Source organism: Sphingobium sp. WR1, assembly GCF_059693745.1.
In genome coordinates, this window is the sequence record NZ_JCATID010000007.1 from 1 (window position 1) to 57,327 (window position 57,327).

Sequence of the window (57,327 nt, forward strand, 5' to 3'; positions counted from 1 at the left end):
GGATCAGTGAGGGAAACCTGGTTGTCGGGAGCCGCCTCGACCTGAGCCGCCATGTCCTGCAGATACTGCATCTGGCGCCGTAATCCCGCGATCTTCTCCCGGATCTTGTCGGTTCGCGCTTCGGAGACGTCGCTATCCTCACGATCGGCCCGGTCCAGTGCCACCAGATAGCGGTCTATGCTGGCCTCCACCTGTTCGATCCGCTTGGCGGCCTTATGCGCAGTGAAGTTACGGTCCCGGTTGTTCACCGCTTTGAACTTGCTGCCGTCCACCGCAACCATGGCCCCGCCGAACAAGCCCATGCTACGGCACAGCATCACAAATTGCACGCAGACCGCGCGGATCGCGGTGCCGTTATCGCGCCGGAAGTTGGCGATGGTCTTGAAGTCAGGTGCCAGCCGACCAGTCAGCCACATCAGCTCGATATTGCGACCTGCTTCCCGTTCAAGCCGGCGGCTTGACTGGATCCGGTTGAGATAGCCGTACAGGTAGATCTTCAACATCGTCGCTGGATGATAGGCGGGCCGCCCCGTCGCCGCAGGTTCCGCCCCGACAAAACCAAGAGCCGTCAGATCCAGGGCATCGACGAAAGCCTCAACCACCCGCACCGGGTTATCCTCGGCGACATAATCATCGAGCGATGCAGGCAGAAAACTGTCCTGCCGCCGGTCTTCTCCTTCGACAAAACGGCCCATGCTAAAGCCCCCCGAAAACACCAGGAAACTCTATCACAAATAGGCGTTTTTACACAGCCTCGGTCGGAGCAAGCCCCATTCCCTTGGTTAAGCGATTGGGTCACGGATTGTGCGCGCTTCGGGCTTGCCGTTGGATCAGCATCTGTCAGAGCAATTGATGACCTAATACCAACCCCCCATGATGCTGACTGACGAGGGGGATTCCCAAAGCAACGAAACTCTGACTCTATGGCTGCTGNCGCATCGATGAAAGCCTCAACCACCCGCACCGGGTTATCCTCGCCGACATAATCATCGAGCGATGCAGGCAGAAAACTGTCCTGCCGCCGGTCTTCTCCTTCGACGAAACGGCCCATGCTAAAGCCCCCCGAAAACACCGGGAAACTCTATCACAAATAGGCGTTTTTACACAGCCTCGGCCGATAGCCGTCGAAAAAGCGGACCGTCGGCACCTGGGGATCGAAATCCGACCGCTGAGCGGCGACAAAGGGTCGACGACAGAGGTGATGTATAGGGAAGTTAGATGAGTTTATCGAAATTTGCTAACTTTTAGCTCCCTGTAGAGGACTCGCGATCTGATGCCTCCTGCTTGCTAAACGTTTCTCCCGCGGCCATCATGGCCAATGGAGATGTGTCATGGGATTATCAGAATTTGATCCCGCTGCACGCGAGCGAGTGTCGTGGAATTCGGGACGCAAAGTCGGCGCGAAGCGCGCATTAAAACCCCGCCAGATTTGGGCAATCCGCTTCTTCCTTGATCAGCATGGACGGATCCGCGACCGGGCGCTTTTCGACCTCGCCATCGACAGCAAACTTCGTGGTTGCGATCTGGTGAAGATCAAGATCGGCGACATCGTATGTGATCGGAAAATTAGGACGCAGGCCATCGTTGTTCAGCAAAAAGACCGGGCGGCCTGTCCAGTTCGAACTGATGGACGATGCTCGCGCCAGCCTGCTCCGCTGGCTCGAACTGCGCGGCGGCTCCCTCGAGATTATGCCTTCCCGAGCCGCACCGATCATTCGGCCCACATGAGTACCCGTCAATATGCTCGCTTGGTTGACGAGTGGGTCACGGGGATCGGCCTGCCGAGCGAGGATTATGGTACGCACTCCCTACGCATGACAAAGGGGTCGATCATCTACAAGGCGACGGGCAACCTCCGTGCGGTCCAGATCCTGCTTGGCCATACGTAAATTGAGAGCACGGTCAGATATTTCGGCGTTGATGTGGAGGACGCCCTGACTTTGGCAGAAGGCACAGAAATCTGAAATCGGCTGGCTCCTCGCATCTGCGCGGAGCAAGCACCCAAATCACATCTGCCGTGCGCCATTTCTCGCTGTCCGACTGCCATTTCTCTGCGCTTTACAGCGCACCTTTCCGTCCTTGGGCAGACGGAAGTCTCTTGCACTGGTGATGTGAGAAGCATAAACAGCCGCGTCAGCTCGGCGCCTTCAGGTGTCGAGAAGACAAAGATCGCGTCGGTTCCCCGGAACGGGGATTAAAATGGGAACGCGGTGAGGACGGTGTAAGCCGTCCAAATCCGAGGCTGTCCCTGCAACTGTAAGTGGCGAGCGCGATATACAGGCGCGGACGGCATTGTGACCGATCCGCCAGCCACTGGGCCGGACGCTAAATCATGCGAGGCCTGGGAAGGCCGTATATCAAGCGATGACCCATGAGCCAGGAGACCTGCCGGCGTCTGGTCGCTCTTGCCTTGGTCCAGGGGATGGCCGCGGCACGGTACTCCGTCTGAGCGACGAACGAGCGGCTGGGCCTGCGAATGCAGGAATCCGGGCAGTTACGCGCGCGCGCATGGCGTTGCCGTAACCGTTCGCGATTCCCGCAACCGTTCGACGCAACCGTTCGAAACTTGTCACTCGGCTCACCCGAACGACAGGTGAGCGCGAAGAAAACGGGGGATAGATATGCATTATCTGACGAATATGACTCTGGCTTTGATCGGCCTGTCTGCCATGGCGAATGTGCGTGCCGCCAGTGCGGAAGACGATGTCGAGAACAGGGACGTGATCATTGTTACCGGCACGGTCGACCCGCTGCGCCTGAACATGAAGACGGAAGGAGCGAGCCGCCTTGGCCTGACCGCGCTGGAAATGCCCGCCAGTGTCGAGACACTGGACGGCGACGCCATCCGGTTGCGCGGCGACCTGACCATTCAGGATGCGGCCGCACGCGCGACGGGCATCGTCAATACGTCCGGCGTGTTCGGCTTCGGCCTGTCGGCACGCGGCTTCACCGGCCAGAACTCGGTTATGACCCTCTATGACGGGATGCGGATGTACAACAATACGCTGACATTCCCGGCCGATCCGTGGATGGCGCAAAGCGTGGAGATACTGCGCGGCCCGGCCTCTGTTCTCTACGGCGAGGGCGCGATCGGCGGCGCGGTCAATGTCGTGCGCAAGCAGCCCTCTGAAGAGATGCAGGCCAGCGGCCGTTTCGGCGTTTCTTCCTACGACAGCTTCAACATCGGGGTAGGTGCGGGTGGCCCGGTAACGGGCGGCGTGGCCTTTCGCGCGGATGCCAGCTTCCGCCGGTCGGAGGGCTGGATGGAGCGGGGCGACGCGGACGCGGTGGCGCTGGCCGGAGCGATCCGCCTGAAGCCTGCCGCCAACCTCAGCATCACCCTGTCCCATGATTACAGCGAACAGAACCCGCGCACATGGTTCGGTGTGCCGCTGGTGAATGGGAAACTCGATCGATCAATCCGCAAGAACAACTATAATGTCGCCGATGCCCGGCTACGCTTCCGCGACAATTGGAGTCAGGCGAAGGTGGAATGGACACCATCGGACGCGCTGACCATCCGCAGTGTCTTCTACCATCTGTGGGCCAACAAATATTGGAAGAATGCCGAAAGTGTGACCTATGTGCCGGCGACTGGCAGCAGCCCTGCGCAGGTGCGTCAGTCCAGTTTCCTGGAACTCTACCATATCCAGAAGCAGACCGGGAACCGCACCACCGCTACGCTGAACCATGGCGTTGGCGGGCTGGAAAATACGCTGGTGGTCGGCTTCGACGTCAATCGCATCAGTTACAAGAATGTCAGCAATAGCGGCAATAATGCGACGCGACTGGTCGATGCGGTCGATCCCGATCCGGGGCTTTTCATCCATCAGCCCGGCGCGCCAACCAAGCCGCGCTATACCAATCGCATCCGCCAATATGCGATCTTTGCGGAAGACCGGCTGAAGTTGAGCGAGCAATTCTCGTTGGTCGGCGGCCTGCGCTACGACCGGCCAGAAATTACCAAGACGGACTATGTGAACGCGGCCAACAACTTCACCGCCACGCCCGATGCCGTGACCTGGCGCATTGGTGCGGTCTATAATCCTGTGCCGTCGCTCGCGCTCTATGGCCAATATGCGACGGCTGCCGATCCGGTCGGGGCATTGGTATCAACTAGCGTGGCGCAGAGCGATTTCGACCTGTCGACCGGGCGCCAATATGAGGCGGGGATCAAGCATATCTTCTGGGGATCGCGCGGCCAGTGGACGCTGGCCGTCTATGACATCGTCAAGCGTAAGTTGCTGACGTCCGACCCGTTGATTCCCACCATCCAGGTGCAGGTCGGCCAGCAAAGCTCGCGCGGGGTGGAAGCCTCGCTCTTTCTGGAGCCTGTCGATCGTCTCAGCATCACGCTGAACGGTGCGCTGGTGCGGGCGCGCTATGATGATTTTGCTGAATCAGTGGGCGGCGTCCTGTTCCAGCGGGCCGGCAATCGCCCCAGCAATGTCGCGGCAAAGACAGCCAACGCCTTCGTCAGCTGGGAATTTGCCGATAACTGGGTGCTGGACGGCGGCGTCAGCCATGTCGGCAAGCGCTATCAGGATGCGGCGAACAGCCGGGTCGTGCCGGCCTATACGCTGACTGACGCGGGGCTGCGCTGGCAGTTCGTCGAAGGGGCGAGCGCCGCGCTGCGCGTGCGCAACATCTTCAACGAGACTTATGCCCGCGCCACCTATGGCAGCAGCCAGTGGGTGCTGGGCGATCCGCGCACATTAGAGGCGACGCTCCATGTCGCTTTCTGATGTAGGGACCGTGGCGCGGCGGGGGCCATCGGCTCCCGCCGCCGCTACGCTATGGAAGACGACGAAGCGGTGGCTTTATGTCTTTCATCGCTGGACCGGCATTGCCCTCTGCCTGCTCTTTTCCATCTGGTTCGTTTCCGGGCTGGTGATGCTTTATGTCTCCTTCCCCTCCTTCCGCGCGACGGAGCGGGTTGCGACGGCAGCGCCGATCGACTGGCGACAAGTCCATGTGGGTCCGGACCGGGTGCTGGCGAGGCTTGGCGTAAGGGAAGCTCCAGACGAAATGCGGCTGGGGATGACAGGCGGAGAGGCGGTCTATCGCATCGTTACGGCGAAGAGGCGGCGTGCCGTGTCGGCCCGGACGGGAGCGGAAATCCGCACGGTCGATGCGCGCCGTGCCAAAGCGATCGCTGCGGCGCTGGTCGGTGCGCCAGCCGTGTCGGTGGATCCGGTTGATCATGACCAGTGGGTCGTCACTCGGGCCTACAAGGCCATGTCGCCCTTCTGGCGCGTGCGCACAGCCGATGCCGCCGCGTCTGACATCTATGTCAGCCAGCGAACCGGTGAGGTGGTACAAAATACGACTGCGCAGGAGCGGTTCTGGAACTGGCTCGGCGCGGTGCCGCATTGGATCTATTTCGAAGTTCTGCGCGTGTTTCAGGAGCCATGGCGCCAGACGGTGCTGTGGACGTCCGGCATCGGAATATTGGGGGCGCTGGCGGGCATGTGGATCGGTCTGCTGAGAGTTAGGCTGAGGGCGCGCTACAAGTCAGGATCGGTCAGCCCCTATCGCGGCTGGATGAAATGGCACCATATTGCCGGGATGGTCGGAGGACTGTTCCTCGTGACATGGATATTCAGCGGATGGCTGTCCATGAGTCCATGGGGCGGATTGCGTGACAAGGGACGGGAGGATGTGGCCCGCCTCTACGCCGGGGCGCGATCCGGCTTCGCGGCGACGGATATGCGCGCGCTAGCGCAGGTCGGCGCGGGCTCGCGTGAAGTGCGTTTTGGATGGCTGGGCGGGCAACCTGTCATAACGCTCTGGGGCGGAGAAGGTCCGAAGATAGTAGATGGTGCGATGGTGCGGCCAGTGGTGATGGAGGGTTCACGCATCATCGCTGCGGCGCGGGCCGCCATGCCGGGGGCGAAGCTGATCGGGGTGGAGAAACTGGAGCGGCCTGATCGTTACTGGTATTCGACCGGCGATCCGCGCGATTACAGCCGCCCGTTGCCTGTACTGCGGCTAAAGTTCGACGATCCAGAGCAAACCTGGCTTCATGTCGATCCTGCGACTGGTGCGATGCTGGGAAAGATGGGATCGGGAGGGCGCAGCAATCGTTGGCTGTTCAACGCGCTGCACAGCCTGGACTTTCCTTGGATGCTCGCGTGGCCGCCGCTACGCTACATCCTCATCTGGATCTTGTCCGGTGGGGGGCTGGCCATATCGATCAGCGGTGTGGTGATCGGTTTGCGGCGTTTACGGCGCAACTAGAGGGTTAGTCAGCGGGGAGGCGCCTCTATTCCAGCAGCAGCTATTTCAACACCTCGGCTCCAAACCAGACGGTTGCCTACCGGGCAGCCCCGGCCTGAAAATGAGTAAGCAGACCGACCGGACCTGGGAGCGAAAAATTTGGAGCTGAGCGTCCATAAAGGGTCGACGGCAGAAGCGGGAAACATACGCAAATTTCGAATATAGCGCCGCGGGGACATCCCGGCGGGGATGGCCGCTGTGCATTTTAGGAGCTTTGAAGAATCGGTGCCAGGTCGCGAAACGCGTTGATGACGCGCTGAACGGTGACGACCTTCCTGCCCACGTTATAGGCGATCAATATGCGGCGCTCAAATGTCAGCGTCCGCAGACCTGCGACCAGGTCATCGCGGGGGGAGCCGCGATTGGGGAAATCGGCCAACGCCGCAATGCGTTCTTCAATTCTGGCAAGATAGCCATCTGCCGTGGGAATATCGGCTTCCACGCTCACCCACTGGTGAAGTGCAATCAAATCCTCGATCGCCAATGCCGACAGCTGAACATCATAAGTCATCTCTTGGCGATCGAAGCCCTAACCTGCGCAAATGCCTTGTCGAGCGGCATAGGGGGGCGTGGATCAGCTAGAGCTTCCGCAACGCGGACGCGCACCAGTTCATCCAATACCGCCTCTTCGCGATCCAGCGCGCGCAAACCCGCCCGCATCACTTCGCTCATAGAAGCATATCGGCCAGACGCCAGATGGCGCTCGGCGTGCGATGACATTTCGCCAAGCGTTACCGTAATTGCCTTCGCAGCCATTCCTGCCTCCGTTCCAATATGATTTTATCATATCGTATCTGTGGTGCAAAAGCTAGTGGCTGGTCAGCGGCACTGCGCCAGAAATGAGCGCCGAGAACGGGAAAGCTGACCGGCCGCAGCTGGGACCGAAAAATCAGCAGTTGAATGTCGTGACAGGGGCGGTTTCAGATTATTTGGAACGCCGATCACGCTTGAAGGCCCAGCGCAGACTGCTGGCAACCATGGCGGTGGATAGCCTGATGGCGGGACGGCTCAGGTGGTGGCTGGGCAGGGCGTGCAGGGTTCTTGCCCAGTCGGGCAAGAGATCGACGGCCGCTTCCATGGTGACCTTCTGGACCGGAATAGCGGCAGGCGTGGGCGCCTTCTGGCGAAGAACCAGTCGGGCGACCTCACGAGTGCGTGCGTCGGCCTGCAACTCCGGACGCAGGCGTTCGACCAGCGCTTCCGTTTCTGCCCTGCTTTCGGGGACAGGATCGGCACCCAACCTGCGCGCGATGTCTGCGAACTGGGCGAAATAGAGATCCTGATCCGCCTGGCTCATGCCGGGTTCGCCATAGCGGATCCATGCTTTTAGGAAGCATAGCGCCTCTGTCACATGAACCCAGGCGAGCAGATGCGGGTCATTGGCGCAGTAAGGCGTGCCGTCCGCCAGCGTGCCGGTTACGCGGTCGTGCACTTGCCTGACCCGTTCAATGGCCGTGAGCGCATCGGCTCGGTCGGCATAGGTGGTGACGGCAATGAAGCGCGCCGTGCGCCTGAGCCTGCCCAGCATGTCGCCGCGGAAGGTCGAATGATCCCATATCCCAGCCAGTGCGGTGGGGTGGAGCATCTGGAGCAGCAGGGCCGATACGCCGCCGACCATCATCGTGGTGACATCGCCGTGGACGCGCCAGATCACGGAATCCTCTGGAAACAGCGCGTGGGCGGAACGGACCACGGGTTGCTCGCCGCGAGCCCGGTCGTTGAAGACGGCCCTAACACGACTGACAAGCAGGCTTTGTAAGGGCCGCGTAGCGAAAGATGGAACGAGAGCCATGGCAAGGTGAACTCGGGGAGAAAGGGAAAGGGTCCAATCAGATGGGGCGGTTGTGTAGGCCGTGAGCTGGTTGCCCACCTATGTCCTCGTCCGCAGGAGCGATACGGGATAGCGCTTTGGTCCGCGCCAGATCTTCGGGCAGGGCGATGTCCGAGGCAAGGCCCCGATTGAGCTCAAAGCGCGATTTTTCGTCGATTGGTCGCCGGAAGACACAATAGCAGCCACACCTTGGTATGCAAGCCTGTTGCGGAGGTTAGGCCCCTTAATCTCCGCAATGATGGCGGAGATTAAATCTTGCCTTGCAGAGAAAATACGCCATATTCTCCGTAAAAGGTGCGGAGAATATGGCGAAATATATCTATCAGCAAGCTGCCTGGCCGCAATTCCAATGGGATCAGGCTGACCTCGCCGAGCAACTTGCCGCGGTCAGCCGTCATCAAGGGCGATTGATCGGCCGAATGGAGCAGTTAGGGCTTACGCTCCGCGCCGAAGCCGTGCTGGAAACACTTACGGAAGAAGTCACAAAGTCCAGCGACATCGAGGGTGAGACGCTCGATCGCGAACAGGTGCGCTCATCGCTGGCGCGTAGGCTCGGCATGGATATCGCTGGCCTGAAGACCCCGGATCGCAATGTCGAAGGCGTGGTCGAGATGATGCTCGACGCGACCCAAAACTTCGAGAATCCGCTCACATCGGAACGTCTGTTCAGCTGGCATGCTGCCCTGTTCCCGACAGGCCGCAGCGGCATGAGTCGAATTGTCGTCGGTGCCTGGCGCACTGAAGAGTCGGGTCCGATGCAGGTCATCTCCGGCCCTTACGGGAAGGAGAAGGTGCATTATGAAGCGCCGGCCTTCGACCGACTCGAGGACGAGATGGCAGCCTTTCTCGATTGGTTCGAAAAGGGTCCGACGATCGATCCGGTGCTAAAGGCGGCGGTCGCACATCTCTGGTTCGTCACGATTCATCCTTTCGATGACGGAAATGGCCGCATCGCGCGTGCGATCGCTGACATGGCACTCGCGCGCTCCGAGAACAGTCCGCAACGCTTCTACAGCATGTCGGCCCAGATCCGGGCTGAGCGCAAAGCCTACTACGATATCCTGGAGGCGACCCAGAAGGGCGACATGGATCTTACCGGCTGGCTGCGCTGGTTCCTGGCGTGCTTGGACAATGCATTCGACGGCGCGGAAGTCGTGCTGGAAAACGTCATTCGCAAAGCGCGTTTCTGGGAAACGCTGGCCGGCGAAAAGCTCAACGATCGCCAACAGGCGATGCTCAATCGTTTGCTCGATGGGTTCGAGGGGAAGCTGACATCGTCCAAATGGGCGATCATCACGAAAACTTCGCAGGACACGGCTTCACGCGACATCAATGATCTGATCGGTCGCGGGATCCTTCGCAAGGATGACGCCGGCGGCCGAAGCACCAGCTATTCCCTGGTCGATATCGGAGAATGATGCGCGGACCGCCGATTGTCGAAGCGCGACGCTCGCCCAGTCCAACCCAAAGCGCCCAAGATATTACCGTAGCCGGTCAGCATCGTTCGACGAGCTACGCATACCCGACCGCGATATCACTGGCCATGTCCTCAAGCTGTTGAACTTTCGCGTCCTTGAAGGAATGCTGCGGGCTACCGAGCTTGGGGTTTGTATGGTGAGCCGGATTTGATCAGTCCGGTGATATCCGCATATTCGCCTGAGCTGCCGTGGGCGGGTGCGAGCGAGGGGCTGATTGCGAAAAAGGAAAGATCCCTGGACACCCCGCCGAACGTGCCGACTTCGCAACCACGCCGCGCTATGATGAGACACGCGGCTGGCTGGAGCGGTTGGGTCCTGCCTCCCCGCTGATCTCGGTGGAAATTTTCGGCCGCACCGGCGAGGGCCGCGACCTGCTCATGGTGCGCGCGGGCAAAGACGGTTCGGGCAAGCCTGTTGCGAAGCGAAATGGTTTTCGATCTCTTGCGATCAGGCACCCTGCGATTGGTCATTTCCTTGGCGGCACGGTCCAGAAGTAGATCGTGCTTCCGTCTACATGCTGTTCCATCTCCGGCTTCCAGTCGCCCATTCTGAAGGCATGGCTGACGATGCGGGTTCCTGGTTTCAGCTGGGAGAGAAGTCTAGGCCGAAGTTTCTCGTTCAAATTATCGAGAAGATAAAGCGTCACCACGGAGGCCTCGCTGACGTCGGCCGCAAACAAGTCCTCGTTGCGGAAACTGACCAGCTGGGCGACTCCCGCCTTGCCGGCATTGGCCTTGGCTTCCGCGATACGTTCCGGGTCGATGTCTATGCCCACAGACCGGACTCCATAGCGGCGCGCGGCCGTGATTGGGATGCGCCCATCGCCCGAACCCAAATCATATAGGACATCGCCCTTCTTCACCCGCGCCATTTGCAGCATTGCGTCCACCACCGGCTGGGGCGTCGGCACATAGTGCACATCGGGATTTCTGAGGGTCGGCGCGACCGCGGTGGACTGCCCCAGGCACATGGTTCCCATGGGTAAAGCTATCGCCAGGAGAAGCGAAGTTCGGATAGCGCGCATCAGTTCATCTCCTCTGATTTTGCAGGTTTGAGAAACAGCAAGAGCGCTCCGCCCAACGCCACCACGCCAAGCCCGATCAACGCACCTGTACCGGTATAGGCAAGGCTCGAACAGAGCAGGTAGGCGCAGGTAAGGCAGAAAATGGCCGGAAGAAGCGGGTAGAGCGGAACGCGGAACGGCCGGTCAAGGTCGGGCAGGCGCCACCGAAGCACGAACAGCGAGATGCCGACGAGCAGAAAAAAGAACCAGAAAACCGGGGCGGAATATTCGACCACCGCCTGGAACCCGTCGCGGGCCAGGGAGCCTGCAAGCACAAGCAGAAGCGCAATCGCGCCTTGCACGATCAGCGCGTTGGCCGGTGTTCCCCGTCCGCCGTTCCAAATGCCAAGCCAGCGCAGGGCAGGATAGTTGCGGCCGAGCGCATAGGTTGTGCGAGCGCCCGTGATCGCGGTGGCATTGGCCGACGTCAGCGCGGCTATTGCGATCAGGACGCTGATTAATGCTGCCCCTTCAGCTCCGAACGCCCGTTCCATCACGTCCGCGGCGACCGCTTCCGTTTCGGCCATTCCGGGGAGAGCAAGCGCACGAAGATATGCAAGGTTCACGAGAAGATACAGGATCGTCACTGTCGCCAGGCTCAGGATCATGGCCCAGCCGATCAGCCTTCTGCTGTTTCGCAATTCGGCCGAGACATAGACGGCCTCGTTCCAGCCCCCGAATGTCAGCAGCACGAACACCATCATGAGGCCGAACGACATCTCGCCAACGGGTGAGCCGGACGCTTCTGCCGCAGGCGCGAACAGCAAGCCCGCCGCCGCGACCAGCAGCAGGCCAAGCACTTCCACGATGGTGAGCCAGTTCTGCGTGCGCGATCCGAAATGGATGCCCGCCCAGTTGAGTGTCGTTATGAGGAGGACGACCAGGACAGCGTAGATGGTGCTGGAAGCCGGCCCGAGCCTCAGGATCTCGCTTGCATAGTCGCCAAAGATGAAAGCCAGGAGTGCGATCGACCCCGTCTGGATAACTGCTAACCGTGCCCAGCCGTAGAGAAATCCCACTCTCTGCCCGAAAGCGCGCGTCAGAAAATGATAGTCTCCGCCCGCGTTCGGCTCGGCGGATGCCAACTCCGCATAGCAAAGCGCTCCGATCATGGAAAGCAGCCCGCCCACTGCCCAGGCAAGCAAGAGCATCTCGCCGCTTCCTGCTGCGCCTGCGACCAGCGCGGGCGTGCGAAAAATGCCCGCGCCTATGACAATGCCGACGGTGATCGCGACCACCTCGCGCATGTCTAGGCTTGGCCGCGGTCCGCTGAAATCACCGCGCTCGCCGTCACTCTGACAGGTGTCATGAGGATGTGCGCCCGAAAGCTGGCCAATGTCGTGAGTCGAGGTCAAAACTTCGCCCACAGCCGGTCCTTTCTGACGTGCGCGATGTGGGAAACTGCTTAAGCTCTCCCGCGTTCCAAGGGGCAATGATGCGTAAGATCGGTGGACCATTTCTGCTCCTGATGGCTGCCCTGGCTTTGCCGGGTTGCGGGCGTTCGGGAACTGGAGGAAATCTCGCGGCAGCGCGGGAGCGCATGATTCGGCAGATTGAGATTCATCATTCCGCCGTGCGAAGAGGACATCAGCGCCTGGACGCGGCGGTTCTGAACGCAATGCGACAGGTGCCGCGTCATCTGTTCGTTCCCGAAGTCTTGAGAGCCCAAGCCTATGAGGATCGTCCGCTGCGGATCGGCAATGAACAGACGATTTCGCAGCCATATATTGTGGCGTTGATGACGGATCTGCTTGCAGTCGAGCCTGATGATGTCGTGCTCGAGGTGGGGACCGGATCAGGATATCAGGCGGCGGTGCTCTCGCATCTGGTGAAGCATGTCTATTCAATCGAGATCGTCGCGCCGCTTGCATCCCAAGCGACCGAACGCCTTGCGGCCCTGAGCTACGATAACGTGACGGTTCGTCAGGGAGACGGCTACGCCGGTTGGCGTGAACAGGGGCAATTTGACGCGATCATTGTGACGGCTGGTGCCGACCACATCCCAGGGCCTCTGCTTGAGCAGTTGAAGCCGGGAGGTAGGCTCGTTATCCCCGTCGGCCCTTCGAACGATCAGCAGCTTACGCTTGTGCACAAGGAGCGGACCGGGCAGGCCCGGACACAGCCGATCCTGTCCGTGGCGTTCGTCCCCTTCACCAGGGCAGCCGAGAGCGACTGATGTGGTGCGCTCCCGCGCACCACATCAGCAGGAGGCTCGAAACAATCGTTGAGGAAACGCGCCGTTACTTTCGTTCGAGAGCGGGGCGAAGTGAGAAGCTGAACTGATGCGGTGGATACATCCCTTCGACCGGCATCCACCGCATCAGTAGGCTATGACCCTCTCAAACTGGTCTGAAACAGATTCCTGACCAACCTGTCCTCAAGAATGCGTCCAGTCACATACAGGGCCGCGAAGATGGCTGCAAAGGCATAGGCCGCAGTGGGTGAAGGCTTCTTGTCCTTGTTGTCCTTGTCGTTCTTTTTGGGTTTTTCCGGGATGGGTGCACCCAGCGCTTTGTCTATCGGGTTCTGCGGCAGCGCCTCATCCTTCTTCGTCTCGGGCTTTTTCTTAGCCTCGATCGATGGGCTTTCCAGCTTTCCAATGACTATGGTCGCGCCCGCGAAGCTCAGAAAAAGCAGCGGCGCGAGGAAGCAGAAAAGCAGGGCCCGGCTGACCAGACGATAGTGGAGAACGGACCCTTGCGGACCCTTCTCGATACGGAGAATGCCGCTGTCGAAAATGGACATCCGGTCCTGGGCAGCCTGATCCCTCTTCTGGAAAGTCAGCCTATCCTTCAGTCGATCATAGTGGGTGCCGTTCTGGCGGAACAGGGGATCGAGCCTGCCGAACGCATCATCGTTCGTTTGCCCGGGGGCAAGCGCCAGACTGCCCTCGACGTGCCAGATCCAGTCGATGAAGCGCGGTTTCACATGATCTCCATTCAAGAGAGCTTTCAACGTCACCTGAAGCCTAGCGAATGACGGAATGAGGTAGCGGTTCGGTTATTCGGCTGGCAGCACAACCGGGGCGACCCGTTCCTTGCCGAACCGTGCATTGATGCTTTTCCAACCTTCGGTGAAGGGGTAGGCCATCGTCTCGCGGATCGACATCTTGCGTCCACCCTCCATCCCCAGCAGTTCCGCTTCGCCATCGACGCAAGTGCCGAACAGTCGATCGATGATGATCCAGGTGCCGGCATAATTGCTGCGGCTTGCTTCATAATCCTGCGAATGGTGCAGGCTGTGATGTTCAGTGGTATTGAACAGGAAGCGCCACCAGCGCGGCGTGTTGAAGCGGACATTGATATGCTGATAGGTGCCGACCGCAAGCCCGAAGGTGCCCGCGAGTAGGGCGGCACGCGGCAGGAAGTCGAAGAAGCCGCCTACGCCCAGCCCAATCAGGAACAATTCCACGGGATTGCCGACCGCGCCCTTGTTGACGTTGAGCTGGGTGATGTAGTGATGGGGGGCGTGGGTTAGCCAAAGCGGGCGCCAGTTATGCATACCGCGATGCATCCAATATTGCCCGAAATCAAAGATGAACGAGATCATGAACGCCTGCACGAGCAGGGGCAGGCCCATGAACCAGCGGAATTTTTCCCAGTGGAAAAGACCCTGTACCGCTTCGATCATGGCGCCGTCGCCAATATAGCCATCGATCAGGCGGAGTATCGTGAAGCCGAGCCCGACATAGAAAAGGTCGATGACCAGTTCCTTCCACGTCAGGCGCCAGCTGGCATGGCGGGGATTGACCCATTCGAGCGCCAGCAGCAATATCTTGAAGCCGATGCCGATGCCGATGGCGGTCGATGCCGTCGCGATCGAGTTGGGTGCATAATACCAGAAGGCGATCAATGCGAAGAGCGCCGTTGGCTGGAACCAGGTGAAGAAATGGCGCTTGATCGGACCGCCTTCGACTCTAGGAATATTTTCCCAGCCGATAGTCACCGGCGATTGACCGCCGATCATTCTCTTGCCTACGCGAACTCCGTCCCGAACTCCGTCCATGTGCTTATCCTTGGCACGAGGAAGCGATATGTCGTCGCCGCTCCCTGGAGGTGATGTCGGTTCAAGCTTCGTAAAGCCGCGCCCATCACGCCAGACATCAATCCGCTATATATCCCATAGACCCAATCTATGCCCCATTGAGGGTGGGCTATCGGGCGATCGTCGCGTGGCGGAAAAGATGATGCTCCTCCTCCGCCATCCACTGACGCGCTTCCGGTGTAACGGGCGTCTCCCGGCTGAAGATGAAGTCGGGGACGTGAAGGTCGAGGACGAAGCGCAGATGGCAAGTCCGGTTGTCGATACGCCGTGACAGGATGATGGAGCCGTCCTGTTGAAGCTCCATTTCGCCGGCCGCGATTTTCCGGCCCAGATGGAGAGGCCGGGTGCTGTGGCTGATGCTTCTGCCGCCCAGCGCCACCGACACTTCGTAGCTTTCGATCTCCTGTTCGGTGACGATGCCGACCGTCAGCGCTTGCCCAAGGCTGGCGGCGTTCCGCAGCGCGTCATCCAGATGGGAGGACCGGGACTGGGCATAGGCGGCATGTTCGCCGGCGAGGATAAGCCCGCCCACCATCGGTTGCTCCGGCCCGTTTCGCCCATCCCGCATACTTACAAGGCGCAGGCCGAGGAGCGGGCCGTGAAAGCATTGCTGTCGCCAGTCCTCGACATAGGCGCCGGATGGCGCGAATTCGATCACGCTGTTGCCGATGAAGCGAAGGTCTGCTGGCTCGGGCCACTGGTTGCGTGGCTGGTAGCTTCTGGCGATCCGCCAGGACATCTGCTGCCTGTCCCCATCCCATAGCGTGTCACCGACCCAGCCCTGACGATCGAGCAGAGGCGTCGCCGCGCCATCGGGCAGGCGCAGGTCGATGGTGAAGCTTTTCGACTGGAACCAGAAGACCGTGCTGCTCTCGTCGGTGAGCCCGGTGCTGAAGCTTATGCTCTTGCGCCGGAACGCGCCGAGCAGGCGGCGCGGGAAGGTGATGTCTTGAAGACCCGTGGACGGCAGTTTTTCGAGCAGTTCGGCAAGAGTCATGCGTTGGCCGCCGCGTCCCGCGGGCCAAAGGAATCAAGCGGGACTGCGTCGTCCAGCACCAATTCTCCGCTGGCGATCCGGCGTTTGAGATAGGCGAAGGTCTGCGCCGTCTGGTTGAACAGATGCTCGCCCACCTTGAGCGGCGCATATTTCGGCGCCTCACCGCGCACGACCGGAGCGACGACATAGTCATAGTCGCAGGCGTGGAAGAGCGCGAAGGCATAGCGCTCCTCCATCACCTTCTTCACCCGGTGCCGCGTGGCCATGTAGCGGCCGTTGGACAATATCTCCATCATGTCGCCGATATTCATGATGATCGTTCCCTCGACCAGCGGCACGTCCGCCCACTCGCCCTGTTTGTCGACGATCTGAAGGCCGGCGGCGGTGGAGAAGAGAAGGGTGAAACATTCATAATCGGTGTGAGCGCCGATCCCCGGCCTGTCCTCCGCGCCTGCGTCAAAGGGATAGTGGATCAGGCGCAGCTGGCTGGGCGGATGGCGCAGATGCGCATCGAAATACCGCTCCTCAAGGCCCAGCGCCAGCGCGAAGCCGCTGAACAGAAGCCGGCCAATGCGGATGGCATGGGCGTAATAGGCCTGCACATCCTCCCGAAAACCGGGCATGTCGGGCCAGCTGTTGGGGCCGAGCAGTGGTCGGCGGCCCTCGGTCAGCGGATAGTCGCAACCGATGTCATACGCTTCCTTGAGGTCGTTTGTGGCGCCGCCAAACTGCTCCTCGCCCACCGGGACGTAGCCGCTATGGTTTTGGGAATGGCCGATATAGTTGCGCATCTTGGTCGCCTGATCCAGCGCGAAATAGGCCTTGGCGCGGACGAGCAGCCGCTGGAACAGGCCATGATCCAGCTGATCGCCGTCTATATAGAGGAAGCCGGCTTCGGCGCAGGCGCGGTCAAGCTCTTGCGCGACGATCAGCCGATCTTCCAGGCGGTCGCTGCTTAGTCTGCTGATGTTGACGATAGGAAGGAGGGGGGAATCGATCATACGGCCAGCTTATGTCGCGCAGGACATAGCGATAGACGCGGCGATAAGATGTTTGCCATTGATTTTATCTATGACAGGGGCATTTTGAACGCGCGCGGATAGAAGAGGATGAGATGAGCGATCGGACGCCGCTGACCGACAGGAAATTCGCCAGCCGCGTCGACTGGAACCTGATGCGGACCTTCGTCGACATTGTCCGCGCCGGTGGCATCGGCGCGGCCGCGCGCCAACTCAACCGCCAGCAGCCGAGCATCAGCGCGGCGCTCAAGCGGCTGGAAGACCATGTCGGCGCGACGCTGCTGCATCGCACGGCTAGCGGTGTCGAGATGACGGCGGCGGGCAAGGCGATGATGGCGCTGTGCGAGGATATGCTGGAATCCGCGCGTATGGTGCCGCATCAAATCGCTCAGGCAACGAAACGTGTCGAGGGCCTTGTTCGCATCCAGATCGTGTCCGGATTGGTGTCGGCCGAATTTGACGAGGCGATAGCGAGCTTTCACCGCCGCAATCCCGCCATCCATATCGAGATTCGCGTCTCGCCTTGGCGGCAGGTGCTCGACGCGCTGGAGCAGGGCGAAGTGGAGATCGGGGTCGGTTATGACAGCAGCGTGCGAGGTTCCTTGATGTACGAGCCGCTGCTGGTGGAGCGGCAGCAAATCTATTGTTCGCGATCCAATCCCTATTTTGGCTACCGCATTAGCCGGCTGGGCGAACTCAAGGATCAGGGTTTCGTGCTTACCGGCGACGACGAGATCGAGCAGATCACCCATCTGCGCCGTCGCTATCGCCTGGGCACCAGGGTCGGCGGACTGGCGGAGGACATAAACGAGGCCCGGCGCCTGATCGTGCAGGGTATAGGTATCGGATTTCTGCCGGTCCTGGCTGCCGAGGATGAGGTAGCCAAGGGCCGGCTCTGGCCGATGCTTCATGCGGACTTCGAGCCGTCCTACGACATCTTCCTGCTCGCGCGGTCCGAACCGGCGAGAGACACAGCGACCCAGCTTTTCTGGGAGGAGGTCATGAGGCGGGTCAGGGCGCAACGCAGGTCATAGCTCTTGTCTATGCCTTTCATTGGCAAAATCTGCCTCCCTGCATGACGCGGTGCAGCGCAGTGTGCGGACACTGAAGGAGCTGCGGCGTGCAAACCAGCCTGAAGAACCGGATTTTCGACCATATTCCGCCGGCAATGATCGCGTTGGTGCTGTGTTTCTGGGCGTTCGGCCCGCGGGATCTGGTCAATCATCCTTGGGCGCTGACTGTAACGGCGCCCCTGATCGTCATCATCGTGCTGACGCTCGAATGGGTCAATGAGCGGCACGCCGGCTGGCGCATGAACAGAAGAGAGTTCCTCACGGACCTTTATTATGCCGTGCTGAGCGCCACCGTCATCTCCTGGCTCACGCAGAAGCTGGCAGAGGATCCGCTGGCGGCCGCCAAGGCGTCGCTCGGCATCACAACTCACTGGGTGACGCAGCTTCCCTGGCTGGCGCAGGTCGCGCTGGCGATCTTCATTCTCGAATTCGGCCAATATTGGATGCATCGGCTGATGCACAACTGGACGCCCTTCTGGCTGACCCATGCGCCCCACCATCACATCACTCAGCTGAACGCCGCCAAGGGCTCTGTCGGCAATCCGATCGAACTGTTCCTGATCAGTCTGAGCCTGCTCGCCCTGTTCGATTTCGACAAGACCGCGCTGTTCGCCGCATTCAACACCATGGGCGTGATTTCGGTCTTCGCCCACGCCAATGTCCGCGCCGATCCGCCGATCTGGTACGCCTTCTTCTTCACGACGATCCGGCACCATAGCCTGCACCATTCGACGGACTATGAGAGCACGCGCTGCAACTATGGCAACTCGCTGATCCTGCTCGACCGGATCTTCGGCACCTATCGCGAGGGTGAAGGCGTGCTCGTTGGTCAGGATGACCGAAAGCGTCTCTCGATCCGGGAACAGACACTGTTCCCCTTCCAGCCGATGATCGACCGATATCAGGCCTACAAGGCCGCACGGGCGGGCGGTGAATTTGCCGCTAACGACCAGAAAGAGCCTGCGGCGACGGCATGACGAACATGCGCGCCGCCCGGATCGGAGCAGCGCGAAGCGCGCTTTCCCGTGGTGATCCGGGCGCGACGCAGCGCTTTGCCACCATGCTGCTGGCGGATAACCCCAGGGATGCCGAAGGCCATTTCCTGCTCGGCATCGCGGAATCGAGCGCCCAGCGCGTCCGGGCCGGCATAGACCATCTCCGGCAGGCGGTGGCGCTCGATCCGCAAGGGGAATATCGCGCGCATCTTGCCAAGCTCTTCGCGCTCGTCCGCCAGGATGGCGATGCCGCCGCAATGTTGCGGGATGCGGAGCAGGTGCTGCCCCTCGACGCGCTCAGCCGCGATACCATGGGCTGCGTCTATGCGCGGCTGGGCGACCATGCCGCCGCTCTCCCCCATTTCGCGGAGGCCGTGCGGATTGAGCCGGCGAACTGCGCATACCGCTATAACGAGGCTGTGACGCTCAATTTTCTGGGCCGGACCGATGAGGCGGATGCGGCTCTGGAAGCGCTGATCGCCATGGCGCCGGGCGATGCCCGCGCGCATCACCTGCTTGCCGGCCTGTGCAAGCAGTCGGCGCAGCGCAATCACATCGAACGGCTGGCTAAGACCTATGCCTCGACGCGGGAGCCGCGCGACCGGCTGCTGCTCGGCTATTCTCTGGCAAAAGAGCTGGAGGATGTGGGGCAGCCCGACAAAGCGCTCGACACGCTCTGCGCGGTCAATGGCGAACATCGCCGGACGCTCCCCTATAGTTTCGCGCGGGACGCCACGGTGTTCGATGCGATCGAGGCTGCCTGGCCGCTGCCGGCGGCGGCGACCGAGGCGCCGACCGAGGCGCCGATCTTCGTCATCGGTATGCCGCGCACGGGCACGACACTGGTCGACCGCATCCTGTCTTCCCATCCCGGCGTAGAGAGCGCCGGCGAGTTGCAGGCGATGCCGCTCGCTGTCAAGAAGGCGGCCGGAACGCGCACCGCCACGGTGCTGGATGCGGAAACGATCGCGGCGGCAGCAGGCAGCGACATGGCGCAGATTGGCCATGACTTCCTGCAAAGGGCCAGCCATCACCGGCGGCATCCCGGCCTGCGTTTCACCGACAAGTTTCCCGGCAATTTCCAGTATCTGGGCTTTATCGCGCGAGCGCTGCCTGCCGCCAGGATCGTCTGCCTGCGGCGGCACCCCATGGACACGGTACTCAGCAACTTCCGCAACCTCTTCGCGGTGAGTTCGCGCTATTATGACTATAGCTACGACCTGCTCGACATCGCGGCCTATTATGTCCGTTTCGACCGGCTGATGACCCTGTGGCGCGAGGCGCTGGGCGAGCGGCTGCTGGAATTGCGCTACGAAGATCTGATCGCCGACCAGGAGGAGCAAACCCGCAGGATTCTGGCCCATTGCGAGCTGGAATGGGTGGATGAGTGCCTGTCCTTCCATGTCAACAGCGCCCCCGTTTCGACCCCTAGCGCCGCTCAGGTCCGCCAGCCCATCTATGCAACCTCGGTTGCCCGATGGAAGCGACATGCGGCGGTCCTGGAACCCGTGCGAAGCTTTTTCGAACGGGCCGGCGTCGCCATCGACTGACAGGAAGGAGCCTCAGCGTCATGTCGATTTCCTTCACCCGGTTCAGAGGTGTCCTGGCCCTCGGCGCGATCCTCTCGGCCATATTGGCCACGCCCGCTGCGGCCGGAACCCGGACGCGGCTGGTCGATTGCGCGACCGGATCGTGCTTGCTCGTCACTGGTCGTCGTGCGAGCGAGTCCTCGGCGGTGACGATCAACGGACATGCCGTCGCAGCGCGGGGCGCGCGCAAATGGCGGGTCAGCCTGCCGATCGAGACCATACGGCAATGGTCGGCGCCCTACGCGCGGACCATCATGGTTTCAGTTGACGATAATGATGTCCATGCCCCCCTTCCGATCGGGCTGCTGGGTCATGTCGACAATCTCGCCTTCCTCACCGTCAGGGCCAAGTAATAACAGGAGAGCTTGATAGTAATAAAATAACAACTTTCCCTGATATATTGAAAGTTTCATCTTCCGACTATATGTAGGCGACAGTCGCCATAGAGCGGTGCCCGTTCTACGCACAGGAGATGATGATGAAGATCGGTCTGGCGGCTCTCGCCACCTTCGCTTTCACGACCCCGGCCTTCGCGAACCCCGCCGAAAATCCCTTCGCCAAGGACAAGGCAGTCCTGAACCTCAAGGGGCTAGACCTCTCGACCGCTGAAGGCCAGAAGCGCTTGGCGATCCGTATGGATCAGGCGGCGCGCGCCGTTTGCGGCGACCGGGTTGCTGCCGTGCATCTTGCGGTGGAAGCCAAGGCGCAGGCCTGCCGGACCGCGGTGATCGCCGACGTCCGTTCGCAGATCGAGGCGCGCTCGGCGATGGTCCCGACTTCGGCGCAGCTTGCCCTGCGTTAAAAGTCGGCTGGCTTCGTCCTGTCCTGCCTGATCCGGGATCGGATCAGGCGTGGCGAAGCCGCCAGCGGCAGCTTATTTGCCGATTTTTCCCGGTTTCGGCCACCAGGTCAGTGTGTGCACGTCATGAGCCGAGGTCCACAGGCCCTTGGCCGTATAACGAAGCGCGCCGCTGCCGTCCGCCTTGCCCATCCGCGCCTTGATCGCCAGCGATGCGGGATCGATCACGACGAAGGTCTGGTCCTCGGTCGTTCGCAGCCAGACCTTGCCGCCGCCGGTGTCGATGTCGCCATATTTCAGCTCCGCGCCGACCTTGACTTGCCCGGTGATCTCGCCGCTCGCCGGATCGATGCGGGCGACGGTGCCGTCACCCTGCTCCTGAACCCAGACGGCGCCTTCACCGGCGGCAAGGAAGCCGGGCTGCTTGCCGAGCGCGGTGCGCTTGGTCACCGCGTTCGTAGCGGGATCAATGCGCTGGATCGATCGGGCTTCGCTGCTGACCGCCCAGAGATAGCCGTGGCCGAAGGCGAGATACCATGTGCCCGGATCAACCTTGATGGTCGCGATCACGGCATTGGTGGCGGGGTCGATGCGCGAGACGGCGCCCGCCATATTATCGCTGGCCACCCATATTGATCCGGCCCCGGCGACCACATTGAGTTCGCCGGTGCTGGCGAGGCCCGTGGCGATCGTTGCGATCTTCACCGCCTTGCGCGTATCGATGCGGACGAGCGCATTTTCCTTGCAATCGGCCACCCATAGCGAGCCGTCCAGGATCGCCATTGCACCGCACGGCTTGGACATGGCGACCTGCGCTAGCCTGCCCTTGCGCGACCAGCGTTCCACCCGCCCGGCATTGGTGACCCAGACGCTCTTGCCATCGACCGCCAGGAAGTCGGCGAAGCCCGGCACGTCGATGACCTGCTCGCGTGGCTGCGCGGCCAATGCGGGGATGGGGAGGGCAGCCAATGCAATGGCCAATGCGCTGGTCGAAACCCGGATGCGCATGGTCAGCTCTTGCGCGCGATGAACGCGCGCCAGCCGCCCAGCGCGGTGATGTCCTCCGCGCCGGTCAATGCGCGCGGTTCGGCGACGAAGCCCTTGACGCTGCTGCCGTCGGAGAGGGTGACGGTGCCGATCGCCAGCGGCGCCGGCACTTCGACCACGAAGCTGCCGAATTCCGCCACGCCAAGCTCATAGACCTCGACCGCGATGGCCGCGCCATCCGTGCTGTGGACCAGCGCGGGCTTGGGCGGAACGCTATCCGCCATTGCGTAGAGCCGGTAGTTGGGCGCGGTTTCGAAAGCGCCGACGAAGGTCGCGTCGCGCGAGGTGAGCTGCCAGTGCAGCGGCATGTCCTTCAGATGAGCACCGACAACGGCGAGTTTCACAGTCTGCATTTTGCCCTCCAGATCGAGCGGTGGAGAAGATGGGAGATCGGCAACGGCCAGATAGGCGTCGGCTGCATCGAGCAAGGCGCGATCCGTGCCTGCCGGGCCGATCAGGGTCACGCCAAAGCCGGTGGCGTTGTGGCGGATGCCCGCCGGCACGGCGAGCGCGGCCATGTCGAGCAGATTCACGAAATTGGTGTAGAAGCCGAGCGCGCTGTTGAGCGCGACCGGCGCCGCCAGCAGCTCAGCGACGCGGTAGGTTGTGCCCGTTGTGGGAAAGGCGAGCATGTCGATGCTGTCCCACAGCAGGTCCGCCTGGCGCTTGAGTTCCGCCATGCGATAGATGCCGTTGAACAGCTCGACGGCGCTCATGTCCTTGCCCGGCTCCACCACTTCGCGGACCGTCGGGTCTATGGCGTCGGGATCATCGGCCAGAATCGCGGCCATGGCGGCGGTGCGTTCGGCCACCCAGGGGCCGCCATAGAGCAGCTGCGCCGCCTCCTGAAACGGCGCGAGGTCGATCTCGACAATGTCGGCCAGCCCGGCGAGCGTCTCCAGCGCGCGGTCATAGAGAAATTCCGATTCGCCATCGCCGAACCAGACGCGCTGGTCCCGCCGCGGCACGCCGATCGTCCGCCGCGCCAGCGGCCGGTCGACCAGAGGCCGGGAATAGGGATCGGCGGCGTCGAAGCCCGCGACGACGCTGTCGACCAGCCGCGCATCGTCGGTGGTCTCCGTGAAGGCGGTGATGCAGTCGAGCGTCCGGCAGGCCGGCACCAGGCCGCAGTTGCTCCAGCGTCCCTTGCTTGGCTTGAAGCCGAAGAGGTGCTGGAAAGCCGCGGGAACACGGCCCGAGCCCGCCGTGTCGGTTCCCAGCGCGAAGGGCACCAGTCCCGCCGCCACCGCGACCGAGGAACCGGAGCTGGAGCCGCCGCTGACATAGGCGCGGTTGAAGGCGTTGCGCGGCGCGCCATAGGGACTGCGCGTGCCGTTGAGGCCGGTGGCGAACTGGTCGAGATTGGTCTTGCCGATGCAGATCGCGCCAGCGGCGGTGAGGCGCTCGATCACTGTCGCCGACTGGCCGGGGCGGTAGGCGAAGGCGGGACAGGCCGCCGTGGTGTCCAGCCCCGCGACATCGATATTGTCCTTGGCCGCGAAGGGCACGCCGGCGAGCGGCAGCGTTTTTCCGGCGGCTATCCGCGCGTCGATCGATCGGGCCGTGGCCAGCAGATCGTCGGGCGCGAAACGGCTGATCCAGATTTGCGGCTGGATCGCGTCATAGGCGGCGATGCGGTCCAGCGTTTCCTCCATGACCGCGAGCGCCGTCATCTGCCTGGCATTGACGGCCTGCGCGATATCCGACGCGCAGCGGCGGCCCGCCCCGCTCATGCGTCCGCCCTCAGCGCCAGCAGCGGGGCGCCGGCCTGCAAGGACTGGCGTTCCTGCACATAGACTGCCGCAATCGTGCCCGTTTCTGGACTTTGCACTGCCGACTCCATTTTCATAGCCTCGATGATCGCGATGGTGTCGCCCGCCTTGACCGCGTCGCCCGCGGCGACCATCAGCTTCCAGACGCTGCCGCCAAAGGGGACTTCGACCAGCCTGGCGCCTTCGGGCACGTCGATCACGCCGGCCGCCGGCGCATCGGTTTCGGCCGGGTCGGTGACGCGGTCGAATTCGCCATTGCGCCGCCATTCGGCGCGCTCGGCATCGAAGGCGGCCTGGCGGCGGGCCTCAAACGCCCTGATGCCGTCTGCATTGTCGGCCAGGAAGGCGCGATAGTCGGCAAGGCGGAATTCCGTTTCCTCGATCCGGATCGATCGCCGCCCGCTGGGGAAATCGCGCCGCCATTCGACCAGTTCGTCGGCGCTCACCGGATAGAAGCGGATCTGGTCGAAGAAGCGGAGCAGCCAGGGCTTGCCGTCGATGAAGGCGTCGGTCTGGTGGTGGGTGTTCCACACCTGGATGGTCCGGCCGAACAGCTGATAGCCACCCGGCCCCTCCATGCCGTAGATGCACATATAGGCGCCGCCGATGCCCACGACATTGGGCGGAGTCCAGGTGCGCGCCGGGTTATATTTGGTGGTAACGAGCCGATGCCGGGGATCGACCGGGGTGGCCACCGGCGCGCCGAGATAAACGTCGCCCAATCCCATGACGAGATAGTTCGCCTCGAAGATCAGATTTTCCACCGCCGCGGCGTCTGGCAGTCCGTTGACGCGGCGGATGAACTCGATGTTGTCGGGGCACCAGGGAGCATCGTCGCGGACGGCGCCCATATATTTCTGGATGGTCTCGATCGTCGCCGGATCGCGCCAGCTCAGCGGCAGGTGGACGATGCGTGAGGGGATGGTGAAATCCTGCAGGTCGCCCAGTCGCTCTTCGGCCGACATCAGCGCCGCCAGCGCCCTGCGCTGATCGAGCAAGACGCCATCGAAGTGGAGCTGAAGCGAGCGGATGCCCGGCACGATGTCGATGACGCCCGGCATCGCCAGCCGCTCCAGCTCGCACATCAGCGCATGGACGCGGATGCGCAGTTCAATGTCGAGGATGATCGGACCATATTCGACCAGGATGTTGCGGTCGCCCTGCTGGCGATAGACGGTGCGCGGACGGCCCGCATCCGCCTCGATCGTGGCAAGGATGGGCGATAGCGATGCCACCGGCCGCGCCGGACCGGGGTCGAGAACGGCACCGGTGGCGATGAATTGATGCTGCAGCGAATCGGCGGTCGCCGCGTCGGCGATATCGACCGGCGCAAAGCGCAGCTTGTCGCCGGGCGAAAGCTGGCCGATCTTCCACCGGTCGGCGGCGATCACCACGAAGGGGCAGACAAAGCCGCCCAGCGACGGGCCGTCTGGCCCCAGGATGATCGGCATGTCGCCGGTGAAATCGACAGCGCCGATCGCATAGGGATTGTCATGGATGTTGGAGGGGTGCAGCCCCGCTTCCCCGCCGTCCGCCCGCGCCCATTTGGGCTTGGGCCCGACCAGTCGGACGCCGGTGCGGTTGCTGTTATAATGGACCTGCCATTCGGCCGCGACGATCGTGTCGATATCCGCGTCGGTGAAGAAATCGGGTGCGCCATGGGGGCCGTAAAGCACCCGCAGCGTCCATTTGGTCGAGACGTCGGGCAGGGCGACCGAGGGCAGGGGTGCGACGGTCGCTTCCTGCGCCAGATGCAGCGTGTCGCCCGCCAGCAGGCGGCGCGCCGCATGGCCTCCGAACTGGCCCAGTTCAAACGTGCTGCGGCTGTCCAGATAGGGCGCGATGTCGAGGCCGCCGGCAAAGAGGATATAGCCGCGCATACCGCCGCCCGAAGCGCGGCCGAGGGTGAGCGTCTGCCCGGACGCGACATCGATCGCCTGCCCACGGGGCGCCGGACTCCCGTCCAGCGTCGCGTCGAAGTCGGCGCCGGTCAGGCAGATGCGCGTGGCCGAGGTGAAGTTCAGCGTCGGGCCGGTGAGGGTCATTTCGAGACCGGCTGTCCCCTCTGGATTGCCGAGCAGCCGGTTGCCGAGGCGGAACGACTGGTCGTCCATCGGGCCGGAGGGGGGGACGCCCACGGCCCAGTATTTCTGCCGGCCGGGCCAGTCCTGCACGGTGGTCGCCGTTCCGCCGCTGATTACCCGCACGCTGCGGGGGTGGAAGGCGATGCCGTTCAGGGCACGGGTGGAGACTTCGCCGCTGACGAAGGCGTCCGACCGGACCACGTCGCGCAGCCAGCGCAGATTGGTTTCGACCCCATCCACCCGGCTGTTGTCGAGCGCCGCCTGCATCGCCGCGACTGCCTTGGCGCGCGTCGGGGCATGTACGATCAGCTTCGCCAGCATCGGATCATACCAGGTGGAGATGGTGGAACCTGCCATGACCCAGGTTTCAGCGCGAATATCGTCGGGAAAATCGACGGCGGTCAATGTGCCGGAGGTGGGGCGATAGTCGAGCGCCGGGTCCTCGGCATAGAGGCGCACCTGCACGGAATGGCCGCTCGACCGCGGCGGTTCGGCATCGAGGAAGCCGAAGTCGCCGGCGCCGCCCCGGATCATCCATTCGACCAGGTCGATGCCCATCACTTCTTCGGTGACGCCATGTTCGACCTGAAGGCGAGTGTTCATTTCGAGGAAGAAGAACTCCTCGCGCTCGGCATCGTAGAGAAATTCGACCGTCCCGGCTGAACGGTAGCGCGCCGCTTGACCCAGCCGGATGGCGGCGGCGACGAGTTCCTCGCGCACGGCCTGCGGCAACAAGGGGGCGGGCGCTTCTTCGACCACCTTCTGGTTGCGGCGCTGGAGCGAACAGTCGCGCTCGCCCAACGCCACGATCCGGCCCCGGCCGTCGCCGAAAATCTGCACCTCGATATGGCGCGCGCGGCGTATATAGCGTTCGAGGAAAATGCCGGCATCGCCGAAATTGCTCTGCCCCTGACGCGCCACGGCGGCGAAACCTTCGCGGACGGCGGCCTCGTCCTCGCAGACGCGCATACCGATGCCACCGCCACCCGCCGTCGCCTTCAGGATGACCGGGAAGCCGATGTCGTTCGCGGCCGCAACGGCTTCCGCCTCGTCGGTCAGCAGGTCCGTGCCGGGGGCGAGCGGGACGTCGTGAGCGGCGGCCAACGCGCGGGCGCTGTGCTTGAGGCCGAAGGTGCGGATATTGTCGGACGACGGGCCGATGAAGACGATCCCGGCCTGCACGCAGGCGTCGGCAAAGTCGACATTTTCCGCGAGGAAGCCATAGCCCGGATGAATCGCGCTCGCGCCGGTCGCGCGCGCGGCTTCCAATATGGCGGCGATGTTCAGATAGCTGTCCGACGCGCGCGCCGGGCCGATGCAGACGGCCTCGTCCGCCTCTGACACATGGAGCGAGCCTTCATCGGCTTCCGAATAGACCGCGACCGAGCGCAGGCCCATCCGCCGCAGCGTGCGGATGATGCGCGTGGCGATCGCGCCGCGATTGGCGATGAGAACGGTGTCGAAGCTCATGCGGAAACGATCATCCGGACAGGCGTGGGGTTGAAGCCGTTGCAGGGATTGTTGATCTGCGGGCAGTTGGAGACGACGACGATCACGTCCATTTCGGCGCGCAGATCGACGGTAAGACCCGGAGCAGAGATGCCGTCGACGATCCCGAGCGCGCCGTCTTCCTCGACAGGCACGTTCATGAAGAAGTTGATGTTGGAGACGATGTCGCGCTTGCCGCGACCCTCCCGCAGGTTGGCTTCCAGGAAATTCTCGACGCAGGCATGTTCCGCCTTGGTATGATGGCCGTAGCGCAGCGTGTTGGACTCGCAGGAGCAGGCGCCGCCGATCGTGTCATGATAGTCGACCGAGGTGGCGGTTATAGTCATCATCGGCTGGCCTTCATTCGACCGCAGCACGGTTCCCTGACGCAGGAACAGATTGCCCTGTGCCGCGACCGTATCCTGCGCGCTGTACCGCTCGGCATCGTCCTGCGCCGAATAGAGCAGGAAATCGACTGCCTGGTTGCCCTCCAGGTCGACGATGCGCAGCGTCTGGCCGGCAGCGATATGGTGCAGCCACGGCGCGCGGGCCGGTACGATGACATCGTGCACGATCATGCCGGAAAGGCCGGACAAATGAGGGTCGTCACTCATGCTGCGTTGTTTCCTTCTCAGCGGCGGAAATAGTCTTCGACATTCTGGAAGGCGCGCAGGCCCTCCGGCGTCGCATTGCGGATGGGGTCGGTCTCGGGCGTGACGGGTCCGCGCCAGGCGGTCGCGCGCAGCCGGGTGATGGTCCAGTCCGCGCGCGGATCCAGCACATGCGGGCAGTTCGCGATGACGACGATGAGGTCCATCTCCATGCGCAGCATCACGCGCCGCCCGGCTGCGAAGGGGCCGACCTGCGGGATGATGGTGCCGTCGGCGGCGATGGTCGCGCCCTTGAACAGGTTGACGCAGGGATGGACGTCGCGCCGGCCAAGGCCATGTTTGGCGGCGCCTAGCAGGAAGCGGTCACGCCCGTTAGGATGGGGGCCGCTATTGCCGCCATCGCCATATTTCGCGGCGTTGGTCGCGGCGTTCGATGTTCCGCAGAAGGTGTCGTGCGTGCCGGCGTCATCCTCGACGATGCTGGCCAGCACGCGGCCCATGTCGGACAACAGCAGCTTGCCGGCGCCCAGATAGGCGTTCCACTGCACCTTGACGGTGTCGGCGACATTGAGTCGCTCGCTCGGCATCTCGGCGTTGAACAGCAGCATCGAGGCGCAGGCGTCGCCCTTGAGGTCGATCAACCGCAGGCGCGTGCCTCGCGCGAGCCGCCGCGTTGCATAGCCGCCCGCCGCGATCGTCTCTTCCCACAGCAGCTCATCCACCGCCACGCCAGCCGGCAGGTCGTTTGCGACCGGCGGCAGCATCGGCATGGCTTCGACCAGAGTGCCCGCCATGCTGCGCGCATGATCGCGCGCGGCGAGCGGATTGGCGAGGGGTTCGGTCATGCGACTTCTCCTGCTTCCTGTTCGTAGAGTGGCGGCAGCAGCGCGGTCGTCGTCACCAGCTGAAGCTGGTGCACCCCGCGCACCCGGCGGAGCGCATCGCACAATTCCTTCAACAGCACGGCAGGGCCTTGCACCAGCAGAACCTCAAGGGACTGATCATCCTCCAGGAAGACATGCTGGGAGGATATGACCTCCTTCAGATATTCGGCCTGGGTCTGGGCGAGCTGATGCCGCACCCGGCCACGGTCGCCCCGGTAGACGAGCGTGATCGTGCCCGCGAGCATCTCATCCGGACGGGTATAGGCCTCATGCTCGGCGAGGGAATGACGGATCAGCTCGGCAATCAGCTGGGACCGCGACGGCAGGCCGCGTTCTTCCACCATCATGTCCAGCTGCCTGAACAGATCCGCTGGAAGGCTCATGCTGAGCCGTGCGAGGCCCGGGGTTTCGTTGCTCATCTATAGATCTCTTTCAGTCGCTGGAGACTGTCTGCAATGGGGCGGGATCAGCGTTTTCGGGCGGTGGATCAGGCTCCTTCTTGCGCAGGGCGAGGTCGTAGACCGCCGTCGCGCCGAAGCGATGCGGCGCGTGCGGATCCTGACGGCGCTTGTCGATCGACAATACTCTGGTTCCGAGCGAGAAAGCCTCGCGTATGTCGTGGGTCACCATGATGATCGTCAGGGCATAGTCGCGCCACAGCCGGGAGATCAGCGCGTGCATGTCCGCGCGGATGCCGGGATCGAGCGCCCCGAATGGCTCGTCAAGCAGCAGGATGCGCGGGCGCTTGACCAGCGCCTGGGCGATGGCGAGCCGCTGCTGCATACCGCCTGACATCTGCGCCGGGAAAAGGTGCATGGAATCGCTGAGGCCAACAGCTTCGAGCATGTAGGCCGCCTCGGCCTCCGCCGTGCCGCGCGCCTTGCCGAACAGCCGCGCCAGGAAAGGCGCTTTCTCACATTCGAGGCCGAACATGGTGTTCCGCAAGACGGACAGATGCGGAAATACCGAGTAGCGCTGGAACACTACGCCCCGGTCGGGTCCACATTCGGGCGTCAGCGGCGTCCCGTCGAGGAAAATGCTTCCCCGCGTCGGCATTTCCTGGCCGAGGATGATGCGGAGCAAACTGCTCTTCCCTGCTCCCGACGGGCCGACGATCGAGACGAAGGAGCCGGACTCGATGTCGATGCTGACCTTCTCGAGGACGATCTTGTCGCCATATTCGACCCAGACGTTGCGGAGGCTGAGGAGCGGGTTCAATGGCTCGCTCCATGCGCCCAGGGGAAGATGCGGCGGCCAAGAAGAGTGAGCGCCCCGTCCATGAGGATCGCCAGCAATGCGATCCAGATGACATAGGGGATGATAACGTCCATCGAAAGGTAGCGCCGGACGAGGAAGATACGGTAGCCAAGGCCCACGTCGGAGGCGATCGCTTCGGCCGAGATGAGGAACACCCATGCCGGGCCGAGCGCCAGGCGCACCGCATGGAACAGGCGTGGCATCGCCTGCGGTAGCGCCACCCGGATCATGATCTGCCACGAACTGGCGCCCAGCGTCTGCGCCTTTATGATCTGCTCGCGCGGGAGGGCGGCGACATGGGCGGTGATGTCGCGGACCATCACCGGCGCGATGCCGATGACGATCAGCGCGACCTTGGCGGTCTCGCCCAGCCCCAGCGCAATGAACAGGATCGGCAGCAGCGCGATCGGCGGGATCACCGCGATGCCCGTCACCAGCGGCCCGAAGGTGGCGCGCACCGGCGGCAGCACGCCCAGCACCAGACCGACGAGCAGCGCCGCCGCGGTCGCGATACCCAGGCCAATGCCCAACCGTTGCAGGCTGGCGAGCGTGTCCGCCCAGAAAAGAAGCTGCCCGGTCAGTTGGTCCGGCTGAAACAGCAGGTCCGACATCGCCTGCGCCATGCCGCTGGGCAGCGGCAGGATCTTGTCCATCGGATTGGCGGCGTGACGATTCGCCGCGAGGAAGAGATATAGCAGCACCAGGAGCAGGATCGGCAGCGAACCCAGAAGGATGCCGTCGCCCCGGCGAACATTTCGGTTCACCCAACGCATATCGTCAAACCACCCTCGCTAGAGCCGATCACAATTTGCCGGTTGCCGCCAACTTCATGAAACTCTCATCGAACCGCAGCGTCACATGCTGCGGGTCGCCGAGCGTCTTGCCGCCGGGGAAGCTCATGCCGACCGCGTCGGCCGATGTCGCGCCCTTGAACAGCCCGTGGGAAAAGCTGAAATTGCGGACATTGGTCATCGTCTGGATCAAAGCCGGCGCAGAGGTTGCCGTCACGGCCGCCTTCGGGTCCGCATAAAGATGGGTAGTCTTGAGCTGACTGTCGAAGACCTCCGGGCTGGCACCGGCCAGCTTCGCCATGGCGGCGCGCGCTTCCTTGCCCTTGGCGTCCTGTCGCTGGAGCAGGGCCATCGTTTCGTACCAGATGCCTGTCAGCGCCTTGCCCAGGTTCGGGTTGGCCTTGAGCGTCGCGGTGTCGACGACCATCAGGTCGAGGATTTCTCCGGGGATCTGGGCTGAGCTGAAGACTTCCTTCGCACCCGCCTGTCCCTTCATGACGGTGAGCTGCGGGTTCCAGGCGACGGCGGCGGTTGCGTCCGGGCTGCCGAAGGCACCGACGATATCGGCGTCGGACGTGTTCACCGTCCTGATGTCGGTCGGCTTCATGCCGGCTTTTTCCAGCGCGCGTGCGAGCAGATAATGCGACACAGACAGTTCCACCAGATAGACCTGTCGCCCCTTGATCGCAGCGAAATTGTCGGCGCCCTTGAGCAGGACACCGTCATTGCCGTTCGAATAGTCGCCCACGATGATCGCGCTGCTATCCTTGCCCCCGGCTGCGGGAATTGTGAGCGCGTCCATGTTGGTCACCGTCACGCCGTCAAACTTGCCCGCTGTATATTGATTCACCGACTCGACATAGTCGTTGACCTGAACAATATTGATCTTGATCCCATATTTGTCGGCCCACTTCTTCACGATGCCCGCTTGCTGGGCGTAGGGCCAGGGCACCCAGCCGGCATAGATCGACCAGCCGATGTTGAACTCTGTCCGGGACGTCGAAGGTGTTTGCGACGAGGGCGCGCATGAGGCGAGAAATAGTGCGCCGGCGATCAGTGCGAACTTGCTGGACCTGCCCATCAACCCGATCATGATTCGATCCCCTTTCGCATTGCAGCATCACCGCAGATGCAGCCCGTGTCCATCGCAAATATTACATTTTTGGAAAAAGATAATAACAATTACCGATAGCGGGTTTCGCGTTCTAGATCGTTGGTGTTTCCTTCAACTAAACGAATCTTAGGTAAAGCCAGCCGTATGAGCGTCATATGACGTGGCGCAAAAGATGATTCTATGATTCGCCCTCCATCCGATATCGCCGCCGGCAAATGTTCGGCTGCCGTCCGCGGAATATGACCTGATTAGGAGGCGGCAGGCATCATGATCGCCTGCAAGTCGCTATTTATGCGGCGCAACATGATCGACCTTAATACTGAGCAAGTGCAAAATTATTACGCTTGACGCATTCCGTAATATCCATACCGTATCGTTCGCCGCCTTCTGAAGCGGGGACGGGCAAAAGGCCGAGGGCATCGGTCGCGAGTGAGGGATCGTGGATCGACAGGAGGTCTGCATTGTTGGTCTTTCAGGTCGGCCGCCATCGGCTGGCGGGACTGACGATGCAGCGTCATGGATCGATTACGCGATCAGCGGAACAGGCATCCCGCAATGCACGGGTTTCAGCCGCAGCAATGACTATCTGGGCATTCGCCACGGTCAGGGACGATCAGATCAAAACGGCTTGGAACGGCCGTCAAGGCGCCGGCTCAGCCAGAGCGTCAAGGGGAAGGATGTCACTTAAAGGCTCAGCAAAAAGGGGTCAAAGTGGCTATGAAATTGTTTCGCAATACATTGCTTGGCGCGACCATTCTTATGGGCGCAGGAACCCATTCGGCCTGGGCGCAGGCCGCGGCGGGCGACGATGCCGGTGGCGGTACTGAAATCGTGGTCACGGCGACCCGTCGCGCGACATCCATTCAGGATGTGCCGATCAACATCAGCGCATTGGGCCAGGAACAACTGGCCCGCCAACGGATCGACGATGTGCGCGACATTGCTGACTTCACCCCCGGCCTGACCATTTCCGACACGGGGCCCGGCTCGACCGGGACGATCGTGCTGCGCGGTCTCAATGCGTCCGACGCGGATACGTCGGGCGCGTCCTATGACGATGCGCTCGGCATGTATCTGGGCGAGGTCCCGCTTTATTACGACTTCAAGCTGCTCGACATTGCGCGCGTGGAAACGCTGCTCGGGCCGCAGGGAACGCTCTATGGCCTCGGCACGATGGCCGGCGCCATCCGCAACATCCCCAATCGGCCCGACACCAACGCATTTGGCGGCGAAGTGCACAGCCGCCTCTATGGCAAGACCCATAGCGAGAAAGCGGGCTATCAGATTGACGGCGTCATCAACATTCCGATCGTCAGGGACCATGTCGCCTTCCGATCGGCCACGGGCTATTATTATGATCCCGGCTTCATCGACTATCCGCTGCTGCTCCAGACGCCTGGCGTCTCGCTGCCGCAGCCGAGCGGTCCTGACGGCGTGACGCCATCGGACTATGCGGCGAACCTTACCGAACGCAAGGATTTGAATTTCGAAAAGACGATCACGACCCGCAATCAGTTGCTGGTCCAGTTCAGCGAAGACCTTAAGGTCAATTTCACCTACGCATTTCAACGGACGAAGACCGAGGGCGGCCAGTATAACAGCAACCGGGTACTGGGAACGGGAAAATATGAAAGCGCGGGCCGCTATGTCGAACCGGTGAACCGCCGCGCCCATCTGGGCAGCATGGAAGTCAATGCCAACCTGGCCGACATCGCGGATCTGGTTGCGACGACCGCCTATACCGACGTCAAGAGCCGCAACCAGACCGACAATACCGACCTGCTGCTCGACCTCGACTATGGCTATGAGGAATTTCCGGCCTTTTCGAGCTGGAACGAATCGAACGATCGCCGCAAGCAGTTCAACCAGGAAGTGCGCTTCGTGTCACGTCATGGCGGCTCGTTCAGCTGGGTGATCGGCGGCTTCTACAACGAGCAGAAGCGCCATCGCGACTATATCGAGCATGTGCCCAACCATCCGTGGGTCGAATTCGGCACCCAGCCCAATCCCGATGAAGTCGAATATGCCTCTTACACCCGGTCCAAAGTCACCGAGAAGGCAATCTTCGGCGAAGGCACGTTCCGGGTGACGCCCGAATGGCAGGTTACGGCCGGTGCGCGCTATTTTGGATATAAGTCGAGGATCGCCGGCGCGCTCGTCGTTCCGCTCATCGGCGATCCGGTCAGCCCCTATGATCTGCCGGCGGCCGGCGGCACCGCGAAGAAGAGCGGCTGGGTGTGGAAGTTCAACAGTTCCTATAATTTCACCCCGGACCTGATGCTCTACGCCACCTATAGCAAGGGTTATCGCATCGGCGGTCCCAACAGCGTGGCGCCCTGCCCCAACCCGCTGCCTAACGACCCGGATGGCGACAATATCAACAATACTCAGCTGCCCTGCGGCCTGCCGAACGAAGTCCAATATGGTCCCGACACGACCAAGAATGCCGAAATCGGCATCCGCACCCAGTTGTTCGATCGCAAGCTGACCTTCAACTTCAACGTCTTCCAGATCAAATGGGACGGCATCCAGTCCGATTCCGCGACGCTGAACGGCATCGTCGGCATCACGGTGAACGGCGGCAAGGCTAAGTCGGAAGGCTTCGAAACATCCTTCCAGGCCAGGCCCTTCGACGGACTGTCGATCCAGGGCACCTATTCCTATGTCGACGCCAAGCTGACGCAGGACGTCCCCGGCATCATCGCCGTCAACGACCCGGCGGGAAGCTACCCCAGCGTGCCCGTCAAGCTGGACGCGCTGTCGGGCGATCGTCTGCCCGGGTCGGCGAAGAATAGCGGCAGCCTGGGCGTGACATATAGCTATCCTTTTCAGGACGGGAATATCGTCGCCGACTGGACCGCCACCTATCGTGGCAGCGTCGTGACGCGGCTCGGGTGGGATCGCGCCTATGGCGACAAGCTGCCCAGCTATGTGCTGCACCGCACTTCGCTGACCTATGAGACGGACACATACAGCGTCGGGCTGTTCGCGAACAATATCTTCGACAAATATGCGGTGGTTTCGGTCGCCAATGATCGTTCGCGCGTCGGACTTAATGACGGCGTGGCGCTGCGCTATTACAAACAGTCGGTGCTGAACCCACGCACCTTCGGTCTTGAGCTGCGCTACAAATATTGACGTCAGACAAGGGCCGGAGCGCCTTCATCATGTGGTGCTCCGGTCCGGCGACCTTCGCAGGAGAATGAGGGACGGCAATGGCAATCGCTGCGCATGGTTTCAGGCGGAAATGGCTGGTCGCCTTGGGTACGGCGCTAATTTTGACGAGTGGCGCGCAGGCTGTTCCCGCACCCAGGCTTTTCCCCGAAAGGTGGATCGATGGCACGGGTGAGGAGCCGGCCACGCAGGTCCAGCCGCTCGACGCCGACACCTTCGTCATCCGGCAATCGGTCAGGACCAATTTCGAGGCGCCGTTCCTCTACCTGATCTTCGGGCGCGACAAGGCGCTGCTGATCGACACGGGTGCCGAGGGCGGGCGGATCAGGCCGACGGTCGACCGGCTGATCGACCAATGGCTTGCCGCGCACGGACGCAGCGCGATTCCGCTGGTGGTTGCGCACAGCCATAGCCATGGCGACCATATCGCGAGCGACGACGCGTTTCGCGCCAGGCCCGACACGCTGGTCATCGGCCTGAAGCCAGCGGACGTCGCCGGTTTCTTCGGCATCCGCAAATGGCCCGACGAGATCGGCCGGTTCGACCTTGGCGGCCGTATGCTGAACATCATTCCGACGCCGGGACACCAGGCGGCCGCGATCATGGTCTATGATTCCCGGTTGAAGATCCTGCTGTCGGGTGACACGCTTTATCCTGGTCGCCTGTATGTGCCTGTCAATTTTCTGCAGGACAACCGTGCCAGCGTCGATCGGCTGGCCGCTTTCGCCCGGCGCCACCCTGTTCGCGCGGTGCTGGGCGCGCATATAGAGATGACGCGCGCGCCCGGCCGCGACTATCCGCAGGAAGCGCCGACCCACCCGGACGAGCATCGGCTGGAACTGTCGGCACGGAGCATCGGCGAACTGCGTGCCGGGCTGAAGGCGAAGCTCGACAGGCCCGGCCAACCGCAGGTTCACAATGATTTCATTATCTACCCGGTGCCTGCGCGCACCGATTGAGGCATTCTGCACAAGACGGAAGGTCAAGTTCCAACGGGAGGTAGGAAAGCACAGTATTTGGAACGGAAAGTCTGCCGACGAAGATATTTCGTGTGGAGGTGGATGACCGCGTTGGATGAATTGTGATCATCGATCACGCTTTCGAGCTTGCGGCACCCGACCCACCCTTCGCCTCTCTCAGCCAGCGGCCAACCAGGACCGCGTACAGAAGCATGAGGCCCGTTTACCCGTCACGGCTTCTTGACCGATTACAGAAGGTGTCCAGATATCGTTCGATGGTGGTCGACACCAGCGTCTCAGGCGGCGGCAATGGGTGACTGGGTCGCACCGCCTAACCCGCCGTATCGATCTGGAAATGGCCCAGCGGTGCGCAGTCGGGCTACACGGCGAACATGCCTTGCAACGGTGGATCGAGAGGCATCCGCTACTCCCGCATCGCCTCCGTCATGTGGCCCGTAATTCGGCTAGTTCGGCGGCGCTGAGGGTGATAGCAGCCGCCTTCACGCTTTCTTCGATCCGCGCCGGGGTGGACGCGCCGAAGATCGGGATCACCTGCTGCGGCTGGTTCACCAGATATGCCAGCACGATTTCCGAAACCGTGGCGCCGTGGCGCTGGGCGACAGCCTTGGCCGCGGCGAAGCGGGCGTTGTTGATCGGATTGTCGTAGAAGCCTTTGAGCGCGTCGGGAACCGCGTCCTCGCCCTTTTCCAACATGCCGAAATAGCCGCGGCTTTGCGCGCAATAGGGGATGATCGCTAGGCCGGCCTCTTTGAGTGCGCCGCCATGGTCCTCGAAATATAGCTGATAGCCCTGCTGCAGGGCATTGCCGTCATGCGGTTTGGCCAAGCCCCAGAAGGGCTCGACCGCGACGAAGCCGGTCTTACCGTGGGCGCTGGCATAAGCATTGGCCTCCAGCACGCGCGTATCGGTCCAATTGGACGCGCCGAACCACCGGATCTTGCCCGCCGCCTTGGCTTCGTTCAGGCAATCTACCAGTTCGCCGACCGGCGTTGCCGGATTGTCCATGTGCAGCCAGTAGAAATCGATCGTATCGACTCCCAGATGGTCCAGGCTCTCATCCAGGTCGCTGGCGATGTCGGTCGGATTGACCCGATTGCGATAATCGCCGACCCGCATATCGAAAAAGCCGCCCTTGGTGGCGATGACGAAATCCGTGCGCTTCTGGCTCTTCAGCCACGATCCGATAGTGCGCTCGCTGACGCCCTTGGGCGCGTCGGGAATCCAGTCGCCATAGGAGCGGGCCGTATCAACGAAGTTCCCCCCCAACTCTGCAAAACGATCTAGAATGACATCGGCGGCGGGTTGGCTAATGGCTGTACCAAATTGGTTGGTTCCGTAGCAAAGTTGGCTGACGGTTAGGTCGGTTTTATTAAGGGTAACGTTTGAAAGCATGGCTGTCTCCCATCGGATTTTCAGTTAATTGATCCGCCCACAGTGGCTGCGCCGATATTTGACGGAGCGTGTCAGGATGACTAGTGCTGTCCCAAGCGTGGCTAACGGCGCGGATGTTGGACATTTGTTGGTCACCGCTTTTTTGCCTGTTATCAATTTGTTGCGGTAGGAATGTCGATTCAGGTGCCGCCCAGTTCCGCAAAATGGTCAAGGATCGCATTGGCCCCCTCTTGGTCGATGGCCGTGCTCAGCATGTTCGTGCCATAGCATAGGCGGCTGACCATCAAGTCGGTGTCGGCGATCTTCACTTTCGAAAGCATGGCTGTCTCCTGCATGGCCTGCCGCCGGCTGTTCCGCTTCCGGTGCAATGGTCGGCGGGCCATCAAATTTCCCGCATCGTAAATTGCTATATAAAATACGCATTACTCCATAAAATTGAAAGTAAAATTATGAAAATATGACTTTATATAGCATATACTCTACGAATATTGTTTGTTCTGTCCGGGTCTGGCCTAGGCCTTCCATGCTTTTGCGCCATGATATCTGGCGCCTCGCATTTCGCCGCGCTATGGTCCGCCCGCAAATGGAGGCGGTACGGAATGCAGATCAGAAGCGGGCGGTCGCAGACACCGCCTATCTTGGATGCCCTTGATAACAGCATCATCGATATTCTGCGTACCAATGGCCGCACGACCAATCAGGATATTGCCAAGCAATTGTCGGTGACGGCTGCAACGGTTTCCGCCCGCTTGCAGAAGATGGAGGATGCGCGCGCGATGCGCGTAGTCGCCGTCACGGATTTCTCGGCGCTGGGTTACAACGTCATCATCGCCGTCGGCGTGAAGGTGCACGGGCGCAGCATTCAGGCGGTCGGCCATGACCTGGCCAAATTTCCCGAAGTGCTGAGCGTCAACATCATGAACGGCGGCTACGATATCGAACTGATGGTCGCCCTGCATGACTTTTCCGAAGTGCAGCAGTTTCTCTATGACCATATCGCCAGCATCGCCGGCGTAGCTCAGATCGATGCCGGCATCGCCGTCGACATTGCGAAATATGAATTCAACGTGGTGCCGCTATGACCGATACCAGCTGGCAGCGCCTGGACGCGCTGGATCACAAGATCGTCGCCAAGCTCGCGCTCGATGCGCGCATTTCCAATCGCGCGATCGCGGCGGAACTGGGCGTGACGGAAGGCACGATCCGCACGCGCATCAAGCGGCTCCAGAATGAAGGGCTGATCCAGTTCACCGTCGTCACGGATTTCCGTATGGCCGGATCGCCGAACCTCTGTATGCTGGGTATTGACGCCGATCCCTCGCGCGTCACCGAAGTTGCCGAACGGCTGAAGCTGATGCCGGAGATCAGTTGCGTCGTGCTGATGCTTGGCCGCTACAATCTGTTGGCCATGGGGCTGTTCACCAATATCGAGCAGCTCAACGAACTGATCGTCGAACAGATCCGCAGCCTGCCGGGCGTCCAGCGGGTGGAAACCTCTATTTCGGTCCACAATCTGAAATATGAGGCCGGGGTGGCGAAGATCACGCCGGCGGCGATCGTCGACTGACGGCTTCTCGTTAGCGGTTCAGATGTCGAGCCGTCAGAAGATGCCGGAGCTGTCAACGCCTGGGGGGCAAATTCCGCGGGGCGAAGGATTGTCGCCTTGTCGGGAGTGATCCCCCGACAAGGCCATTGTTCGTCAAAGCTTCAGCCGGAAATCGACGCCATAGGTCGCTGGCTCACCATAGGTGTTGCCCGCATAGCCGATGCTGCCGAAGTCGATGCCGTAGAGCCGATATTTCGTGTTGAAGATATTCTTCCCCCAGAAGGCCAGTTCCGCCTTCGCGCCGTTGAGGTCGATGTCGGTCAGGGAAATCCTGCCGTTCACCAGATGCCTTGGCGCGCCTGCGATCTCGTCATTATAGGGCGTGCCCACGGTCGTGGGATGATAATAGATTTTGGTGCGATAATCATAATCGCCCCGGACCGAGAGCCGTCCGACCGACAGGTCCGCAATATCCCATTGCGCATAGGCGCTGATCGTTGTCGTCGCACCGACCAGGAAGCGGGCGCTGTCCTTGACGTCGACATACTGGTTCGTGGTCGGGTCGAGGATCAGGAACTGCTTATATTTGCGGTTGGTATAACCCAGATTGGCGCCCAGCGTCACGGCGTCCACGGGCTTTGCGGTCAGTTCGGCCTCGATACCCCAATAGCGCGCCTTGCCGGCATTGACGGTGATGCTCGACGCGCCGCCGGTTCCCGCCTGGAACTGCTGGAGCTGAAGGTCCGAATGACTGGCGTAAAAGCCCGTCAGGTTCAGCCGCAACCGCCGGTCCAGCCAGTCGGACTTGATGCCCGCCTCATAGGAGGTCAGCGATTCCGGATCGAAGCCGGAATTGATCGACCGGGCATTGAACCCGCCCGCCTTGTAGCCCGACGCCGTGCGGGCATAGACCAGCATGGATGGCGTCGCCTGCCAGTTGACGCTGAAGGCATAGTTGACCCGCTGGAAACTGGCGTCGAGTTCGCGCACCAGTGGCGCGCGCTGCACCAGATGCTTCTTGTCGTGGGTATAGCGGATGCCACCCGTCACGCTCAGCGTATCGGTCAGCTTGTACGTGCCCTGTGCGAAGGCCGCGGCCGACTTGTTATAATGGTCATAATCGGTCAGCGTAGACAGCTGCACGCCGAAGCTATTGAGCGTCACGGTCGGTGTCAGCGGGATCGGCACCGGCGAAGGCAGGACCAGCAGGAAAGTCTGCGGATTATATTCGGCGGAATGTTCGTTGAAATAATAGCCGCCCAGAACATATTCGAACCGGTCGCCGATATTGCCGAGCAGGTTGATTTCCTGCGAGAATTGATGTTGGCGGCGCCGGTTCTGGGTGCTGAACAGGTCGATCGGCGTGACACCGAGCGGCACGAAGCTGTTGGGCGGCGCCAGAACCGCCGGGCTGACGGTGAAGCCGACCAGGCCCGAATTGCCGTCCAGATCGTCGCGCGCGTTGCGGTTGGTCCAGCGGCGGAAACCCGTGAGCGAGCGCAGCGTCACGCCGCCCAGATCCAGTTCCGCCGTCAGCGTATGGCCGATCACCCGGTCGGTCATCTTGCCCTGGTTGAGGCGGATCGAATCCAGTCGGTCGGGCGACACGGCCGGCGCATTGCCGCCCAGCGCCGAGGAGGCCTGAAGATAGGCTAGCACATCGGGGCGCACGACCGTCATCTGGAAGGCGGGCGCATAGCTTTCGCGCTTTGACCAGTCGAAGCCATAATCGAGTTTGAGCGCGCCCGTGCGGAAGCTGAGAGCGCCGCGGATGGCATCCAGAACATAGGCGCCCGGATCGCGATTGTCCGGCGCGTTCAGATCATCGACATAGCCGTTCCTCTCCTTGTGGAGGTAGGTCAGTCGCGCCTTCAGGCCGCTGTCGGCGATATTGCCGCTGTCGACCGATGTCTTGAGGCTGTAATAGCCATAATTGCCCGCCGATCCATCGACGCTAGCATGGAAATCATCGGCCGGCTTGGCGGTGATGAGGTTGACCGCGCCGCCGATCGTGTTGCGGCCATAGAGCGTGCCTTGCGGCCCGCGCAGCACCTCGATCCGCTCCAGGTCCAATATGTCGAACGCGCTGCCCGCCGCGCGGCCCAGAATGATGCCGTCGACATAGAGACCGACCGGGCTGTCCGATGTCAGGATTGGGTCGATGTCGCCGATGCCGCGAATGAACAATTGCATGTTGGTGGAGGAGGCGGGGGATGTCGTGACCGACAGGCTGGGCGCCACTGCGGTCAGGTCCGCCGCCGAGGCGATGCCCTTGTCGCGGATCATATCGGCATTGAGCGCGGTAACGGCGATCGGCGTGGATTGCAGATTTTCCGCGCGCTTCTGTGCCGTCACCACGATGTCGGCAATGCCCTGTCCGCCGCTGTCGGCATCGCTGCCCTGTGCCCATGCCGGATGCGCGCCGAAAACCAGGGCGGCTCCGCCCAGCATGAGATAACGCCACTGCTTGCTCAACTCTCAGGTCCTTCCCCGCTATTGGGCAGGCGGGATGTCCTTCCGACCCCGCAGACTGCCGATCCATTGTCGACCGGCCTGTCCCGCGCCGTCAGCTTTCGGGACAGGCCGGCCGGATTGTCATGCTTTCACGCTGCCGAACCGGGCGGCGATTTCCGCCACGGCGGCGCGGATGTCGTTGCGGCGATAGCCGAGCAACGCGACATCGCCGGCGTCCGGCTCATAGCGGATCCAGTTGCCCCGGCCCTGGGGTATGGCGACATCGGGCAGCAGCGGCTGTTCCCTATCGCGCTCCTCGACCTGGATGTTCCGCCCGGCCGCGTCGAAAAAGAGCTGGAAATAGTCCCGGAACGACAGATTTTCGTCACCGACAAGATAGGCCTTGCCCGGCTCGCCGTGCAGCAGGGCGCCGTGTAGCGCTTCCGACAGCGACTGGTAGGACATGAAATTGGTCCCGCCCGTCGGCGCATAGGGTTCGATCGGGATCAGTCCTTCGGCCCATTGCATATAGGGTTCGAAGATCACGCTCGGCAGGCCGGGCACGGTGCCGACCATGAAAGGAGCGTTGATGCTGATGACGTCAAATCCCGGCCCGCCCTGCGCGCGCGCGCCTTCGCACGCCGCGCTGCGGGAGCGGATATAGGCGTTTTGCTCCAGCAGATGCGGTGCGGCCTGCGGATAGAAGCTGCCCAGTTGAATGGCGCGACGGACTCCCGCTTCGCGGCAGGCAGCGAAAAGGGCGGGCACCGCTTCATGATTGGCCCTGAGCAGAAAGGCGTCGAAATCGTTGCCCTGCGGCACATGGCGCGGATCATTGCCGGCGGCAAAGATTACCCAGTCGAATCCCGCGATACGGTCGGGCGTAAAATCACCGGCGACATAATCGCCCTTCAGGAAAGGCATGGCCGCCATCGGCGTGGCCGCATGGGGGGCGTTGCGACCGGCGATGCTGACCTCATGCCCCTGCGCCGCCATATGGATGGCGGCATGACCGCCCAGTGCGCCGGTACCGCCAATTATGAGTAACTTCATCCTTCCAGTTCCTTTCCTTGGCGGATGGCGGCGATCCGGTCCTTGCCGTGCATCGCTTCGACCATTTCGGTGAGATCGGGGCTTCGGCGCAGATGGTTGCCGCCGTCGACGGACAGGCACTCGCCGGTCATCCAGCCGCTTTCGGGGCCAGCCAGGAAGCGCACGACGCGGGCGATATCCTCCGGCTCACCCAGCCTGCCGAGCGGATATTCGGGCAGGAAATGGTCCACCGCACCCGGCATCGTAAACAACGATCCGGTGCCGTCCGCGCGCGTCAGGCCGGGGCGAACCGCATTGATCCGGATGCCCGCGCTGCCCAGTTCATCGGCTGCCGCGCGCACCAGCGCTTCGAGCGCGCCCTTGGCGATATGATAGGCGCTCAGATAGGGGAAGGTGAGCGGGGCCGAACTGGACGAGGTGCAAATGATCGACCCGCCTGGCGCCATCAGCGGCACCGCATGGCGGACGGCCAGAAATGCGCTGATGACGTTGATTTCCAGCGCCTGCCGCAGCGCATCGGCATCCAGCATCAGGAAAGGCATGAAATCGCCCGATCCCACGGTCGCGAACAGGATGTCGAGCCGACCGGCCCAGTTATGCGCGCGTGCAAGGGCGTGCCTGATCGCCTGCTCGTCGGTGCAGTCGCCTGCAATGGTCAATATCGCGGCGTCCGGCACCGCCGCCCGGATCGCCGTTTCGGTCTGCGCCAGTCCGTCCTGCCGCCGTGCCATCAGGGTCAGCCGCGCGCCGTCACGCGCCAGGGCGATCGCCGATGCCGTCGCGATGGCGCCGGACGCCCCCGTGATGAAGGCGTTCTGCCCGTCGAGCGCTTTCATGCGCCGATCCCCACCGTAACGGGCCGTGTTTCGGTCCAGTCGACGATCAGCCGACGACTGGTGAAGCACCAATTGTCAGCCTCCCGCCGCCACGCATCCTGATAGCGGATCGCCCAGACAAGAACGGCGTCCTGGTCCCGCAGCAGATGGTCGGCCGTGCAATAGGTTTCGCCCATGGCCCGGTCGCCATCTATCGCTACGACCTGCTGATGGATGCGGTGCTGCGTACCCCGGAACATCTGGCCCAACGCATCGAGCGAAAGCAGGCAGGTCTCCCGTCCCTCGCTGACAAAGCCCGGCCCTTCGATCACGCACTCTTCCGCGAGCACCTGCCGCCATAGTTGTTTGTCCCGGCGGTCGGCGCCGACGGCATAGATGTCTGCCGCCTGTCGCAGCAGGCTCCGGTCGACCATCTGTTGCGCGAAGTCGGGCATCACAGCATCTCGGCGAGCGGCGGAAAGGCGGAGAGCAGGGCGGCGTCCACATTCTGCGCCTGCCCGTTGATCCCGGCCGACCGGCGGCTGAGCAGGAACAGCGCAACCTCCGCGATCTGCTGCGCCGTCAGCGCGCCGCGATAGGCGGGATCGGCGACGGCATCCGGTTCCTCGATCGCCTCCAGCCCGGCATTGCCGGTCATGCCGGTCAGCACCATGCCGGGGCAGAGCGCATTGATCCGTGCTCCCTTTGCCGCAAAGGCTGCGGCTGACGAGCGCACCAGCCCGACCAGTCCATGTTTCGACACGGAATAGGCGGGGGCTTCGGCAAAGCCGATCACGCCGGACAGCGAAGCAGTCACGACGCAACTGCCGCCGGGCCGAATCCGCGCCCGCGCCTGCTGCACCCCCAGATAGGTGCCGCGCAGATTGACGGCGATGATCCGGTCGAAGGTTTCGATCGAAAGCGTCTCCAGAGGCCCGTAAGGCTGGATCATGCCTGCGTTCAGGAACACCGCGTCGACGCCGCCGAACCGGGTTTCAACCAAATCGAACATCGCCTGATTGTCGGCCTCGCTCGCAATGTTGGCGCGGATGGCGACCGCCCGACCGCCGCGCGCGGCGATCAGTTCCACCGTCCGCTCCGCGCCCGGAAGGTCGATGTCGGCCACCACCACCTGCGCGCCTTCCATCGCCAGCCGCTGGCAGGCCGCCCGGCCGATCCCCGATCCGCTGCCGGTGACGAGCGCGACCTTGCCGGTGAAGGAGGGGCTGCTCATTCCGCGGCCGCCTGCGCCGGGCGAGACTGGAAATGCGGTATGACCTTGGCGCCGATGTTGCGGATCGTCTCCATGATCGCCGCATGTGGCACCGTGCCCATCTGGAACAGGAACAGCACTTCGTCGGCGCCGGCTTCCTGTAACCGCGTCACGTAACGGATGCAGTCGTCCGCATTGCCATAGGCGTCCTGCGCCACCGAATAGTTGCTGACATGCTCGTCGCCGACGGGAATATGTTCTTCCGACAGATAGGCGACGACCTGTTCCTTGCCCTTGTCGAGCGCAGCTTCCTGTTCCTCGGCGGACAGATCCTCAATGCTGGGCTTCGGCCCGCCCTGATACCAGTGGGCGATGGCTTCGGCGAAGAAGCGCTGGCCGCGTAGCCCGATGCGGCGGGCTTCCTCGCGGTCGTCCAGCACACAGGCGGCGCAGAAGGCGGCGAGATGCTCCGTCGGCACCACGCCGACCTGTTCCTCGGCCCTGCGGTTGCGGAAATTCTCGCGGTAGATGGCGTTCTTGCGCGCGATTTCCTCCGGGCCGGAAAAGCCCAGCACCAGTGCGCCGATGCCGCGCTTGCCCGCCAGTTCCAGCGTCGCTTCACGGGTGCAGGCATAGTAAAGCGGCGGATGCGGCTTTTGCAGCGGCTTGGGGTGGATCGGGCGGCGCGGGATCTTGATATATTGCCCGTCATGCTCGATTTCGTCCTGCGTCATGATCCTGGGGATCAGATACATGGACTCGTCGATCATCGGTTGCAATTCGGCGAGATCATAGCCGAACGTGCCCGCTTCCTGCTGCGTCCCGCCCTTGCCCATGCCGAAATGGACGCGGCCGCCCGACAATATGTCCAGCGTGGCGATGCGCTCGGCCACCTTGACCGGGTGGTTCATCGCGGGCGGCAGGCAGACGACGCCATGGCCGATGCCGATCCGCCTGGTCCGGCCCGCCAGATAGGCGAGCATGGTTTCGGGCGCCGACATATGGGCATATTGGGTCAATGCGGTGTGTTCGACGCACCAGACATTGTCGAAGCCGACTTCCTCGGCCAGCACGACCTGTTCGACGATTTCCTGAAAGCATCGCACTTCGGACGCGGGCGACGGATCGGCCATCTGCGCCTCGTAGATGATCGAGAATTTCATGACCTCTCCTGCAACTTGTCGCCGGTTGTTTCCGGCATCCTATTCGGGGTCGCGCGGCGGGCATCATCCATTTGGATTAGATGCGGCAAAAATATACGCAAATATCAAGTTATATAAATGTATACCGTTATAATGCGTATATATATTTCACATAATCACCGGTTTGTGCAATCAACTGTCAAGCTCGATGCCGTTGCCGCTGATCATCGGCACGACGGTCCACTGGCCGTCGGGCGCGCGCATCCATCCCGCTGCCGCCAGCGCGCCCCCGTCGACATGGATGGTGGTGCCTGTGACCCAGGCCGCCAGCGGACTGGCCAGATAGAGGGCGGCGCCCGCGCTGTCCTCCGGCTTGCCGAAGCGACCGAGCGGAATCCATTTGTCCATATGCGCCCGGTTCCGCGGCGGGATCATATGGTCCAGCGGCACCTGCGGCGTGTCGGTGGTCTCCGGCGCGATGGCGTTGACGCGGATGCCTGCTGGCGCCAGTTCCAGCGCGAGGCATTGGGTCAGACCGGTGACAGCCGCCTTTCCCGCTCCATAGATGGCGCAATGGGGTATCCCGCGAAAGGCCTCGATCGAGGTGATGTTGATGATGCTGGAGCCGGGTGCCGCCGCGCGCAACAGCGGCAGCATGGCGCGGGTGACGCGCACGACCTGACCGAAATTGATGTCCAGACTATCGTCGATCTCCTCGTCGCTCAGGGTTTCGAAAGCCTTGCTGTGAAGGAAGTGGCCGACATTGTTGATCAATATGTCCAGTTCGTTGTCGGTTTCGCGGATTCGGTTCGCCAGGGCATCGACGTCCGCTCTGCGGGTGACGTCGCAGCGGATGGCCTGCGCCTGCGGATAGGCTGCGGCGAAATCGGCGCAGCGCGTCTCGTCCGCCTCCGCGATGATGACCCGCGCACCAGCAGCGATGAAGGCCTGCGCGCAGGCCAGCCCGATACCCGCGCCGCCGCCCGTGATCAGGACGGTGCGCCCCGTAAAATCCATGCCGTTCATCGTCTCTCCTCGCATCCGGCATTTTTACCGCTGGGCGCATCGTAGAGGCGCGGATCGGGGCCGCATGGTCCATTTGGATTAGGCGCCATTCCCGCCGTTCGGGCCGTCCCCTCAGGCAATGGTCGAACGGGGCTTTCCGGTCCTCCGCCTCAACCGCGCTGCGAAGAGATATTTCCGCCATCGACGACGATCTGCGCCGCAGTGACATAGCTGGCCTCGTCGGACAGCAGAAAGCGCACGACCCGGGCGACTTCCTGCGGATCGCCCAGGCGGCCGAGCAGGATGCGCCGCTCGAAATATCCGTCAGGCAGGGCGTCGACGCTGGGCCGGAGCATGGGCGTCAATATCTGGCCGGGCGACACCGAATTGATGCGGATGCCGTCCATCGCCAGCCGATCGGCGAGCGACCGGACCAGCGACAACATGCCGCCCTTGGCGGCGCTGTAGATCGGGTTGACGGCATTGCCGAGCGTTGCGTTGATCGACGCGATCGCGACGATCGCCGAGCCGGGCCGGGCGGCGAGATCGGCATGGATAGCCTTGGTTATGAAGGCCAGCGCGCGCAGGTGGATGGCGATCCCGCTGTCCCAGCTTTCCGCCGTCATGCCGTCCAACGAGGCGGTGTCGACGACGCCAGCCGCGTGAACCAGCCCGCCCGGTGCGCCGACAGCCTGCCGCGTCGCCGTGATCGCCGGCTGGATCGCATCCAGATCGCGCAGGTCGATGGCGATCCCGGTCGCGGACGCGCCAAGGGTCTTGGTGATGGCCTGTGCCGCCGCCGCCGCCTTGTCGCCGTCAATATCCCACAGAGCGACGGGCCGCCCTACTGCGGCCAGTGCTTCAGCAGAAGCAAGGCCGATGCCCGACGCGCCGCCGGTGATGATGACGGGAGAGGCGGGAGAGGCGAGGGCAGGAGCAAGGGTCATCGGGCATATCCTTTCGATTCAAAGAAAAACGGGCAGAGACTGGGTGGTTTGGCGCCAAGAAATCGATGCTGAGGTCGATGCCATATAGCCGCTGGACAGCCCTTTCTCCCAGCGCGCATAAAATTTACCTACAAGTTAGTAGAATTTCAAGACGGGATGGCCTATCTTTGATCAAGCATCACGTAATCGGCGTTGCACGGGTCGAAGAGCCGCGCATAAGGGCGGGACCATGAGTGCTATCAGACCACCGACACGCCAAGCTCGCGGAGACGCTACCCGTCACCAGATATTGTCCACCGCGGAACATATTTTCGCCGACATCGGCTATGGGGCGGCACGGTTGGACCATGTTGCCGAAGCAGTCGGCATCCGCCGCCCTTCGATCCTCTATCATTTTCCCGGCAAGCAGCCGCTTTATGATGCGGTGGAGGCGGATATTTTCGCATCCATGCATGACTTCGTGTTGAAGCGCATGGAGGGTGTGAGCGATCCGATGGCCCGGCTATTGGCGTTGCTTGACGCCTGGCTCGATTTCCTGGTCGGCCGCCCCACCGCTGCGCGCATCATCCAGCGGCTGATCGCGGATTCGGCTGCTCATGGCGACAATCCTGTGCGCTTTTCCGAAACCGCCTTGCAAGATATCGAGTCTGTCGTGGCGGCGGGCGTTGCAAGCGGACAGTTCCAGCCCGTTTCGGCCATGTTGCTGCTCAACACTGTGGCGGGTGGCGCGCTGCACTATGTCTGCAATGCGCATCAACTTGGGCCGACCCGTTCTTATGATCCGGCGGCGCCCGCACAGCTCGCCGAATTTCGAGCCATGATCCACCGGCTTGCCCGGGCGGCCGTTACGCCTGATCACTGACCCTTCCATTCCACCCTGTCGAGGCCGTCCGCCATGTCGTAGGCGATTGGCCCGTCCATTGGCGGAAGGCGCGGCGAAACGCCCCGGTGTCGCTGAACTGGGCGCGCCGCCCTACTTCGCTGATGGTCAGGCGGGGGTCCGTCAGCAGGCGCATCGCCAGCGCCTGTCTCGCCCCGGCTTTGAGCTGGGCAAGCGACGTATTTTCCGACGCCAGACGGCGTTTCAACGTCGCAACGCTGATGCTGAACTGCCGAGCGAGATCGGCAGCGGTCGAGGGCGGCTCGCCACTGGCGAGCATCGCGCCGAACAGATGGCCGATGCGTTCGGAGAGCGGGGCGTCCTTCGATTGAGGCTCCTCCACGTCGAAGGGGAAATGTTCGAGCAGGCTTTCCAGTTCATGATGGCTGCGGATCACCGGCCGGTCGAGATAGGCGGCCGGAAAGCGGAAACAATTTTCCGGCGCACCATGGCGAACCGGACAGGGCATCAGATGGGCGATGGTGCGCGCGTCGAGCAGCGGGGGATAACGCATCGCCGCCCCCAGCAGCGGCAATTCCTCCCCGATCAACCAACCATAGAGCCGGGCATAGGTGGACAGGCCAGTGAGGTCGGACAGATAGGCGCAGGCATTGCGCACCTTGCGCTGCACCGGCATGTCCAGCCGCGCGACACCCGCATCCACCTTGAGGATGAGTCTTCCGAGGCGGGGCGAAAGCAGCGCCGCAAAACGATCCATCCGATCGATCACGTCACGCAGCGTCCGACAGGTGATGAGGCATTGGCACATCAGGTCGAAACCGGACTTGGTCAACGGATCGCGCCCTTCCTGCCGGGCGGCATGTTCGTCGAGCAGCAAGGTGCAATGAGCATAGAGCCGGGCGAAATCAGCATGGGAAAGCGCGCGATTGTCCCGCCCCGCCGCGGTCAGCAAAGCGGCGTGTTGCGCCAGACCGGCGGCCTGGAGCAGCGCCAGAGAATCTTCGCCGAACTGATCGACCAGCCGCATCAGGTCGCGCGCGATCGCGATCGATACCTGGCCAGGTACGGGGCGCGAGAGATGCTTGTTGAGCCTTTTTGTCATGACCTTTGCGCTAATCCGGCATTTTCCACATGGCGCCAATAGGGAAAAAGAGGAGGCTGCAATCCGTCAATAGCGTCGATGCCGGACAGGGGCGGCGGGACGCGATTGCCCTTAAAAGAGTTGAGAGGATATCGCGTGACCGACATATCGCTGCATCGGCCCTTCCCCGCCGATCAGGTTGCCCGCTGGGATTTCGAAACGGACGTGGCGGTGATCGGCTTCGGTGCCGCAGGTGCCTGCGCAGCGATCGAAGCGGCGCAAGGCGGCGCCCGCGTCATGCTGTTCGAACGCGGATCGGGCAGCGGAGGCGCGTCGGCGCTGTCGGGCGGCGAAATCTATATCGGCGGCGGTGGCGGCACGGATGCGCAGCGGGCTGCGGGCTTTGAGGATGCGACTGAAGACATGGCCGCCTATCTGAAGGCGGCTGGCGGGCCTTGTGCGGATGAAGCGAAATGCGATCTTTATGCGCAGGAGTCGCTCGATCATTATGCCTGGCTCAAGGCGCAGGGCATCCCCTATCGCGGCAATTATCTGCCCGGCAAGCATATCGAGCCGACCGATGATTCTACGCTGATCTGGTCGGGCAGCGAAGCGGCCTATCCTTTTTGCGACGTCGCCCGGCCCGCGCCGCGCGGTCATGTGATTCAGCATATAGGATGGGGCGGTGGACGCCCGCTGGTCGATCTGCTGGAGGCGCGGGCGCGCGACTTGGCAGTCCAAATCGTTCCCGATGCCCGCGCGGTAGCGCTGGTGCGTGATGGCGATCGGATCATGGGGGCGGTGCTGCGGATCGATAATATCGACCGTTTCGTGAAAGCGACGAAGGGCGTGATTCTGTGCACCGGTGGCTTCGTCATGAACGAAGCGATGCGGCGGCGTTATTGTCCTGACACTTTTCGCATCAATAGCCCGATCGGCGATCAGGACGACGGATCGGGCATCGAACTGGGCATGGGCGCGGGCGGCGATGCAATCCATATGGAGCAATTCTTCACCACCTGTCCTTGGACGATGCCCGAATCCCATGCCTATGGTGTTTTCGTCAATCAGGCGGGGCAGCGCTTCGTCAACGAGGATTGCTATCATGGCCGGGTCAGTCGCCATGCGGTCGACCAGTTGGGCGACCGGGTCTATCTGTTGCTCGACAATGCGCATTTCTCACAGCCGCTTGATATGGCGGGCATCGGCATCGCCGGAACGGGTGACAGCTGGGCCGAAGTGGAGGCTGAACTGGAGATGCCTTCGGGCACGCTCAGCGCGACGATGGCCTTCTACAATGCCCATGCCCATGAAGGTCGCGACCCGCTGTTCGGCAAGCGACCGCCGATCCTGACGCCGCTCGATCAAGGACCGTTCATCGCCCTGGAACTGCATTTCCAGAACAGCTATTTCAGCTTCTTCACGCTGGGCGGCCTGCGCACCTCGATCGATGGTGAAGTACTCGACCGGGCGGGCGCGGCTGTTCCTGGCCTTTTTGCGGCCGGGCGCTGCACGTCGGGTCTGCCTGCCTGGGGTCATGGCTATAGTTCGGGATTGAGCCTGGCCGACTGCACTTTCTTCGGCCGGCGGGCAGGCCGCAAGGCGGCGTCGGCGGGCTAGGCTCGATCCATTCTCCAGCTTGCCGCCCGATCTATGAGCATCTTTGTCGCGAATGTCATGGGTGATCCCATAATAATGGAACGCAAAACCATTATATATTTATCATTTTATCTATATATGCGTATTCAGAGCGCTGATAGGATATGTTGTCAGGGTTTCCGCGTCGCGCCCAGTGGCGCATGGGGGTATCCCGATAACAGGCGAGAGGATGGCACAGAGTGACAGAAGCGAAGGTCGCAATCGTTACGGGCGGCACGCGGGGTATTGGCGCAGCAATCACGCGCCATTTGCTGGCGAACGGCTATAGCGTCGCCATTTGCGGGCGGACGCTGCCGCAGGCGCCGATCGCGATCGATGGGAAAGCGGCCGAATTTGATACCTGCGACATCAGGGAGCCGGCCGCCGTGACGGCCTGGATCGATGCCGTGGCGGCGCGTCATGGCCGGTTGGATCTGGTAGTCAACAATGCCGGTGGTTCTCCGCAGGCCGACGCCGCGACAGCCAGCCCGCGTTTTTCTGAACGCATCCTGCAACTCAACCTTCTGGCGCCGTTGCATGTATCGCAGGCGGCCTATCCGCATTTGCGCGCGGTACATGGCTCGATCGTCAATATCGCCAGCGTGTCTGCCGTCCGCCCGTCGCCCGATACGGCGATCTATGGCGCGGCCAAGGCGGGGCTGGTCAGCTTGACCACCAGCCTGGCCCAGGAATGGGGGCCTCAGGTTCGCGTCAATGCCATCATTGTCGGCCTGATCGAAACGGAGCAGTCCGAACTTACCTATGGCAGCGACGAAGCGCAACGGCGGATCGCAGCCTCCCTGCCGCTCGGCCGGATGGGGCGGGGACACGATATTGCCGAAGCGGTGCTGTTCCTGGCATCGCCGGGCGCGGCCTATATCAGCGGCGCGCGGCTCGAAGTCCATGGCGGTGGCGAACGGCCCCTGTTCTTGGAAATCGTCAAGCAGGACGCAAATAGCCAGTGATGGGCGCAAGGGCATTACGCCCCGCATCCGATCTGGCCCGGTTCATTTGATCAAGGAGAAGAGGGTGTCGATCAGTCTGGAACAGCTCGCAGCGCGAGTCGTGGCGTTGGAAGACAAGGACGCCATTCGCCAGTTGAAGGGGCGCTATCTGCGGGCTTGCGATCTCAAGCTGGTGGAGGAGGTGCGCGACTGTTTCCTTCCCGATGCAGTGCGCATCGCCTATCAGAACTTTCCCCTGTTCACCCATCGCGATGATTTCGCGCGGGTGTTCGAGGAGATGGCCTGCCAGGGCGGGGTCTATGACCTTCATCATGCGGCCAACGCCCAAATCACGCTGACCGGCGCGAATGAAGCACGGGGGCTGTGGTCGCTCAATTTCCGCACCATCCTGCTCGCCACCAAATCGGTGACGCGCCTCGCGGTGGAATATGAGGACGTCTATCGCAAGCGGGACGGACGCTGGTGGATCGCCGAAACCGTCAGTCGCATCACATCTTGCCTGTCGGAGGAAATCGGCGACGACGGTGTGTCGCGCTACACCATGTGGGGAGAAGTTCCGACCGTACCGGCGTGAATTAAGCGAAGAACAGGAGAATAGGATGATCGACTATCGCCTTCAGGGCAAGGTCGCGCTGGTCACGGGCGCGGGTGGCGGGATCGGCCGCGCGGCCGCGCTGGCCTTTGCGCGATCGGGTGCCGCCGTTCTGGTCAGCGACGTGAATGATGAGGGCGGTCGCGAAACTGTCGCCCTGATCGAGGCGCAGGGCGGCAAGGCCGCCTTCCAGCATTGCGACGTCAGCGATGGTGCGCAGGTAAAGGTGATGGTTGCCGCCGCCGTCGAACAGTTCGGCCGTCTCGACTGCGCCTTCAACAATGCGGGTATCACCAATCTGACGGCGAGCGAATATGACGATGCGGTGTGGCAGCGCGCGATCGGCATCAACCTGAGCGGTGTCATGATGTGTATGCGTGAGGAGGCCGAGGTGATGTTGAAGCAGGGTGGCGGCGCCATCGTCAATACCGCCTCGATCAATGGCCTTGTCGGCAATCCCAGCCAGCCGGCCTATGTTGCGACCAAACATGGCGTGGTTGGCCTCACCCGCCACGGCGCGCTGCGCTGGGCGAAGGCCGGAATCCGTGTCAACGCGGTCTGTCCGGGTGTCATCGTCACGCCGATGACGGCGCCGCTGGTCGCCGATGACGACATGCGGCAATTGCTCGATTCCATGACGCCTATGGGCCGCATGGGCCAGGCGGAGGAAATTGCCGAGGCTGTGGTGTGGCTCTGTTCCGACGCCGCGAGCTTCGTGACCGGGCACCCGATGGTGATTGACGGCGGCGCGACCGCTATTTGAAGAAGAAGGAGGGCGGGCCATAATGCCCGCCTTTTCTTTTTGCGCCGACAGGCGCATTCTTTATGTTTCTTGGACAACGCCAAAAAAGCCCCACCTCCGGCAGGAAGGCGGGGCGTCGTCAGCACGCCAGGAGAGAGGCTTACTTGAACCTGCTCAGAATTTCATGCCGACCGTGATCCCGTAGGTCCGGGGTTCGGCATAATAGCCTCCGGCAAAGCCGAGCTGGCCATAGTCGATGCTGCGTACAAAATCCTTGGCGTTTGTCAGGTTCTTGACCCACAACCGGACTTCGCCCTCGCCGGCGCCCAGCGGAATGCCGTCAATACCGATTTGCGCATCGACCAGGTCGATGTCGTCGCCCTTGATCTGCTCGTTGAAAGGCGATCCTACCGAACTGGAGAAATTATATTTGCCGTCTTCATGGGTGTAGCCGATGCGGCCGCGCAGAGTTGCATTGCCCCAGTTGAGCGGGAATTGCGCATTCAGCGCGACATTGGCGGTTAGCGGCGAAGTGAAACCCGGCGTAACGATCGACGCGATATTGACGGGTGGCGCCCCTGCCGTCGGAGACTGTCCAGCCAGAAATTCCTTATATTTGATATCAATATAGCCAAGGCTGCCATCGAGTGAGAAATTGTCATTGATGACTGCCTGCGTTTCGACCTCGACACCGGTATAATTGACCTTGCCCGCATTGATGATCCGGGTAGCGAAAGTGCCGACCGGCGCATCGGTAACGGGACCAAGGACCGCGAGATCATCATAGATATTGTGATAGGCGGAGATGTTGAAGCGCAGGCGGCGGTTGAACAATTCGCTCTTCAGGCCGATTTCATAGGACGTCACCTTTTCCGGCCGGAAGCTGCCGAGCTGACTGGTGCCTGTGATTGCCGGGTCCTGCGAATTGAAACCGCCGGAACGATAGCCGGTCGCGGCGCGCGCGTAGAGATTGATGCCGTCCGTGACATCATAGCCTGCCATCAGGCTCCAGGTGAATTTGCGAAACTTCGCATTGCCCGCTTCGGGAACGGCCAGTGGGGCTGCGCCATTCTGGACGCGCAGCATCTTCTTTTCGTCCCACGTATAGCGCCCACCCGCCGTCAGCCGGATGCCGCTGTCCCGTCCGCCGGGATAGAAAGTGGCCTGGCCGTAGAGGGCCGTGCTTTCGCTCGACGCGGTATAGGTAAGCCGAGCTAGAGTCTGGACCAGGCGATAGCGCGCCGGGTTGACGGCGGCGAAGGCGGGGCCGAGGGCACCGAAATTGGCGAGGAGGATGTTGTTGGTATCGAGGATGAAGCCGCTATTCTGATAGCCGTCCTCCGACCCCTTTTCCCAGAAGTAAAAGCCGCCCACGACCCAGTCGAGGGTGCTGGTGTCGCCCGAAATTTCGATTTCCTGGCTGAACTGCTTGTGGCGACGCTTGTTGCCAATGTCGAACAGATCCTGGCTGATCGTAGGCACCGGGGCGGCGGCGATGAACGGGCGGGCCGCCGCCGGGATGGACGGGATAAATTGCAGCAGCGATACCGGCATCCCGTTGAACAGGCTGGCGTTTGAGAAGGCCGGACCGCTGAAGGCGCCGATTCCATCCAGATCGGTTACATAATCGCTATTCCAGAAGCGATAACCGGTGGTCGACTTGACCTTGAAGCCGCCAAAATCATTCTGGACCTGCAAATTATGGCCCCAGCTTTTGTCGAGCGCATGGCTCAGCACATTGTTGCACACTGTGTGGCGATAGGTGCGCGCAGGAACCGCCAGCGCGGCGCATTCGGGATTGGCGAAGGTCGCGGCGGCCAGATATTGATCCACCGGTGCCTGCTGCGTGACCACGACCGATTGCCCATCGACGGTAATCGGCGGACGATAGGCGCCATCTGCCGCGTTGGTCAGGATGAAGGGCAGCGGCGTGCCGCTGATCCGCGCCCAGTCGAAAATATACTGGATGCTGCCTGTGCCGCCCAATTCGATGCGGGCCGCGGTGCGGAACGCATCGGACTTGCGCGCCCCCGGATCTTTGGAATCGCTGGGCTGCTCGATATTGTCAACCAGACCATCGCGTTCGCTGTGGCTGTAGGAGAAGCTTGTGGAGATGCCCGCAATCTCGCCCGGATCGAGGCTGATCTTGCCGTTCCACGCATCGAAATTACCATAGCCTGCTTCCGCCTTCAGGCGAAAGGTCGAGGCGGGTGAACGGGAGATGAAATGGATCGCGCCGCCGGTGGTATTGCGCCCAAACAGCGTCCCCTGGGGGCCGCGCAGCACTTCCACCCGCTCGGTATCCATAACGCTCAGCCCCATGGCGCCGCCGCGCGCGATATAGACACCATCGACATAAAGGCCATTGGCTGCGTCGATGCCGAAGCTTTCGCTGCCGCCATTGGAAATGCCGCGCATGGAAAAAACGGCGGCGCTGTTGCTGACCGTGCCCTGGGTGATCACGACGTTCGGGGCAAGGCCGCTCAGATCGCGGCTATCCTTGATGCCCAGCTGTTCGATCTTCTCGGAGCCGATGGCGCTGATCGCGATCGGCACATCTTGGAGATTCTGTGCCCGCTTCTGTGCGGTAACGACGATTTCATCGAGGCCGACATCCGGCGACGCAGTGCTGGTTTGCGCCATGGCCTGGCCTGCGAGAGCCAGACTGCTTGCGCCCAGCAACAGCTGAAATGCCCCATGTGCGTGGCGTTTCGACATCCAATCTCTCCCCATCGTGCTTTTCTGAACTTTGAAATGAACTTATGCGGAATTAATGTCAATATTATATACGCAAAACGTTGGTGCATCAATTAGGTAGCCTTCTATGACGCGAAAAATCGGCACAAAAATTCCGCTTTTCGAGAAGGCCGTCCGATATGTTTTCCGACCTAGGACGGCATATAAAGCTGCGCGGCCTTGCCGCCGTCGACCGGGAGCGCGGTGCCGGTGATATAGCTGGCGGCGTCGGACAGCATGAAGGCGATGGCCTGGGCCAGTTCATGGGGCTGGCCGCCGCGCCCCATGGGGATGACATCGGTCGTCCGTGCCGCGATGTCGGGCGCACGGGCGGAAAATTCCTCGGTTCCTGCGGTCTGGACCTGACCGGGGATGATCGCATTGATGCGAATCCCCAGCGGGGCGCCTTCCATCGCCGCAACGGCGGTGAAATGCACCAGCGCGGCCTTTGATGCCGAATAGCTCGCCATATTGACGGTGGCACGGATGCCGCAGGTCGACGCGATGTTGACGATGGCGCCCTTGCCCGCCGCAGCCATGACTTTCATCGCCGCCTTGGTGCTGACGAAGACGGCATCGGCATTGACCGCGAAATCCTTGCGCCAATGGGCCAGGGTCAGTCGGTCGATCGGCGCATAATGGGTCGACATGGCATTATTCACCAGCATGTCGAGCCGGCCATACCGGTTGGCAACCGTCTCGATCATGGCCGTGAGCGCCATATCGTCGGACACGTCGAGTTGGATCGCCTCGACCTTGCCGCCGTCCGATTCGATCCTGTCCCGTGCGCGATCGA

52 protein-coding genes and 1 riboswitch (1 of these 53 only partly in view) are annotated in these 57,327 nt (G+C 62.1%); of the genes, 20 read left to right on the forward strand and 32 right to left on the reverse strand.

Annotated elements, in window-relative coordinates; genetic code table 11:
- Positions 1-695, reverse strand: a 695-nt coding sequence (locus AC58EF_RS10630) for a transposase (protein ID WP_497276140.1), incomplete at its 3' end; no start/stop codon positions are given.
- A 636-nt stretch (positions 696-1,331) separates the two neighbouring features.
- On the opposite strand from AC58EF_RS10630, the gene AC58EF_RS10635 reads away from it, so the two are divergent.
- The 3 genes from AC58EF_RS10635 (at position 1,332) to AC58EF_RS10645 (ending at position 6,240) form a co-directional block, all read left to right on the forward strand.
- Positions 1,332-1,889: a tyrosine-type recombinase/integrase gene (locus AC58EF_RS10635; protein WP_497276141.1), complete on the forward strand. Its 558-nt coding sequence runs from the start codon at positions 1,332-1,334 to the stop codon at positions 1,887-1,889.
- 269 nt (positions 1,890-2,158) lie between these two features.
- Positions 2,159-2,407: riboswitch (cobalamin riboswitch) on the forward strand.
- 232 nt (positions 2,408-2,639) lie between these two features.
- The gene (locus AC58EF_RS10640; protein WP_497276142.1) at positions 2,640-4,745 is read left to right on the forward strand and encodes a TonB-dependent receptor; all 2,106 of its coding nucleotides are present in this window, start codon (positions 2,640-2,642) and stop codon (positions 4,743-4,745) included.
- On the forward strand, positions 4,732-6,240 hold the full coding sequence (locus tag AC58EF_RS10645; protein WP_497276143.1) for a PepSY domain-containing protein: 1,509 nt from the start codon (positions 4,732-4,734) through the stop codon (positions 6,238-6,240). Before AC58EF_RS10640 ends, AC58EF_RS10645 begins: the two co-directional genes overlap by 14 nt.
- Before the next feature lie 244 nt (positions 6,241-6,484).
- On the opposite strand, the gene AC58EF_RS10650 is transcribed toward AC58EF_RS10645, so the two are convergent.
- The 3 genes from AC58EF_RS10650 to AC58EF_RS10660 all read right to left on the reverse strand — a co-directional run bounded on the left by AC58EF_RS10650 (position 6,485) and on the right by AC58EF_RS10660 (position 8,071).
- Positions 6,485-6,790: a type II toxin-antitoxin system RelE/ParE family toxin gene (locus AC58EF_RS10650; protein WP_497276144.1), complete on the reverse strand. Its 306-nt coding sequence runs from the start codon at positions 6,788-6,790 to the stop codon at positions 6,485-6,487.
- Positions 6,787-7,035 (reverse strand): ribbon-helix-helix domain-containing protein, encoded by a 249-nt coding sequence (locus tag AC58EF_RS10655; protein ID WP_497276145.1) that lies wholly within the window; start codon positions 7,033-7,035, stop codon positions 6,787-6,789. Before AC58EF_RS10655 ends, AC58EF_RS10650 begins: the two co-directional genes overlap by 4 nt.
- 169 nt (positions 7,036-7,204) lie before the next feature.
- Complete coding sequence (locus tag AC58EF_RS10660; protein WP_497276371.1) at positions 7,205-8,071, reverse strand: oxygenase MpaB family protein; 867 nt, start codon at positions 8,069-8,071, stop codon at positions 7,205-7,207.
- 344 nt (positions 8,072-8,415) lie between these two features.
- Between AC58EF_RS10660 and AC58EF_RS10665 the strand changes: the two genes are divergently transcribed.
- Both AC58EF_RS10665 and AC58EF_RS10670 read left to right on the forward strand, forming a co-directional pair.
- On the forward strand, positions 8,416-9,528 hold the full coding sequence (locus AC58EF_RS10665; RefSeq protein WP_497276146.1) for a Fic family protein: 1,113 nt from the start codon (positions 8,416-8,418) through the stop codon (positions 9,526-9,528).
- 248 nt (positions 9,529-9,776) lie between these two features.
- Entirely contained in the window at positions 9,777-10,085 is a 309-nt protein-coding gene (locus AC58EF_RS10670; RefSeq protein WP_497276147.1) for a hypothetical protein, read from the forward strand.
- Here AC58EF_RS10670 and AC58EF_RS10675 read toward each other — a convergent pair.
- Both AC58EF_RS10675 and AC58EF_RS10680 read right to left on the reverse strand, forming a co-directional pair.
- The gene (locus tag AC58EF_RS10675) at positions 10,055-10,612 is read right to left on the reverse strand and encodes an SAM-dependent methyltransferase (RefSeq protein ID WP_497276148.1); all 558 of its coding nucleotides are present in this window, start codon (positions 10,610-10,612) and stop codon (positions 10,055-10,057) included. The two genes, AC58EF_RS10670 and AC58EF_RS10675, sit on opposite strands and share 31 nt — an antisense overlap.
- On the reverse strand, positions 10,612-11,898 hold the full coding sequence (locus AC58EF_RS10680; protein WP_497276149.1) for an APC family permease: 1,287 nt from the start codon (positions 11,896-11,898) through the stop codon (positions 10,612-10,614). The genes AC58EF_RS10675 and AC58EF_RS10680 overlap by 1 nt, the downstream gene beginning before the upstream one ends.
- Before the next feature lie 188 nt (positions 11,899-12,086).
- Between AC58EF_RS10680 and AC58EF_RS10685 the strand changes: the two genes are divergently transcribed.
- Positions 12,087-12,827 carry a protein-L-isoaspartate(D-aspartate) O-methyltransferase gene (locus tag AC58EF_RS10685; protein WP_497276150.1) on the forward strand — a complete coding sequence of 247 codons (741 nt, stop codon included), beginning with the start codon at positions 12,087-12,089 and terminating at the stop codon, positions 12,825-12,827.
- Between the two features lie 152 nt (positions 12,828-12,979).
- On the opposite strand, the gene AC58EF_RS10690 is transcribed toward AC58EF_RS10685, so the two are convergent.
- From AC58EF_RS10690 to AC58EF_RS10705, 4 genes are all read right to left on the reverse strand, one after another.
- Positions 12,980-13,579, reverse strand: a complete 600-nt coding sequence (locus AC58EF_RS10690; RefSeq protein WP_497276151.1) for a hypothetical protein — start codon at positions 13,577-13,579, stop codon at positions 12,980-12,982.
- Between the two features lie 72 nt (positions 13,580-13,651).
- Positions 13,652-14,617 (reverse strand): sterol desaturase family protein, encoded by a 966-nt coding sequence (locus tag AC58EF_RS10695; RefSeq protein WP_497276153.1) that lies wholly within the window; start codon positions 14,615-14,617, stop codon positions 13,652-13,654.
- A gap of 187 nt (positions 14,618-14,804) precedes the next feature.
- Positions 14,805-15,692: a hypothetical protein gene (locus AC58EF_RS10700; protein WP_497276155.1), complete on the reverse strand. Its 888-nt coding sequence runs from the start codon at positions 15,690-15,692 to the stop codon at positions 14,805-14,807.
- The gene (locus tag AC58EF_RS10705) at positions 15,689-16,693 is read right to left on the reverse strand and encodes an isopenicillin N synthase family dioxygenase (protein WP_497276156.1); all 1,005 of its coding nucleotides are present in this window, start codon (positions 16,691-16,693) and stop codon (positions 15,689-15,691) included. Before AC58EF_RS10705 ends, AC58EF_RS10700 begins: the two co-directional genes overlap by 4 nt.
- Before the next feature lie 113 nt (positions 16,694-16,806).
- Between AC58EF_RS10705 and AC58EF_RS10710 the strand changes: the two genes are divergently transcribed.
- From AC58EF_RS10710 to AC58EF_RS10730, 5 genes are all read left to right on the forward strand, one after another.
- Complete coding sequence (locus AC58EF_RS10710; RefSeq protein ID WP_497276157.1) at positions 16,807-17,745, forward strand: LysR family transcriptional regulator; 939 nt, start codon at positions 16,807-16,809, stop codon at positions 17,743-17,745.
- A gap of 86 nt (positions 17,746-17,831) precedes the next feature.
- Positions 17,832-18,761, forward strand: coding sequence for a sterol desaturase family protein (locus tag AC58EF_RS10715; RefSeq protein ID WP_497276158.1), 930 nt, complete (start codon positions 17,832-17,834; stop codon positions 18,759-18,761).
- Positions 18,758-20,329 carry a tetratricopeptide repeat-containing sulfotransferase family protein gene (locus tag AC58EF_RS10720; RefSeq protein WP_497276159.1) on the forward strand — a complete coding sequence of 524 codons (1,572 nt, stop codon included), beginning with the start codon at positions 18,758-18,760 and terminating at the stop codon, positions 20,327-20,329. Before AC58EF_RS10715 ends, AC58EF_RS10720 begins: the two co-directional genes overlap by 4 nt.
- Positions 20,330-20,349: 20 nt before the next feature.
- Positions 20,350-20,721, forward strand: a complete 372-nt coding sequence (locus AC58EF_RS10725; RefSeq protein ID WP_497276160.1) for a hypothetical protein — start codon at positions 20,350-20,352, stop codon at positions 20,719-20,721.
- Between the two features lie 125 nt (positions 20,722-20,846).
- Positions 20,847-21,170 (forward strand): UrcA family protein, encoded by a 324-nt coding sequence (locus AC58EF_RS10730; protein ID WP_497276161.1) that lies wholly within the window; start codon positions 20,847-20,849, stop codon positions 21,168-21,170.
- Positions 21,171-21,242: 72 nt separating this feature from the next.
- Here AC58EF_RS10730 and AC58EF_RS10735 read toward each other — a convergent pair whose 3' ends face one another.
- The 9 genes from AC58EF_RS10735 to AC58EF_RS10775 are packed head-to-tail and all read right to left on the reverse strand — an operon-like array spanning position 21,243 to position 32,194.
- A complete protein-coding gene (locus tag AC58EF_RS10735; protein ID WP_497276163.1) occupies positions 21,243-22,175 on the reverse strand; it encodes a Vgb family protein in 933 nt (310 codons plus the stop codon).
- Between the two features lie 2 nt (positions 22,176-22,177).
- Positions 22,178-23,947, reverse strand: coding sequence for an allophanate hydrolase (gene atzF / locus AC58EF_RS10740; protein ID WP_497276164.1), 1,770 nt, complete (start codon positions 23,945-23,947; stop codon positions 22,178-22,180).
- Complete coding sequence (uca, locus tag AC58EF_RS10745) at positions 23,944-27,540, reverse strand: urea carboxylase (protein ID WP_497276166.1); 3,597 nt, start codon at positions 27,538-27,540, stop codon at positions 23,944-23,946. The genes atzF and uca overlap by 4 nt, the downstream gene beginning before the upstream one ends.
- A complete protein-coding gene (locus tag AC58EF_RS10750) occupies positions 27,537-28,172 on the reverse strand; it encodes an urea amidolyase associated protein UAAP2 (RefSeq protein ID WP_497276168.1) in 636 nt (211 codons plus the stop codon). Before AC58EF_RS10750 ends, uca begins: the two co-directional genes overlap by 4 nt.
- A 17-nt stretch (positions 28,173-28,189) precedes the next feature.
- Positions 28,190-29,014, reverse strand: a complete 825-nt coding sequence (locus tag AC58EF_RS10755) for an urea amidolyase associated protein UAAP1 (RefSeq protein ID WP_497276170.1) — start codon at positions 29,012-29,014, stop codon at positions 28,190-28,192.
- Positions 29,011-29,472 (reverse strand): CopG family ribbon-helix-helix protein, encoded by a 462-nt coding sequence (locus AC58EF_RS10760; protein WP_497276171.1) that lies wholly within the window; start codon positions 29,470-29,472, stop codon positions 29,011-29,013. The genes AC58EF_RS10755 and AC58EF_RS10760 overlap by 4 nt, the downstream gene beginning before the upstream one ends.
- 13 nt (positions 29,473-29,485) lie before the next feature.
- A complete protein-coding gene (locus AC58EF_RS10765) occupies positions 29,486-30,271 on the reverse strand; it encodes an ABC transporter ATP-binding protein (protein ID WP_497276172.1) in 786 nt (261 codons plus the stop codon).
- Positions 30,268-31,083, reverse strand: a complete 816-nt coding sequence (locus tag AC58EF_RS10770; RefSeq protein ID WP_497276174.1) for an ABC transporter permease — start codon at positions 31,081-31,083, stop codon at positions 30,268-30,270. Before AC58EF_RS10770 ends, AC58EF_RS10765 begins: the two co-directional genes overlap by 4 nt.
- Positions 31,084-31,111: 28 nt before the next feature.
- A complete protein-coding gene (locus tag AC58EF_RS10775) occupies positions 31,112-32,194 on the reverse strand; it encodes a putative urea ABC transporter substrate-binding protein (protein ID WP_497276175.1) in 1,083 nt (360 codons plus the stop codon).
- 738 nt (positions 32,195-32,932) lie between these two features.
- Between AC58EF_RS10775 and AC58EF_RS10780 the strand changes: the two genes are divergently transcribed.
- Together AC58EF_RS10780 and AC58EF_RS10785 are read left to right on the forward strand one after the other, a co-directional pair.
- A complete protein-coding gene (locus tag AC58EF_RS10780; protein ID WP_497276176.1) occupies positions 32,933-35,353 on the forward strand; it encodes a TonB-dependent receptor in 2,421 nt (806 codons plus the stop codon).
- A 77-nt stretch (positions 35,354-35,430) separates the two neighbouring features.
- On the forward strand, positions 35,431-36,348 hold the full coding sequence (locus AC58EF_RS10785; RefSeq protein ID WP_497276177.1) for an MBL fold metallo-hydrolase: 918 nt from the start codon (positions 35,431-35,433) through the stop codon (positions 36,346-36,348).
- A gap of 444 nt (positions 36,349-36,792) precedes the next feature.
- On the opposite strand, the gene AC58EF_RS10790 is transcribed toward AC58EF_RS10785, so the two are convergent.
- Together AC58EF_RS10790 and AC58EF_RS10795 are read right to left on the reverse strand one after the other, a co-directional pair.
- Entirely contained in the window at positions 36,793-37,761 is a 969-nt protein-coding gene (locus AC58EF_RS10790) for an aldo/keto reductase (protein WP_497276179.1), read from the reverse strand.
- A 179-nt stretch (positions 37,762-37,940) separates the two neighbouring features.
- Positions 37,941-38,081 (reverse strand): hypothetical protein, encoded by a 141-nt coding sequence (locus AC58EF_RS10795; protein WP_497276180.1) that lies wholly within the window; start codon positions 38,079-38,081, stop codon positions 37,941-37,943.
- 318 nt (positions 38,082-38,399) lie between these two features.
- Between AC58EF_RS10795 and AC58EF_RS10800 the strand changes: the two genes are divergently transcribed.
- Together AC58EF_RS10800 and AC58EF_RS10805 are read left to right on the forward strand one after the other, a co-directional pair.
- A complete protein-coding gene (locus AC58EF_RS10800) occupies positions 38,400-38,843 on the forward strand; it encodes an Lrp/AsnC family transcriptional regulator (protein WP_497276182.1) in 444 nt (147 codons plus the stop codon).
- Positions 38,840-39,328, forward strand: a complete 489-nt coding sequence (locus tag AC58EF_RS10805; RefSeq protein WP_497276183.1) for an Lrp/AsnC family transcriptional regulator — start codon at positions 38,840-38,842, stop codon at positions 39,326-39,328. Before AC58EF_RS10800 ends, AC58EF_RS10805 begins: the two co-directional genes overlap by 4 nt.
- 132 nt (positions 39,329-39,460) lie before the next feature.
- Here the strand turns inward: AC58EF_RS10805 and AC58EF_RS10810 are convergent, their stop codons facing one another.
- The 8 genes from AC58EF_RS10810 to AC58EF_RS10845 all read right to left on the reverse strand — a co-directional run bounded on the left by AC58EF_RS10810 (position 39,461) and on the right by AC58EF_RS10845 (position 47,936).
- Positions 39,461-41,782, reverse strand: coding sequence for a TonB-dependent receptor (locus AC58EF_RS10810; protein ID WP_497276184.1), 2,322 nt, complete (start codon positions 41,780-41,782; stop codon positions 39,461-39,463).
- A 120-nt stretch (positions 41,783-41,902) separates the two neighbouring features.
- The gene (locus tag AC58EF_RS10815) at positions 41,903-42,814 is read right to left on the reverse strand and encodes an NAD-dependent epimerase/dehydratase family protein (RefSeq protein WP_497276185.1); all 912 of its coding nucleotides are present in this window, start codon (positions 42,812-42,814) and stop codon (positions 41,903-41,905) included.
- A complete protein-coding gene (locus tag AC58EF_RS10820) occupies positions 42,811-43,650 on the reverse strand; it encodes an SDR family NAD(P)-dependent oxidoreductase (protein WP_497276187.1) in 840 nt (279 codons plus the stop codon). Before AC58EF_RS10820 ends, AC58EF_RS10815 begins: the two co-directional genes overlap by 4 nt.
- Entirely contained in the window at positions 43,647-44,084 is a 438-nt protein-coding gene (locus AC58EF_RS10825) for a nuclear transport factor 2 family protein (RefSeq protein ID WP_497276188.1), read from the reverse strand. The genes AC58EF_RS10820 and AC58EF_RS10825 overlap by 4 nt, the downstream gene beginning before the upstream one ends.
- On the reverse strand, positions 44,084-44,863 hold the full coding sequence (locus AC58EF_RS10830; protein ID WP_497276190.1) for an SDR family NAD(P)-dependent oxidoreductase: 780 nt from the start codon (positions 44,861-44,863) through the stop codon (positions 44,084-44,086). Before AC58EF_RS10830 ends, AC58EF_RS10825 begins: the two co-directional genes overlap by 1 nt.
- A complete protein-coding gene (locus AC58EF_RS10835) occupies positions 44,860-46,005 on the reverse strand; it encodes an LLM class flavin-dependent oxidoreductase (protein ID WP_497276192.1) in 1,146 nt (381 codons plus the stop codon). The genes AC58EF_RS10830 and AC58EF_RS10835 overlap by 4 nt, the downstream gene beginning before the upstream one ends.
- A 171-nt stretch (positions 46,006-46,176) precedes the next feature.
- Positions 46,177-47,010: an SDR family NAD(P)-dependent oxidoreductase gene (locus AC58EF_RS10840; RefSeq protein WP_497276193.1), complete on the reverse strand. Its 834-nt coding sequence runs from the start codon at positions 47,008-47,010 to the stop codon at positions 46,177-46,179.
- 149 nt (positions 47,011-47,159) lie between these two features.
- Entirely contained in the window at positions 47,160-47,936 is a 777-nt protein-coding gene (locus AC58EF_RS10845; RefSeq protein WP_497276195.1) for an SDR family NAD(P)-dependent oxidoreductase, read from the reverse strand.
- A 229-nt stretch (positions 47,937-48,165) separates the two neighbouring features.
- On the opposite strand from AC58EF_RS10845, the gene AC58EF_RS10850 reads away from it, so the two are divergent.
- Positions 48,166-48,798, forward strand: coding sequence for a TetR/AcrR family transcriptional regulator (locus AC58EF_RS10850; protein ID WP_497276196.1), 633 nt, complete (start codon positions 48,166-48,168; stop codon positions 48,796-48,798).
- Here the strand turns inward: AC58EF_RS10850 and AC58EF_RS10855 are convergent.
- The gene (locus tag AC58EF_RS10855) at positions 48,782-49,879 is read right to left on the reverse strand and encodes an AraC family transcriptional regulator (RefSeq protein WP_497276197.1); all 1,098 of its coding nucleotides are present in this window, start codon (positions 49,877-49,879) and stop codon (positions 48,782-48,784) included. The genes AC58EF_RS10850 and AC58EF_RS10855 overlap by 17 nt on opposite strands.
- 135 nt (positions 49,880-50,014) lie before the next feature.
- Here AC58EF_RS10855 and AC58EF_RS10860 point away from each other — a divergent pair, with 135 nt between their 5' ends.
- From AC58EF_RS10860 to AC58EF_RS10875, 4 genes are all read left to right on the forward strand, one after another.
- Entirely contained in the window at positions 50,015-51,478 is a 1,464-nt protein-coding gene (locus AC58EF_RS10860; RefSeq protein ID WP_497276198.1) for an FAD-dependent oxidoreductase, read from the forward strand.
- Between the two features lie 218 nt (positions 51,479-51,696).
- Positions 51,697-52,461: an SDR family oxidoreductase gene (locus AC58EF_RS10865; protein WP_497276199.1), complete on the forward strand. Its 765-nt coding sequence runs from the start codon at positions 51,697-51,699 to the stop codon at positions 52,459-52,461.
- A gap of 64 nt (positions 52,462-52,525) precedes the next feature.
- Positions 52,526-53,035 (forward strand): nuclear transport factor 2 family protein, encoded by a 510-nt coding sequence (locus AC58EF_RS10870; protein ID WP_497276201.1) that lies wholly within the window; start codon positions 52,526-52,528, stop codon positions 53,033-53,035.
- Positions 53,036-53,060: 25 nt separating this feature from the next.
- Positions 53,061-53,816, forward strand: a complete 756-nt coding sequence (locus AC58EF_RS10875; protein WP_497276202.1) for a glucose 1-dehydrogenase — start codon at positions 53,061-53,063, stop codon at positions 53,814-53,816.
- Between the two features lie 153 nt (positions 53,817-53,969).
- On the opposite strand, the gene AC58EF_RS10880 is transcribed toward AC58EF_RS10875, so the two are convergent.
- Both AC58EF_RS10880 and AC58EF_RS10885 read right to left on the reverse strand, forming a co-directional pair.
- Positions 53,970-56,513 (reverse strand): TonB-dependent receptor, encoded by a 2,544-nt coding sequence (locus AC58EF_RS10880; protein WP_497276203.1) that lies wholly within the window; start codon positions 56,511-56,513, stop codon positions 53,970-53,972.
- Positions 56,514-56,683: 170 nt separating this feature from the next.
- Positions 56,684-57,327 carry the 3' portion of an SDR family NAD(P)-dependent oxidoreductase gene (locus AC58EF_RS10885; RefSeq protein ID WP_497276205.1) on the reverse strand. The gene runs 130 nt beyond the window's last position, so 644 of the gene's 774 nt are visible here — the last part of the coding sequence; its start codon lies off the right edge, out of view — the gene reads right to left on this strand; its stop codon occupies positions 56,684-56,686.

Coding starts and splice junctions, on each gene's coding strand:
- AC58EF_RS10635 (WP_497276141.1), top strand. CDS start 1,332: ATGGGATTATCAGAATTTGATCCCGCTGCACGCGAGCGAGTGTCGTGG.
- AC58EF_RS10685 (WP_497276150.1), top strand. CDS start 12,087: ATGCGTAAGATCGGTGGACCATTTCTGCTCCTGATGGCTGCCCTGGCT.
- AC58EF_RS10780 (WP_497276176.1), top strand. CDS start 32,933: ATGAAATTGTTTCGCAATACATTGCTTGGCGCGACCATTCTTATGGGC.
- AC58EF_RS10695 (WP_497276153.1), bottom strand. CDS start 14,617: ATGATCGGCGGTCAATCGCCGGTGACTATCGGCTGGGAAAATATTCCT.
- AC58EF_RS10795 (WP_497276180.1), bottom strand. CDS start 38,081: ATGCTTTCGAAAGTGAAGATCGCCGACACCGACTTGATGGTCAGCCGC.
- AC58EF_RS10815 (WP_497276185.1), bottom strand. CDS start 42,814: ATGAAGTTACTCATAATTGGCGGTACCGGCGCACTGGGCGGTCATGCC.
- uca (WP_497276166.1), bottom strand. CDS start 27,540: ATGAGCTTCGACACCGTTCTCATCGCCAATCGCGGCGCGATCGCCACG.
- AC58EF_RS10705 (WP_497276156.1), bottom strand. CDS start 16,693: ATGATCGATTCCCCCCTCCTTCCTATCGTCAACATCAGCAGACTAAGC.
- AC58EF_RS10760 (WP_497276171.1), bottom strand. CDS start 29,472: ATGAGCAACGAAACCCCGGGCCTCGCACGGCTCAGCATGAGCCTTCCA.
- AC58EF_RS10875 (WP_497276202.1), top strand. CDS start 53,061: ATGATCGACTATCGCCTTCAGGGCAAGGTCGCGCTGGTCACGGGCGCG.
- atzF (WP_497276164.1), bottom strand. CDS start 23,947: ATGAGCGGGGCGGGCCGCCGCTGCGCGTCGGATATCGCGCAGGCCGTC.
- AC58EF_RS10805 (WP_497276183.1), top strand. CDS start 38,840: ATGACCGATACCAGCTGGCAGCGCCTGGACGCGCTGGATCACAAGATC.
- AC58EF_RS10830 (WP_497276190.1), bottom strand. CDS start 44,863: ATGAGCAGCCCCTCCTTCACCGGCAAGGTCGCGCTCGTCACCGGCAGC.
- AC58EF_RS10700 (WP_497276155.1), bottom strand. CDS start 15,692: ATGACTCTTGCCGAACTGCTCGAAAAACTGCCGTCCACGGGTCTTCAA.
- AC58EF_RS10845 (WP_497276195.1), bottom strand. CDS start 47,936: ATGACCCTTGCTCCTGCCCTCGCCTCTCCCGCCTCTCCCGTCATCATC.
- AC58EF_RS10725 (WP_497276160.1), top strand. CDS start 20,350: ATGTCGATTTCCTTCACCCGGTTCAGAGGTGTCCTGGCCCTCGGCGCG.
- AC58EF_RS10855 (WP_497276197.1), bottom strand. CDS start 49,879: ATGACAAAAAGGCTCAACAAGCATCTCTCGCGCCCCGTACCTGGCCAG.
- AC58EF_RS10645 (WP_497276143.1), top strand. CDS start 4,732: ATGTCGCTTTCTGATGTAGGGACCGTGGCGCGGCGGGGGCCATCGGCT.
- AC58EF_RS10675 (WP_497276148.1), bottom strand. CDS start 10,612: ATGCGCGCTATCCGAACTTCGCTTCTCCTGGCGATAGCTTTACCCATG.
- AC58EF_RS10785 (WP_497276177.1), top strand. CDS start 35,431: ATGGCAATCGCTGCGCATGGTTTCAGGCGGAAATGGCTGGTCGCCTTG.
- AC58EF_RS10820 (WP_497276187.1), bottom strand. CDS start 43,650: ATGAAAGCGCTCGACGGGCAGAACGCCTTCATCACGGGGGCGTCCGGC.
- AC58EF_RS10665 (WP_497276146.1), top strand. CDS start 8,416: ATGGCGAAATATATCTATCAGCAAGCTGCCTGGCCGCAATTCCAATGG.
- AC58EF_RS10650 (WP_497276144.1), bottom strand. CDS start 6,790: ATGACTTATGATGTTCAGCTGTCGGCATTGGCGATCGAGGATTTGATT.
- AC58EF_RS10850 (WP_497276196.1), top strand. CDS start 48,166: ATGAGTGCTATCAGACCACCGACACGCCAAGCTCGCGGAGACGCTACC.
- AC58EF_RS10750 (WP_497276168.1), bottom strand. CDS start 28,172: ATGAGTGACGACCCTCATTTGTCCGGCCTTTCCGGCATGATCGTGCAC.
- AC58EF_RS10655 (WP_497276145.1), bottom strand. CDS start 7,035: ATGGCTGCGAAGGCAATTACGGTAACGCTTGGCGAAATGTCATCGCAC.
- AC58EF_RS10775 (WP_497276175.1), bottom strand. CDS start 32,194: ATGATCGGGTTGATGGGCAGGTCCAGCAAGTTCGCACTGATCGCCGGC.
- AC58EF_RS10710 (WP_497276157.1), top strand. CDS start 16,807: ATGAGCGATCGGACGCCGCTGACCGACAGGAAATTCGCCAGCCGCGTC.
- AC58EF_RS10660 (WP_497276371.1), bottom strand. CDS start 8,071: ATGGCTCTCGTTCCATCTTTCGCTACGCGGCCCTTACAAAGCCTGCTT.
- AC58EF_RS10790 (WP_497276179.1), bottom strand. CDS start 37,761: ATGCTTTCAAACGTTACCCTTAATAAAACCGACCTAACCGTCAGCCAA.
- AC58EF_RS10720 (WP_497276159.1), top strand. CDS start 18,758: ATGACGAACATGCGCGCCGCCCGGATCGGAGCAGCGCGAAGCGCGCTT.
- AC58EF_RS10835 (WP_497276192.1), bottom strand. CDS start 46,005: ATGAAATTCTCGATCATCTACGAGGCGCAGATGGCCGATCCGTCGCCC.
- AC58EF_RS10880 (WP_497276203.1), bottom strand. CDS start 56,513: ATGTCGAAACGCCACGCACATGGGGCATTTCAGCTGTTGCTGGGCGCA.
- AC58EF_RS10825 (WP_497276188.1), bottom strand. CDS start 44,084: ATGCCCGACTTCGCGCAACAGATGGTCGACCGGAGCCTGCTGCGACAG.
- AC58EF_RS10735 (WP_497276163.1), bottom strand. CDS start 22,175: ATGCGCATCCGGGTTTCGACCAGCGCATTGGCCATTGCATTGGCTGCC.
- AC58EF_RS10755 (WP_497276170.1), bottom strand. CDS start 29,014: ATGACCGAACCCCTCGCCAATCCGCTCGCCGCGCGCGATCATGCGCGC.
- AC58EF_RS10840 (WP_497276193.1), bottom strand. CDS start 47,010: ATGAACGGCATGGATTTTACGGGGCGCACCGTCCTGATCACGGGCGGC.
- AC58EF_RS10730 (WP_497276161.1), top strand. CDS start 20,847: ATGAAGATCGGTCTGGCGGCTCTCGCCACCTTCGCTTTCACGACCCCG.
- AC58EF_RS10770 (WP_497276174.1), bottom strand. CDS start 31,083: ATGCGTTGGGTGAACCGAAATGTTCGCCGGGGCGACGGCATCCTTCTG.
- AC58EF_RS10680 (WP_497276149.1), bottom strand. CDS start 11,898: ATGCGCGAGGTGGTCGCGATCACCGTCGGCATTGTCATAGGCGCGGGC.
- AC58EF_RS10640 (WP_497276142.1), top strand. CDS start 2,640: ATGACTCTGGCTTTGATCGGCCTGTCTGCCATGGCGAATGTGCGTGCC.